Origin of the sequence: Porphyromonas macacae DSM 20710 = JCM 13914 (genome assembly GCF_000379945.1) — a bacterium.
Taxonomy (GTDB): Bacteria; Bacteroidota; Bacteroidia; order Bacteroidales; family Porphyromonadaceae; genus Porphyromonas; species Porphyromonas macacae.
Genome location: NZ_KB904147.1, coordinates 1 through 57671, shown reverse-complemented (window position 1 = coordinate 57671; position 57671 = coordinate 1). Strand labels below are relative to the sequence as shown.

Below are 57671 nucleotides of genomic sequence, written 5' to 3'. Positions count from 1 at the left end.
AAGTATTTCAATTCACGCAACCCGGACGGGTTGCGACAGCACATCACGGTCATCGAGCACAAACGTAAGATATTTCAATTCACGCAACCCGGACGGGTTGCGACCAGCCAGCGAAATTGCGTGCCGGCATCATTGACCTATTTCAATTCACGCAACCCGGACGGGTTGCGACGTTCATCGCTGGCAGCAACAACCCCCCGCCATCAGGATTTCAATTCACGCAACCCGGACGGGTTGCGACTGTTTTCGTAGTGCCCGGCACAGAGGATGGGTAAATTTCAATTCACGCAACCCGGACGGGTTGCGACATAACTCTCCCATGTATGCCCCTGGGGCAAAGTAATCATTTCAATTCACGCAACCCGGACGGGTTGCGACCTGATACAAACAAAGTCGTGGAAGAGTTTGGAAGATTTCAATTCACGCAACCCGGACGGGTTGCGACGTTTCTGAGGCTATTTCGATTTTAGATAGATTTTTATTTCAATTCACGCAACCCGGACGGGTTGCGACGCGCGTAACATAGCTGTAACGCCCGTGTCCTTAAGTATTTCAATTCACGCAACCCGGACGGGTTGCGACTGTAAGTATGTAAATATATATTATTTATAGGACATATAGAGAGGTAAAATGCGAATATCTAAATATTTCAAAGAACGCACTTCTATAATTTTGACAAATTCGATCTAATCTACTGGTAATGAAGAGATGCGAAAGGGGTGTGCTTTTACTGTGTACTTGAGGTTCGCAGAGCGATTATATAATTAATTCTCCTTCTAACTCGAAAGAAGTAACTCGACCGTAAAAAAGGATTTGATTACGATAATTTTTGCCAAGTTGATAAATCCGTAAACTATCAAGCTCTTCATCTATAGTATTAAGAAGAGCTTGCCTCATTAAGATAAATTGAGTGGGATCGACTAAGCACTCAAAAACAGAATTTTGAACTCGTTGTCCATAGTTTTGACAGATACGTGCAACTTGACGAAGGCGTTTAGCTCCTGAAGGACTTGAGGTGCAGACATCATAAGTAATAAGTAAATACATGATTTATTGGATTAAGAAAACCGGATACTCATCAAGATCTCCTCTGAGATGACGGGCTAATAATTGTGCTTGTATATATGGAAGTAAACCAACAGGTGTTTTTTCACCTAAGAAGGGATGTGTAATCTCATCTTTTTTTCGTTTTTGCCAAAGTGTTATGAGGGTTTTGCGAGTTTCTTCTTTAAGTATAATACTATTTTCTCCTTGGGGTAAGAAATCTTGGGGTGATATTTGTCTTTTATTGATGACTGACAGTACAAATCGGTCTACAAGGTAGGCTCTCAATTCTTCCATTAAGTCAAGAGCGAGGCTTGGCCGACCGGGTCTATCGACATGTAGAAAACCGACAAAAGGATCTAAACCGACGCTTTCCAAGGCTGCACGTACATCATGGGCTAACAAGGTGTAGAAGAATGAGAGCAGGGCATTAACCATATCTTTCGGAGGGCGTTTATATCGCCCGTTGAAAGAAAATTCATTATTGAGGAGGAGATGAGCAAAAACGGAAAAATACAGTTTAGCCGAATGTCCTTCTACTCCCATAACTGATTTACGATCTGTAATTGCAGAAAGTTTTTTTTGTTCAGATTTTAATTCTTCAATAACATCTTTGATCTCGTGATAAACAAGTTCACTTGGTTGATGATCTCGAACGTAACGAGCTAAAACAGCCCGGTGATTAGCAATTTTCCCTGCAATAAAAATGGAGGCAATATGGGATGAACATACTTCATCATCGGCAATACGATATTGTGTACGTCTAAGTAAAACATTTCCCTTGATACCACCTTCCAGACTACCTATATACCTGCCTGTTGGAGAAAGGAAGGTTAGTTTAACCCCATTCTGTACGCATAGATGCATTACCCCGGGTGAGGCACCCACGCGAGAGAATGAGATAATGCTCTCAATATTATGAATAGGGATACGCATTGCTTCTGTATTGTTGATTCGTACAACTACATTTTCACCGTCCTTTTGCAAGTAGGCGTCAGGGGTGAGGATGTAAAGAGTGTTGAGTAGACGTCTCATGGGGTAAATAGTTTATTACGTTTCAAATAAGAGGAGGTAGAGCCTTTTTGATTCATTTTGGGGAGACACTGATTTATAAGAGAGCAGGAACGGCATTTGCCCGAATAAACAGCCGGGATGGTTTCCTTATTGGCGAATACTTCATGCATACGTTCTGTTGTTTCGATAAGTTCGGAGCGGAGATACTGATCGAAGATGACTTGCTCCCGATGGCGGATCTCTCCATAAAACAGATAACCGAAAGGAATATGCACGCTATATGTTTCCTCCAGACAAGCAGCTTCTGCACACAGCTGGAGTCGATCTGCATTATGCCTCTTTGGCCGACCTTTTTTATACTCAACAGGAATAATATCCCAATGACCCGGATATTTGGGATGGGTAAATGAAGGGCCATCGGATACCGATGCAGGGTGTAGTTCCACTGCATCGGACAATCCGTATAGACCAAGTTCATACGAAACTAAAGAAACAGAACGAAGAGTTACTATATTACCTCGTCGCTCACTCTGTTCGGGCTTATTAACTCGCTGATGTAATATTTGTCCGAGAATAGTAAGTTCGTTCTCATCCCAAAGCTGCTCGATATGTATTAGGGACCATTGTCTCGGACAAAATACAAAGTGTTGTAAACCTGAAAGCATCAGTAGTTCATCGTCTGTATACCTGATCTTCATAGGCTATGAAAATTAAAGTTTTTCTATAATTTCTATACCTTTTGTTTTATAGTATTCTTCAAACTTGTCCCAGTCAACGGTGATGGTGTAGTCTTCGAAGGATCTTGCCGGTTTTTCTGGGGTTTTATTTTCAATTTTTATAAGATCAAAAAGTTTATGTGCGGGGGCATTGCCCAACTTGCTTGGATGTTTGAAAATAATAAGACGACGAGAAGACATCAGACCTCTGGCTGCGGATCTATCTGTTTCGAACATATTTTCCAATGCTTCCCAAAACAGTTCAAGATCAGCTTCCGTGAATCCGGTATTTTCAGCAAAGGCCGGAGTTACAAATCCATAACAACAATACAAACCGTAGGGAACAGTGTATTTCGTTCCCATAGCCTGATTGGCTACGTTACCGTCTTCCCCTTCTTTTGCCTTATCTGCTTCTTTTTTATTTGTTTTAGCCATTCTGGTAATGCTGTGTTCGTGTTCGAAAATCGGGTCGATACTGCGAGAAAAGGTCATTTGTATAGCTCCTCGCACCTGGCCTGCTTTAGCTGAGTTTTCGCCTGTAGACATTACCGCGCCGAAAGTACGTACATCGTAGTAGTGATGACACATGGAGGCTTGATTAGCTTTTTCTTTTTCTTCTCCTTTAAGTTTTTTCCCCTCGGGATGCGATTCCACTTCTATTGCATTTTCTTTAAGTGTATCATTCAGCAATGAACCTTGACGAATGAAGAGTTTATGCGTGTTTTGTATATCGGCCTCTTGTTCCTGAGCCCAAAGCTCTATGTAGTTACGCACTTTACGTTTGAGACATACATCTGTAACGAGTCCATGTCCGGTTTCTATATCCGTTCTCGGTGTATTGCCACCATCGGGATCTCCATTCGGATTGCCATCAATTACATCGTAAAGAAAGATGAACTCATAACGATTGCTAATAATTTTGTTATTCATAATAATTAAAATTTATAAGTTGTATTAAAGTTTATTCATTCATTTTCATTGTCAGAAAGATCCGTATTTGTCGTACTTGTTTCAACAATGTCGGTTTCTTTTTGAGGTCGATTCCACAACTCTACTCTTTGGTGATAGTAGCCATTGCCGAATGTAGTTTGCTGATCTAAGGAAAATCTTTGAGGGAATCCTGTACCGGAGCACGGGATAAGTAGTTGGATACTTTCAATTTCTTTGGCCATTTTAAAGGCCAACCCCTTTTTGTTTGTCCGGAGTTTTTTTAAATGTTTCATATTCAGTCTTCTTAGTTTTGGGAAGACTGCTGTGGGTGTAAGAGAGGCTTGAGAGAAGTAACGATCTGTGATAGATGAATTTACTTCACCAAGTGCTTGTCGTTGAGTATATTCATACAGGGCAAATAGCCGTCCTGCAAGATACCCCACGTCTGTTTGAGTTTTGTCTAAACCTGTTTGCATAATTGTAGTCTTATTTAAATGACGGTTTTTTCTATTGTTGTAGGCTTTTAGTATAGCGGCTCTCATTTCTGTTACATTGCGTTCTCTTCTGTTTCTTTCAAGACACATTTGTTGTACGAGAGCAGGGTAGGGTTTGTTTTTCACAATACTTTCTATAATGCCTTCGAGAAGACTTCCGGGCATTTTTTCTATTTTTTTCCCTTTAGGTTTTAGGGAATGGAGAATTCCGTATAGAGATTTCGGAAGTGCAGAATTTTCAATATTTCCATCCCATTGGATTATATTGAGATCTTCTAAATGTATAAGAGCATTCTGTACTATCTCCGAGATAGAACCTTCTGCCCAAAATTTTACTGCTATGCGTCCTGAATTCGGCATTAAACCTAACATAAAGAAGCGCCCTTCATCTTCGAAGTTCCTACTGGCACCGGAAGCGCTTATATACATTTTCATGGCATATAGGAGCTCTTCTGCATCCTTTTCCGGGTTTGCTGTGTCATCATCATCATTTTCTTCTTCGGAATTGTTATCCTGATTTTTTTCTGTGTAGAATGCCAGTTTTCTATAATTTTTGATGAAATTCGGATCTTGCAGGCTGCTCCAGAACACATAAACGGTGTTCCCAATACGCATGCTTGTATCTCCTCCTTTTCTCAATAATTCTTTCAAAGCAGATCCGATGGCGTCCGAAGCCTCAAATGAAATTGGTGCATTAAATCCTTGGATCCTTCCATAGGAGTCAAAACCGCATCCCTTTTGAATACCTATAAAGGGGGCATTATCTCGTCCTATTGCAATCTTTTCGTGAGTTATCGCCACCGGTCTTGAGGGAGCCCCTGTTACCAGGCATCTCATATTTGTATCTTCCTTTCCGTTGCTTTTATTGACAGGATTAACAAAATCCTGTATTATTGGTAGCGATGCGACCTGTACGAGGTTTTCCTCTATGCAGAATGTGATACGCCCACCTTTAGACTCTTGTATATTCTGAATGTATTTATGTTCTCTTGCTTTGAGATATTCCTTTTTTTTGTAAAAAAGTTTTACTGCATTGATTTCATCTGATTCGGGAAGAGAATATATCTTTTTTTGAAAAGCATCGAATTGTTTAGTAAAATTTTCTTTGTCACTTTTTTCATCTGTTTTTGGAATACCGAGCAGATATCCGCAGTGATCCCATAACGTTTGTGCCTCTATTTTGCTTGTACGTGCATTATCCTTCGGTATAAGAAATTCTTTGTTGTCAGTATATTCTATGCGTACAAAAGTTCCATCTAATTTGATAATTATCAAGAAAGGAACTGTTTTCCATTCCATACCGGGGGGTGGAACTCTTCTTCCTTCATCACCAAGAGATTCCTGATAAGAACTTAGGTTCCAATAATAATTGTATAAAGCTTGTAATATCATTTCAGTATTAGAGTGCTTTTAGGTGAAGGTACTTCTATTACTCCATGCTGCATTTCTACATTAAAAAACATTGGCTGTGGAGCTTTTGGATTATTCTTGAAGTCCAGGTCATAAAGCATGAAACCTAAACTGCGAGTATCATCGATACCTTGCTCATATACGGCATCGGGTTCGTATTCGAAGTGACAGGTGAATTCTCTGCAACCAAGGTAAGGTTGAGCGAAACATTGGCCAAGGGATGCCCTGCGCTCAAACATTTCCTGATATTTTTTTGGTGTTTCGCATTCGGGTTTTTCAACCTTTTTCTGCTCATTGGCACTGCGTTCGGAAATTGGTTTGAAAATCAGTTTGGCAAATATGCGATAACATACATCTTGTAAAATATATGCCGTTCGCTGAGTGCGATTATTCCCAACAGTGATAGGCCCACTTTTAAGGCTCATTACACTGGCTACCTCGTTACGTCTCACGGAGGTTTTTTTTATAGGATTAATTACTTCGATTCGCGTAATTTCCCAGTCGAAGGCGGGCTTCCAGAAAATCGCCTGAAAAATATTACGTGCAGCCGACGGTGTTATTACATCATAACTTACACGTTCGACTTTCATTTCCGGTCGTGTGAAACAGGCGTAGTTGCCCCACACTTTAATGCAATACTCTTTGTCAAAATATTCCATATTGTTTTATTTATATTATTTGAGGATTTTCCTGATAATGGTTTTCATCAACAACTCCTGTTTCTGAACTGTAGCTTTTATCATCAATAAGAATGAAAACAGGATCTTTTTCTTCACCCCAGAATTTTATAGCCGAAACACTGCCTCTGAAGAGCAAATGGAGTAAATCTTTTTCGTGTATTTCTACTTTTAACCTTTGAAGATATCGAACTTCGGATCTCGATAACCATTCGTTCCGCTCTATTTTTTTTATGATTTCTGCACCTGAAATAGAATATGGAACAAAAATATCGAAAGCCCCCTTTTCATCGATAAGTTTGAATTTTTCCTGTACACTTTCGAAGTTAAATCCAAGAATCTTTACTTTATCGTTATCCCAAAGATCTTTTTTGATTTCAGCAGTATCGAAACTGCTTACTTTTTGGAAGAGATAGCGATAGTAGTTTTTTATCGATTCCGGGTTGTTGATACTGAATCCATTTTGGTTTATGGTGGTTGCTGTAGCACTCAATACTGGATCTATTTTTTTTGAGAAGTATTGTGAGCTGTCGCTTATTAAGCTAAATACATAAACATGTCCTTTACTCGGTAATTTCCCTTCTCTGTTACATCTTCCCCCGGCTTGAATGATTGAATCCAAACCTGTAGAGGCACGGTATACAACTGGAAAATCAAGATCGACCCCGGCCTCAATGAGCTGGGTACTGATTACTTTGGTTGGCTTTCCCTCTTTTATCCGGCTTATTATCGTTTTAATTTTTTCTTGAAGATGCAGAGAGCACATTTTGCGTGAGAGATGGATCAGTTCGCAATTTTCTTGTTGCTCTTTCTTTTTGAGTGTTTGATAGATATTATATGCATCCTTGCGTGTATTTACAATACAGAGAACAGATTCATGTACAGTCAGCCGATTGGCTAATTCTTCACATGTGTATTCACCTTCATCCAAGTGATATTCTACTTGGTTGAAAAGACTAAAGAACTTTTTATCATATGGAACTACATCGGTAATCGGAGTTGCTTCGATAGTATGGAATGTTTGTTTTCTACTCATGAATGTAAACTTTTCGTTAAATACCGGCTGCGTGGCGGTACATAAAAGAGTTTGAGTGCCGAATCTGCGATAAAGACTCTCAATAGAGCAAAGCATGGGGGCGAGATGCCGTAATGGAAAAACTTGGCATTCATCAAAAATTAAAACGGAATTGGCTATCGAGTGTATTTTACGAGATCTTGATGGTTTGTTTGTGAACAGAGATTCGAAGAATTGAACATTCGTGGTAATGATTATTGGTACATTTTGCCAGTTTTCGGCCAATAGCTTTAGGCGATCATACTCTTCTTCCTCTTCTTTTGCGGTAAAAGTCTTTTTCCCTTCCTTTTGTTTTTGTAACAGATTGAAATTTTGTTCCAGATTGACATCGGAGTGATGCTCTAAAATATATTCCGGGCCGAAAATATCTCTTAAAATTTGACTTGTTTGAGTAATAATGCTGGTATAAGGGAGAACTATAAAAATACGTTCCAGTTGATGTCTTTCTGCTGTTTCAAGTGCCCAAGCTATAGATGAAAGCGTTTTACCTCCTCCGGTAGGCAGGTGTAAAGAGTAGATGCCTTTCGAACAAGTTTTCCCGTGTATTCTACACTGAGACAGGAAGCCGGCACGAGCTTTATTGATTTCTGTGTCTGCCACAAAAGAATCTGTTTTCTTTTGAAGCATGATTTTGAATTTAGCCCAAAGTTCTTGTGATTTTTCTTGCCGAAGGTTTTGTCTTTTCATACCTTTTTCCCGATTCATAAATAATTCTGTATCTAATGAATCGGCATCTACAAGGCACGAGAAAAGCATACGGATAGTCAGCTGTAAGTCTTTGTATCCTTTTTTATTGTTTAATATTTTCTCTAATTCTTGTTGTATATCATCGGGTAGAGAAGGTATGTTATGGAGTATTGATTTGATCTCTCTGTAAGATTGCATTTCTCTGCATGTTTTGAGCCGATCGTTAAGAGTTTTGTAGTCATAGAGGCCTCTATGATGTGAGGCAATACAGTAGCAAGCTACTTTGCCAAGTTTTTTGGGTAGCACTTCTTGAGCATGTAGGGCCCCGGTGGCACTATGTCGAACAGATACAGGTGTACCCGTTTCTATACCGGCAGCTCTTTTAAGGTATTTTTGCCACTCTTTCTGGTATTTGCCAAGGTCGTGCCATTTGCCAAGAATACCTGCAAAGTCGCCCCATTCTTTGCCAAGAGCAGAGGAGGCAAAGTTTTTTGCCAAATCGGAAACTCCGTTTTCATGCTCAAGCATTGTCTGTTGGCTTAAATCTTTACCGATGTGTGCCAGATATTTTTGTGTATTAGTGTTATTCATTAAGAGAAAAATGTTATTCTGTCTATTTTGATGCAAATATAAAAATAAATTTTCAACTTCATGCTTAATTAGTAATTAACATTGATTAGCATTTTTATTTTCATAGTTTAAAATCTGTTAGGTTTTTAGCCAATGATCACTAACTTTGATTTTTAGAGAGGCATTATGATAAGCTCTCTTGAATTGAAATATGCTTTAATTCAGTATTTATTCTGAATGTCTGGGGGCTGTGTCAAAATTCATTTTTGACGCAACCCCTTTCATGTGCGTCAGAATCCCTAAAGTACAAGATGATAAGACTGAGGCTCAAGGGAGCGTACCAAAGTATGTGACCGAAGCCGAATGTCGCAAGCAACGTAGTAATTTGCGCATGATGACACACCGTCATTTTTTTTCGTAAGTTTTTATTCTTTATTCGTGTGTGCAAAAAAGAGGTTTTATTTTTCTTATTATAAAATTGTGATAAATACGTTCTAATGTATTGTTAACTGTCTTTTAGGCTTAATTGGGATATTAATCGGTCAGAATGTCAGTTGAAGATTTACTCTTGCATGTGTGGCACTTTGTTTGTAATAAAAGATTTCAAAAACAACCAAAATATTTTCAAAAACAATGAGTAAACAAGGTAACATTGGGGTTTCAAGTGAAAACATATTCCCTATTATCAAGAAGTTTCTTTACAGCGATCATGATATTTTCCTTCGTGAGCTTATATCCAATGCGGTAGATGCCACGCAAAAACTTAAAACCATGGCAACCAGAGGCGAAGTAAAAGGAGATATCGGCACTCCGAAAGTCACTGTGAGCTTCGACCCGAAAACAAAGACCATTACGGTGAGCGACGAGGGTATCGGTATGACGGAGGATGAAGTCGAACGCTACATCAATCAGATCGCTTTCTCAAGTGCAGAAGAGTTTTTAGATAAATATAAAGACAACGGAGCCTCTATTATCGGTCATTTCGGTTTGGGTTTCTACTCTGCATTTATGGTTTCGGAGCGTGTGGATGTTATTACCAAATCATACCGGGAAGATGCTCCTGCCGTAAAATGGAGCTGCGACGGTTCGCCTCAGTATACCATAGAACCTGCAGAGCGCAGTGTCAGAGGCACGGATATTATACTTCACATAGACGAAGAAAACAAGGATTTCCTCAACAAAGAACGATTGGAGGGTTTGCTCAATAAGTATTGCAAGTTTCTCACCGTGCCTGTTATTTTCGGTAAAAAACAGGAATGGAAAGATGGCAAATACGTGGATACCGACGAGGATAACCAGATAAATAATACCAACCCAGCCTGGACTAAAAAACCGGGCGATTTGAAGGATGAAGACTACAAAGCGTTCTACCGTGAACTCTATCCCATGAGCATGGAAGAGCCTCTTTTCTGGATACATCTCAACGTAGACTATCCATTCAATCTTACGGGTATTTTGTACTTCCCCCGCATTAAGAATCAGCTCGACCTGCAGCGTAATAAAATTCAGCTCTATTGCAATCAGGTGTTCGTAACGGAAGAAGTGGAAGGTATCGTACCCGAATATCTCACCTTGTTGCACGGTGTGATAGATTCGCCCGATATTCCTCTAAACGTGTCTCGTTCATACCTGCAAAGCGATAGCAATGTTAAGAAAATTTCCAGCCACATTACAAAGAAAGTAGCAGATCGTCTGGAGGAATTATTCAAAAATGAGCGTTCGATTTTTGAGGAAAAATGGGAGAGCCTGAAAATATTCATTCAATACGGTATGCTCAGTGATGAGAAATTTTACGACCGTGCCAATAAATTCTGCCTGCTTACCGATATCGATGATAAGAAATATACGTGGGAAGAGTACCGTACTTTAATTGAAGGAGAACAGACTGATAAAGACGGACAGGTGGTTTACCTTTATGCCACAGAAAAAAACAGCCAGTACAACTATATAAAGAAAGCGTTGGACAAAGGCTACAGTGTGCTCATGATGGATAGCCCGTTCGATGTGCATGCCATCAGCCAGATGGAGCAGAAAAATGAGAAAACTCGCTTTGTTCGAGTAGATAGCGATTCGATTAACCGTCTCATCGTTAAAGAAGATGCCGGTAAGGTTACACTGACTGCAGAAGAGCAGGATACATTGAAACAGATTTTTAACGGTCGTCTGCCCAAAGACGAGAAAAGAATCTATCAGGTTGCTTTTGAATCCATGGGAGCCGATGCCGATGCGGTACTTGTAACTCAGGGCGAATTTATGCGTCGTATGCAGGATATGGCCAAGATGCAGCCGGGAATGGGATTTTACGGTCAAATGCCCGAAAGCCACAATCTTGTGCTCAACACAGATCATTCTCTTATCAGCCGGATATTAAACGATGAAAAAGCTGTTTTAGAGGAACAGCTGATCGATATACGCAAAACATTGGCAGAGCGTACAGCTGAGGTGACTAAACTCCGTGAGGCGCAAAATGCTAAAAAAGCCGATGAGGTAACAGAAGAAGAGCGTAATACGCTGAGTGATGCAGCTGCTTCTCAGGCTGAAACAGAGGGAGAGCTTAATAAAAAGCTGCAACAGTTTGGGGCGGAAAACGATTTGGTCGGCCAGCTCGTAGACTTGGCTATGTTGGGTAGCGGTTTATTGACGGGCGAAGCCTTGGCGCAATTTATCCATCGCAGTCAACAGTTGCTGAAATAGGACTTCCCGTTTAGTTATTTTTAAGTAAGATAATAAAAAGAATTGCCCGGCCGCCTTCCCATGCGGTTCGGGCAATTTTTTATTGAAGAGGCAAGGAATTCGGATGACTGTTTTATTTCCGCGTATATATTCTCGTTCATTTCATTTCGACACGTATTAAAATTCTCTGCCTGATGCTTGAAAATTCTTTGCCTGACGGATTTTCAACGAAGTTAACTTGGATTTTTTTTCTTTGCCTGATGGATTTTGAACCATCAGGCAGAGAATTTTGAACTTCTTAAGATTGAGCAAAAACAGTATTTTTGATGCATAAAAAGTAGAGAGTCGAAATTCGGTTTTTGTCCTTATTTTGAGAGAAAATGAATATGAAAAACAAACATAAATATTGTTTTATCCAATAAAATATTATTCATATTCCGGAGTAGAAAACACTATAATTTTACTTTCTATTTATCCTGTTCTCTGGAATGTGTTTTTTAATCAGCATATTCTAATGAAGAAATAATGCTGGATATTTCAGTAGAGACGGGGGATTTCTTATTTTTGTAAGTCGTCTTATTCATTTGGTATAGTAAAAAATCTTTTTAAGATAGATATGTAATGGAATATCAATTTTTAGATTTACTTAGGTGATTAAAACATGAAAAATAATCTCTCAAATAGGTTTAGCTTTCTAAATTTGGCCGTTCTTGTTTTATCAATATATGTTTTGATTGCATTAATCGTCGATACTTTATTCAAATTGCCGGAGCAGACATCTATATTGTTAAATTATATTGACATGGCTATTTGCCTGTTCTTTTTTGCCGACTTTTGTATCAGGTTTCATAAGTCTCATAATAAATTAAAATTTATGCGTTGGGGCTGGATTGATTTGATATCCAGTATTCCGATGATAAATTTTTTGAGATTTGGTAGAATTTTCAGGTTATTACGTTTGATTCGAATTGTTAAAGCTTTTCATACAACCAAAGAGTTTATATCATACATTTTTAAAGATAAAGCAAAAGGTTCTTTCAGTTCTGCTGCTATTTTGGCCATACTGATGATTATTTTTTCATCTATCGCTATTCTTCAAGTAGAAAATATGCCTGAAAGCAATATACGAACAGCAGAAGATGCTGTTTGGTGGGCTTTTACAACAATTACGACCGTTGGTTATGGAGATAGATATCCTATAACAATTGAAGGAAGGATTATTGCTTTGTTTTTAATGACTGCCGGGGTTGGACTTTTTGGAACTTTTACAGCTTATATTGCTTCTATATTTGTAAGTGATAAAGATAAAGAGATTAATGCATAAGTCATTGATTAAAGGCACAATGGTGTTTCTTTTGTATTGTAATATTGAGTTTAATGTGATGATGTAAGCAATTTGTTTCTGTTAATCAATATTGGGGTTGTTAACAAAAGGGTAGTGCCTCGGCCGGTTATGCATGATGGTATGGTTCGTTGTTCAAAATGGTATAGGCACGGTAGATTTGTTCTGTAATAAAAGGCCGAATCATTTGATGAGAGAACGTCATTTTACTTAAAGATATTTTTCCATCGGCACGTTTGTATACTTCATCGCTGAATCCGTAAGGACCACCTACTATGAATACGAGTCGTTTAATGCCGCTGAGCATATATTTTTGTAGCAGTGAGGCGTATTCCATGCTGCTATATTGTTTACCGTTTTCATCCAATAAGATTACCGTATCAGAAGGTGTCAGTGCCTTCAAAATTTCTTGTCCCTCAGATCGTTTTTGAGTTTGTTCGTCCGTACGTGCCGACTTCTTGACGTCGGGTATTATCTGCATGTCGAACGGTATGTAGTGTTTAAGTCTTTCAATGTAAACAGCCGTCAGGTCTGCTACCGGACGGCTGTCTGTTTTTCCCACTACGAGGAGTGTTATGCGCATGATAATGGAACGGTTTTTAGAAGGGCAGGTCATCCCCGGCTCCTTCGCTTAAGCCCGATGATGGCTGTTGGGGAGCATTATAGTTATTGGGTGCGGCATAGCCTGTTGCCGGTTGGGCATATGGTTGGTTATAATCCGATACAGAGGGGGCTTGAGTCTGATCTCCGCGGTCTACACGCCATCCCTTTACGTCTGTGTACCAACGGCCGTTGAACTCCCGGCTTTCTATATCGACTTGGACGGTTACATCTTCGCCCAATTGAATGTTTGCCCGGTCTATAACATCACCCCACAGATTGAAACAGATTTTACGCGGATATTGCGAATCGGTCGTTTCCAGAATATATTCTTGTTTTTTCCACTCTTTACCGGTGCTTTTGCTTATGCCGCCGATTGGTTCCATTACCTGAATGATTTTTCCTTTGATTTCCATTGTTTAGTTTTTTATTTTGTGTTACTGTTTTTACGATTCTTATTTGCCGAAGCCGATAATCTTTCTTACTTCATCTATTGTAGTACGTGCACTTTCACGTGCTTTCTCCGCACCTCGCACAGCTACTTTTTTGAGATACTCTTCATCTGCACTCAAATCCATGATGCGCCGGCGTATGGGAGCCGTGGCTGCTACGATATCCGCAGCCAACTGCTTTTTCAGATCACCGTACCGGATGCTGCAATCGTTGTATTTGCCGATGAAATACTCATAAGTTTCAGGTGTGGAGACAATGCCCAGCAGTGTAAAGAGGTTTTGGATCGGCTCCGGCATTTTGCTGTTCGGCTCTGTGGGGCCGGCATCCGTAACCGCTCTCATTACCTTTTTCGTAAGGGTCTTTTCGTCGTCTATCAGGTAAATGGCATTACCTTCGCTTTTGCCCATTTTACCAGATCCGTCCAGTCCCGGTATCTTCAAAGCCCGTTCGCCCAGACTGAAAGATTGGGGTTCGGGGAAAAACTCGACGCCGTATATATTATTGAAGCGACGACTGAATTTGCGTGCCATTTCCATGTTTTGTTCCTGATCCTTGCCCACGGGTACTTTGACAGCCCGGTGAAGTAAAATATCCGCAGCCATCAGAGTAGGATACGTAAGCAATCCGGCATTTACATTATCCGGTTGTTTGCGGGCTTTTTCCTTGAATGTCGTTGTCCGCTCCAACTCGCCCAAATAGGCATTCATGTTCAGGTAAAGGTATAGCTCCAGCACTTCGGGCACATCGCTCTGTATATATATGGTTGCTTTTTCAGGGTCGATGCCACAGGCCAGATATTCGGCCAGGATGGTATGTGCACTTTTAACAATATTATCGGGTTTGGGGTGTGTAGTCAGGGAGTGCCAGTCGGCAATAAAAAAAAGACAATTATATTCATGTTGCATCTGAACGAATGCACGTACTGCGCCGTAATAATTACCAAGATGCAAATTGCCTGTCGGCCTGATACCGCTTACTACTGTTTCCATATTGTATATTTACTAAAACCTTTTGGGCAAAGATAATAAAATAGCCACAAGGAACTGTTTCTAAGGCTCCTTGTGGCTAATAATTATGAGATGCCTACTTCTCTGCGGGGTGCCCGATAAGTGTGGCAGAAGATACGGAGTCTATGCACACCTTGATGTACTGTCCTACTCTGTAATTCTTCTTGTCGAAAATAACTACTTTATTCTGTTGTGTGCGGCCGAAGAGCTGTTCGCGCGAACGCTTGCTGAAGCCTTCGATCAGAACTTCAAATTCTTTGCCCACATCTCTAAGGTTACTTTCCAAACTTAACCGATTTTGCAGGTCGATCATTTCGGAGAGTCGTCTCAGCTTGATTTCTTCCGGCACATTATCTGCCAGTTTACGGGCTGCGTAGGTGCCGGGGCGCTCGGAGTATTTGAACATGAATGAACTGTCAAAACCGACTTCGCGCATCAGCGAGAGAGTATCTTGAAAATCCTCTTCCGTTTCGTCATGAAAACCACAAAACAGGTCTGAACTGATGGCGCAGTCGGGTATCCGGCGGCGAATGGCAGCTACGCGCTCCAGATACCACTCACGGGTATAATTGCGCTTCATCAGTCTTAGGATTTTGTTACTTCCGGACTGTGCCGGCAAATGAATATGGTTGCATATATTGTGGTGGCGGGCCATTACGGCTATTGTTTCGTCATCCATATCTTTGGGGTGAGGGGATGTAAAACGAATGCGCATATCCGGTACTTCACGTGCCACTGCATCCAGAAGTTCTGCAAAGTTCACAATGTGTCCATTATTATTGTAGGCATAGGAGTTTACGTTTTGTCCGAGGAGGGTTACTTCACGATAGTTTTTATCGCGCAGATCTCGAACTTCACGAATAATGCTGTTCAACTCCCTGCTTCTTTCACGTCCCCTGGTATAAGGTACGATACAGTAGGTGCAAAAATTATTGCAGCCCCTCATAATAGAAACGAATCCGGAAATATGCACGCCGCCTATTTTCAGCGGCATTACATCCTTATACGTTTCTTGAGTGGATAGTTCTATATTGATGGCTTTTTCTCCACGCTCTACTGCACCGATCAGATTGGGCAGATCCAGATAGCTGTCGGGCCCCACGACCAAATCCACATGATGATTTTTAATCAGTTCGTCCTGTACGCGCTCAGCCATGCAGCCCAGTACCCCGAGTGCAACCTTTTTACCCGACTTACGTCTCATGCCGTTATAATACTCGAGGCGGTTTAACACTTTTTGTTCTGCATTATCCCTTACAGAGCACGTATTGATCAATATAGCGTCGGCTTGGGCTGGATCTTCTGTCAGTGCATAACCGTCCATCTGCATGATAGAAGCAACCACTTCGCTATCGGCCACATTCATCTGGCATCCGTAAGTTTCTATATACAATAGCTTATTCACTTTTTCTTTCTTCTAATTTAATTATATGCAACTTTATTTTGCTATTTTATTAAAAAACAACATTTTCGTTTGATTTTGTTTTGTAAATATTTGGTTTGTTAAAACTTCCATACTATATTTGCCTATGAAAAAGGTAAGATTTTTCATAGTTAAGGTTTTGGTTAAATCAAATTGGAGTAGGCTGGGAAGTTTGCTCCAATTTTCATTTTTACCTGTACCCTCTATACAAAATGAAACTTTTGAATAATTATTATAAAACTTTAGCATATAATATTGTTCAAGATTTTCCTGATAAAGGGATTCCGATTTAATAAAGATGTTTTTTCATAGAATAATCTATATCTTTGGTATCACAAAAATAAATAAACTACATCATTTGTCTTGGAAAAGAGGTAAATCGAATCTTTTCTTGTTTTAGGTAATTATACAACAGTTAAGTACGATTGAAAATCATTCTAATCATATAAAAAATCCAATAATTTCATTTTATGGCACTGAAATTTATTACAGCCGATGAAGCTGCTGAGTATGTTCAGCACAATGACAATGTGGGGTTTAGCGGATTTACTCCGGCAGGATGCCCCAAAGTGATTCCTGCGGCTATTGCCAGACGTGCAGAATCTTTTCACAAAGAAGGAAAACCGTTTAAAATCGGGATGTTTACCGGTGCAAGTACCGGAGATCGTTTGGATGGCGAATTAGCTCGTGCCCATGCCGTAAAGTTTCGAACTCCGTATCAGTCTAACAAAGATATGCGAACAGCCATTAATAACAGCGAGGTAAACTATTTTGACATGCACCTTTCTATGGAAGCTCAGGAAATACGTTACGGTTTTCTGGGACCGGTCAATGTGGCTATTATTGAGGCTGCCGATGTGACAGAGGAAGGGGAAATAGTGCCGACGAGCGGTGTAGGTATCACACCTACCATCTGTCGTCTGGCCGATAAGATCATAGTGGAGTTGAATGACAAGCATCCCAAAGAAATACGTGGTATACATGATTTGTGCGAACCGGCCGACCCTCCTTACCGTAAAGAATTGCCTGTATACTCTCCGAGCGATCGTGCCGGTTGTGATGTTTTGAAAGTCGATCCTGCTAAAATTGTAGGCGTGGTGCGTACCAGCGAGCCAAATGACGATAGCGGTTTTGCTCCGCTTGACGATGTTACCAAAGCCATTGGTGACAATGTAGCAAAATTCCTTGTTGGCGAATTGAAAGCCGGCCGTATTCCGGCCGAATTTCTACCATTGCAAAGCGGTGTAGGCAATGTGGCTAATGCCGTATTGGGAGCTTTGGGTGACAATCCCGAAATTCCGGCATTCAATGTTTATACGGAAGTTATTCAGGATGCTGTTATTGCCTTGATGAAAAAGGGTCGTGTTAAATTTGCCAGCGGTTGTTCGTTAAGTGTAAGCCGCCAAGTTATTCGCGATATATATTCCAACCTCGATTTCTTTAAGGATAAGCTGTTGCTTCGTCCGCAAGAATACTCCAACAGCCCGGAAATTGTACGTCGTTTAGGGGTTATCACCATCAATACGGCTTTGGAAGCCGATATTTTCGGAAACATCAATTCTACTCATGTAAACGGTGTGCGCATGATGAACGGTATCGGTGGTTCCGGCGATTTCACCCGCAACGGTTATATCTCTATTTTCACAACACCCAGTACAGCCAAGGACGGGAAAATCAGTGCTTTTGTTCCTTTGGTTTCACACATGGATCATTCGGAGCATTCTGTAAAGGTTATTATTACCGAATACGGCATTGCCGACTTACGTGGCAAAACCCCTCGTGAACGCGCCGAAGAAATTATCAAAAATTGTGTACATCCGGATTACCGTGAACTCCTGACGGATTATCTGAATATGGGTATTAAGGGACAAACACCTCAAAACCTCAAAGCATGCTTTGCTTTCCATCTGGAAATGGCGAAAAGCGGTGATATGAGGAATGTAAAATGGGAAGAGTATAAATAATATCTCTTTGACAATAAAATTAAAGGGTGCATCATAAATTGCTTTGAGCAGATTTATGGTGTGCCCTTAATTTTTCATTGTAACCAAGGTGCGGAGGGATATTATGCAACCGGCTTATTGTTTATAAAATAAGCGTATAACGTATATTTGTATATATGAAAGAGTTTATTATAACAGAAACAAAAACAGAACGAGCTGTACTTATCGGTATCGTAACTCCGGAGCAGAATGAAGTTGCGGTCAACGAGTATCTTGATGAGTTGGCTTTTCTTTCTGAAACAGCCGGAGTTGAACCTCTGAAGCGGTTTACTCAGAAGATAGATCAGCCGAACTCCGTTACTTTTGTGGGAAAGGGAAAGTTGTCCGAAATAGCGCAATATGTGGAAGAAAATGAAATCGGAGTCGCTATTTTCGATGATGAACTAAGCCCCAAACAGATCAGAAATATAGAGCAGGTATTGAAAATCAAGATATTAGACCGTACCGGTTTGATATTGGATATATTTGCACGCAGAGCTCAAACGGCTCATGCAAAAACACAGGTAGAGCTGGCACAGTATCGCTATATGTTGCCACGACTGACGCGTTTGTGGACTCACCTGGAACGACAGCGGGGAGGTGTAGGCATGCGCGGACCGGGCGAGACGCAGCTGGAAACTGACCGGCGGATTATATTAGATAAAATTTCCTTATTGAAGCAGCAACTCAAAGATATCGACAAACAAAAAAGCGTGCAGCGGAAAAACAGAGGGAAAATGGTGCGTGTGGCACTTGTGGGCTATACCAATGTGGGTAAAAGCACTTTAATGAATCTGCTTGCCAAAAGCGAGGTTTTTGCCGAAAACAAATTGTTTGCCACACTTGATACCACTGTGCGAAAGATGGTTATCCATAATCTGCCTTTCTTATTGACCGATACAGTGGGGTTCATTCGCAAACTGCCCACAGAGCTGATCGAATCTTTCAAAAGTACTTTGGATGAGGTTCGAGAAGCCGATCTGTTAGTACATGTGGTGGATGTGTCGCATCCTAATTTTGAAGAACAGATAACTGTTGTGGAAAATACGCTGCGAGAAATAACGGCAGGAGAAGAAAAACCGTATTTATTGGTTTTTAACAAACTCGATGCTTTTAGTTGGGTTCCTAAAGAAGATGATGATCTTTCTCCTGTAAAGCGGGAAAACATTACACCGGAAGAACTTAAAAAAACATGGATGGCCAAGCTCGGGCCGGATTGTTTGTTTATATCGGCCAAGAACGGAACAGGCGTAGAAGAGCTAAAACGAATACTCTATGAAAGAGTGAAAGAAATACATGTACAACGATACCCGTATAATGATTTCCTGTTTCAAGATTATGATAATTTAAGCGAGAGCGAAATATAAAAACAGAGGTTGATGATGATGAAGAAGAAAAATATCTTTTTAGGTTTTCTCTCTTTAATATTGATTTTTTTCGAGGGAATGGTGTCTTGCAAAAGCAGCAGAACAGTATCCAAAGAGACTCCGGGCAGCAACTCTTCCATTATCGATTGCAATGTAAAAGAATTCATGGCTTTATTAGAAAGGAAGAATGTTCAGTTGGTCGATGTGCGCACCCCGGAAGAATATAGAGTCGGACATATCGATAAGGCTATTCTGTTTGATGTTAAAAACACGGGTTTCGTGAAAGATGTTGAAAAGAAATTAAATAAAAATTTGCCGGTAGCTGTTTATTGCCGTTCCGGTGCAAGGAGTGCAAAGGCTGCAAAACTGTTGATAAATAATGGTTTCTCCGGACCTGTATATAATCTTTCCGGAGGTTATCTTGCATACAAAAAGGAGAAAGGCCTTTGATTCTCTGTTATGTTTCGTTTCGGGTTTGGAAATATAAAATCTCTCAAGATTCGCATTGCATTCAAACTCCCAATTATATCATATTGGAATAAAAAACAATTAAAGTATATTTGTATATCTGCCAAATGACAGATTATTCCTGATATTATTCTTTTTTAATAATTCAATAAAACAACAACACTATGAATTTTGTAACAGAAGAAAAGCTCACTATTATTGGCGCAGCCGGTATGATCGGTTCGAATATGGCTCAAACAGCAGCGATGATGCGTCTTACTCCGAACATTTGTCTGTATGACCCGTTTGCCGTAGGACTGGAAGGAGTAACAGAGGAAATACGTCACTGCGGATTCGAAGGTCTTAATGTAACTTTTACGTCGGATATCAAAGAAGCTCTTACCGGTGCCAAATATATCGTTTCTTCAGGTGGAGCCCCTCGCAAGGAAGGAATGACACGTGAAGATTTGTTGAAAGGAAATGCAGAAATTGCAGCGCAATTGGGTAAAGACATTAAGGCTTATTGCCCCGATGTAAACCATGTGGTTATTATTTTCAATCCTGCAGATATTACAGGCTTGGTAACATTGATTCATAGCGGTTTGAAACCGACTCAGGTAACGACCTTAGCCGGTTTGGACAGCACTCGTTTGCAAAGTGAACTGGCGAAACATTTTGGTGTTAAACAAAGTGAAGTGACCAATACGCGTACCTATGGCGGTCATGGCGAACAAATGGCCGTTTTTGCAAGTACGGCGAAAGTTAAAGGCACACCGCTTACAGACCTTATCGGTACTGATAAGTTGACTACAGAACAGTGGAATGATCTTCGTCAGCGTGTAATTAAGGGCGGAGCCAATATTATCAAACTTCGCGGACGCAGTTCTTTCCAAAGCCCGGCTTATGTTTCAATCGAGATGATTCGTGCTGCTATGGGCGGAGAAGCTTTCCGCTGGCCGGCAGGGTGTTTTGTTAAAAATGAAAAGTATCAAAACATCATGATGGCGATGGAAACCTCTATCGATAAAAACGGTGTACATTATAAAGAGATTAAAGGAACACCGGAAGAACATGCGGAACTGGATGCAAGCTACAAGCACTTGACGGCACTGCGCGATCAGGTTATCGATATGGGTATTATTCCTGCTGTGGAAAAATGGAATACCATTAACCCGAATTTGTAAAACATACCTTTTCCGGATTAACGCTGTTAAATAACAAAAAAGCAAAATCCATATTTGCAGGGGCTGCTCTCGTAGGTTGTTAAACTTGTCTGAGCTGCCCTTGCTTTATATTTTTATTAGGAACTGCAGATTTTACCTTCCGGAAGCAAATAAGTTTTGTTTGTTAAATAACAAATTATAAATACCATTGCGTTGGAGTTGTATTCGCTTGTCCTCGAAACGAGTTTATTCCGGTAGGTATTCTAAAATCACTCTATGAGATGTTAAAAATACACCTTTGTCCCAGTCCTGATTTATATGAACTTTATCATCGCAGCGGAGCAGCGGTTATTGTGGTAGATATATTCAGAGCAAGTACTACCATTGTCACAGCTTTGAGTAACGGAGCTAAAGGTATCTTGCCGGTTACAACCACTGAAGAAGCCCGAATAATCGGAACAAAAAACAATTACCTCATAGCAGCAGAACGGAATGTACGCAAATGCGATTTTGCCTTATTAGGCAATGACCCGTCTGAATACCGACCTGAGGTAATTCAAGAAAAACGTATTGTTTTTACAACGACTAACGGTACGAAGTCAATTCGCATAGCTTTGGAGAACGGAGCCAAAGAGATATTGGTGGGAGCTTTTATTAACCTTTCTGCTACGATAGATTATTTACAGAAAAAACAATATAAACAAGTGATTGTATTGGCTGCCGGCTGGAAAGGACAGATGTGTATGGAAGATTCTCTTTATGCCGGTGCTCTTGTATCCATACTGTTAAAAAACAACCGAGGCGATGCATGCAATGATGGTGCTTACATGGCAAAAGACCTTTGGAATACTTTTTGTTCGGATGAAACTCAACGTCTTGATTATCTGAAAAAGTGCGAACATTACAAACGTCTTGAAGAGAACCGCTTAGCAAATGCGGTACCTTATTGTCTGAAAATGGATACAAAAGAAGGTGTATATGGTGTAACAGGCACTCTGAAAGAGCCCTGGATAACAAAAATCCAATAAAAACCATTACCTTTGCACCGTTTTAGATGACTCTACACAACAGTTGCAGAAAAATCTGTATCCGTGTGATGGGAAATTAGAACAAACTAATTTTGAGTAACACAATTATTTTCAAACAGATGAAAACTTTTGAACTTCAAGGTACCGAGCGTACCGAACTTGGCAAAAAAGCCTCTAAAGCTCTGAGAGCGGAAGAAATGATCCCATGTATCATCTATGGTGGTGAAACGTCGGTTCACTTTTATGTAACGGAAAAAGCGGTACGTAATCTTATTTACAGCCCCGATATCTTTGCCGTTGAGCTTACATTGGATGGTAAAAAATGCATGGCTGTAATCAAAGAATTACAATTCCACCCTGTAACAGACAATTTGTTACACATCGACTTTCTCGAAGTGTTTGAGAACAAGCCTATTATTATGGAAGTTCCTGTGGAATTGGTTGGTCACGCAGAAGGTGTGAAAGCCGGTGGTAAGTTGCAATTAGAGATGAGAAAACTGAAGGTTAAAGCTCCTTATACGCATATTCCCGAGCGTTTGAACATCGACGTTACAAATCTTGGTTTGGGAAAAACTCTGCAAGTAGGTGCTTTGCATTTTGAGGGTTTGGAACTGGCCAATGCCAAGAATGCAGTCGTTTGCTCTGTTCGTCTGACCCGTGCAGCTCGTGGTGCAGCGGCCAAAGCATAATCAATATTTTGAATTATATCGGATTAACAGCTCGAGAATCATTCTCGGGCTGTTTTTCTATATATATACATCTGAATGGAAGCTGTGTTTGCAACGATGAGGGGCAAGCAATCGATGTACAGTTGCAATTTCTCCGGGTGTTGTGCAAATCGAATTGAAACTGGATGGATGTATTTTGACCCTGTAAGAGTTGCAGTCCACTCGATTTTTGTGAATTAAAAGTGCTGCCGGGATTCGTTCTTTGCTTGAGTGCAGTCCAAATCCACTCCGAATGCTCGTTATTGTTGCTGTTTGAGTTTTTCCTTGGTGCTGAGCATGCCGCAGGCTGCACTGATATCCTCTCCCCGTGATGCACGAATGGTTGCTGTAAAGCCCGATTTTTCCAAGTGTGCTCTAAAAGCCTCCATCTTAGAATCATTCACCGGATTCAACTCCACATCAGGTATTTTGTGAAAACGAATTAAATTGATACGGCAGGGAATATCACGTAACAGCCGTGTCAATTCTTCAGCGTGGCGCAGGCTGTCATTTACTCCTTCAAAAACAATATATTCGAAAGAAACCCGACGTTGACTGCTAAAGTCGGCCGAGCGTATTAAAGATAAAGTTTCTTTTAACGGCATACTGTTTTCTACGGGCATAATCTGTGCACGCTCCTGTGCAAAAGGATTGTGCAAACTGACAGCCAAATGACAGCGTGTTTCATTGAGAAAGCGGATCAATCCGGCTCTTACTCCTATCGTAGAGAGTGTTATGCGTTTAGGACTCCAAGCCAGCCCCCACTCCGAGGTAAGTATTTCGATGCTTCTGAGTACTTGCTCCACGTTATCCAACGGTTCACCCATGCCCATGAAAACGATATTGGTCAATTTATCGGCTTCTTCTGCCGAAAGCACTTGATTGATAATTTCCCCGGCAGTAAGATTTCCACGCCAGCCTTGTTTGCCTGTCATACAGAAAAGACAGTTCATCTTACAACCGATCTGTGAGGAGATGCAGAGAGTGGCACGATCTCCCTCCGGTATCATCACTGCTTCTACCCATCCCTGATCGCCCCGCATGTCAATGGCGGGAAAAAGGTATTTGCGCGTCCCATCGGCAGAGGTTTGTATCGTGACAGGCTTTTCACGCCCGACTGTATAATATTCTGCCAATAACGAACGTGCTTTTTTCGACAGATTGGTCATCCGGTCGAAAGTTTCTGCACGGTGCACATAAAGCCATTGAGCCAATTGGTTGCCGGTGAATTTCAGCAAACCTAATTCCAAAGCAATATTTGTAAGTTCTTCTTTTGTTTTACCCAATAATGCGGGTTTCCGTTGAAGTGTCGTTTCCGCCATAAAAATAACCCGGTGTTATGAACCGTTTCTGCGCAAAGATACGAATAGGAGGTAGAAGTTACTCTAACGGAGCGAAATATGGTCGAATAAATAAAATAAAATAGAATACACGCCAAAGGTTTTATATATTTGATCTGCGTTGCAGCACGGTACGGTTTTTTACTTCATATAGAATAGTTATGAGTTTTTTGAAAAGCTGGTTCTTTTTTCCCGAACATAGACACGGCCATGGTGTACATTCGCCTTTTGCTTATTCGTTTATTCGTAATGCAGTGGAGTGCAAATTGCCTTATTATGCTTTTGCTCCTTTGAGAAAGACGGTTTTGGAAGAAAGAAGGAAGTACAGGTATAGCAATTCGGATATGATTGTGAATATCAAGGATTTGGAACTTATTTTTCGTGTTATTGTTTACTGCCGAATCGAACAGGTCTTGATCTACTCTCCGGCAGACACCTTCGTTTTAGATTATATTGTACGCGCTTATTCCGGAATTCAAATCATTACCGAACATAAGAAGATAAAACCCGGGAAAAAGCTGCTGATTGTAGTTGAAAAAAAAGATTATACCGGAAATCTGGAAAAAGAGATAATAGATTGTGCCGATGGAGGTGTTTTAATCGGTAATCTGAGGAATAATAATGCGATTAATGAACTTTGGTCGGGTAAGAGAAGAGTAGGAAATTGGAGGCTTACAATTCGCACGCGGAGGATCGGTATAGCATTTAATAGTCGAAATATTACCGAAGGACGCTTTGTTACTTCGTTGTAAATGTTATTTTTGCAATTATCATTATATAAACAAGATGATTTATGGATAAGAAAAGCCTCTTATATACAAAAACCGGAGATAAAGGCATGACCAGTTTGGTTGGCGGTAAAAGGGTGCCGAAACACCATATCAGACTCGAAAGTTATGGTACCATTGATGAGCTTAACTCATTCGTCGGTATGCTTATGGCTCAAGATATCGAAGAACAGGATTATGAGTTTCTACTCCGTGTACAGCATAAGCTTTTCAACATCGGTTCCTATTTGGCTACGGAAAGCGATTCTACGGAATTTATTACCGAGAAAAGCAAAATACATGAAGAAGACGTTCAAAAAGTGGAACGTGAGATAGACCGTTTGGACGGTATAGTGCCCCGGATGAAAGCTTTTGTATTGCCCGGCGAAGGCAAATCCGCATCGGTGGCGCATGTATGCAGAACGGTGTGCCGTCGCGCCGAGCGAATCATGTACAGATTGAACGAAGAAGCTCCGCTCAACGATTTGGTTTTGAAATATGTAAACCGTTTGAGCGACTATTTCTTTGCTCTGGCTCGAAAAGAAGTCTATCGTACCAACGGAGAAGAAATCTGTTGGGATGCCAGATATAATGGTTAATATTATTTATTTCATTATTTTTGCGCCGATTTGGAAGAGTCATTTTTCTTCTATATTCTCTAATCTTAATATCTAAATGTGATGTATTGGACTTTAGAATTGGCTTCTAAGATTGAAGACGCACCATGGCCTGCAACGAAGGATGAATTGATTGACTATGCTCAACGTTCGGGTGCGCCGTTAGAGGTGATCGAAAACCTCCAGGAGATTGAAGACGAAGGTGAAGTATACGAATCGATAGAAGATATTTGGCCGGACTATCCGAGTAAGGAAGATTTCTTCTTTAACGAAGACGAATACTAAACGATTAATAAAGCAAAGGCAAGAGCGCAGAATACGATCATTTTTCTTGCTAAGAACTGAATATAGAGAGGTATTGGCAGAAAAAGACTGCCAATACCTCTTTATACTTTTACCCTAAAGTTTTTTGACAATGACCGGTATAAAAATCAAGAATACAGTTAGACTCTGGCAACTATTTGAAGTTTTCTTCAAGATAGGAGGCTTTACCTTTGGAGGCGGTTATGCGATGTTGCCTTTGATACAACGTGAGGTGGTAGACCGTATGAAATGGCTGACGAATGAAGAGTTTATGGATCTTTTCGCCGTTGCACAGTCTCTTCCCGGTGTTTTTGCCGTAAACATATCCATTTTTACGGGCTATCGGCTTAAAGGTTTCAAGGGGGCTTTATTTAGCGCTATCGGATGCACGCTCCCATCTTTCCTGATCATACTGGCTATTGCTCTTTTTTTCGAACAAATGGCACACGAGCCGGTGATAGTTCGTATTTTCAATGGTATCAGACCGGTTGTTGTGGCTATGATTGCAGCTCCGGTTATTACCACATGGAAATCCATGAAGATGAAACAGCGTCAGCTATGGATACCCATATTGGCAGCGTTGCTCGTATGGTTGTTAAAGATTTCTCCCGTTTGGGTAATTATTATTTCTGCTCTGGGAGGTGTCTTATATACATTCTATATTAAGAAATACATAAAACCTCATATCCGATAACACTATGATATACTTGCAGCTCTTTTGGGTTTTCTTTCAGATCGGACTGTTTGGTTTCGGAGGGGGGTATGCCATGCTTTCTCTTATTCAGGGAGAGGTCGTTACCCATTACGGATGGATCTCTGCTGCCAAATTCACGGACATCGTAGCTATCAGCCAGATGACTCCCGGGCCTATCGGTATCAATAGCGCCACTTATATAGGTTACACTGTTACCGGGAGTGTTTGGGGATCTGTTTTGAGCACTTTCGCTGTTATGCTGCCTTCTTTTATTTTAGTCCTTTTGATCAGCTTCTTTTTCATGCGGTTCAGACACAATAAATATGTGGAAGCCATATTCGTAGGTGTCAGACCGGCTACCATAGGACTGATTGCATCGGCTGCCTTATTATTGGCTCTTAATCCGGATGCCGTTATAAACTTTTTCGCCCAACCGTCATTCTCCGGTTTGGACCGGATGGTTGTCAAAGAAAATTTTATAGACTGGAAAAGTCTCGTTCTTTTTGTTTTGGGATTTTGGGCAACTGTTTCCAAGAAAATCCATCCGATACTGATTATTATCTTGGCTGGTATTGCCGGTTTGATTCTTTATTGACCCTTTTTCTTATAGATTTTATTGATATGGGCAATGGCCTCTTCGATCAGCGTATCGATTTTTTTTGCTTTATCTTCATCTTTTAGAGAAACTTCAATCTCAGGCTCTATGCCGAACTCCACATTGTAAAAGTTTGCATCCGTCATTCGACTTGAAGAATATCGAACAGCCCAGCCGATGGGGAGTTCGCTGGAAGCCGGCAGACCGGCTCCTCCTCCGGTTTTATCGCCCATGATGGTGACCAGTTTCAGCGGTTTCATTTTCATTACAAAATCATTGGCAGAACTGAAAACACCTCTGTTGGTGAGTACGACAACCGGTCTGAACCATTTTACCCCGTATTTGAGCGTATCAACATAAATCGGAAGAGGATCCGAGAAGTCATTGTGTCCCGGACCTTTTTTGTGCGAAATATAGCCGGTAAGCATTCGTTCCGGAAGAAAATGTTGCAGAAAAACGTCAGAAGTCGTCAGATTGCCCCCTCCATTATCCCGTATATCTATAATCAAGCCTTTGCAGAAAGCCAGACGGCTGAGCATGGCATTGATATTGGAGTGGGATAAGGTGCCGGAGAATGATGAATAGCGAATGTAACCGATACTGTCTTTGGTGTGGCCGTTATACTTGAGATAGCGATAGAAAGCCGAACCGGCGATATGGTAATCTTTTTCCAGATATTCGTCGATAATCTCTCTGCTATAATTCGACGGGTAATCGTCGCGCCAGTTCCAATAACGTCCGATATCGAAATTCGAGTATAAATTTACGTGTCCATCTTTCAGTTCGGCCATGAGTTGTGTCATTACCAGAAAGAGCGAATCCACTCCCATTTTCTTATGGATTTTGGCAACGTGCTTATCATACATATCCCTCCAAGTAGTATTGGCCGGCAATTTTTCGTCAAAAAAACAGTAATTCCGGTCTAAAATTTCCCAAAGCATATCGAAGTTTTCTTTGGGATCTTCCGTATAGTATTTTTCCGTGGAGCAGGAAAAGAGCATGCTTATCAATAAGCACACAAGGGAATATCTAAATATCTTTCTTGTCATAGTATCACTCTGTTAAAACTGTTTTTACGCCCTTTTAGGGTTTGCAGATACACGCTGAATCCGATAACAAAAGAATGCGATGAATCAAAAGTTTTCAGATGATTAACATTTGACCGTTCGTATGCCCATTTATACCCGGTGACTAAGGTAGCCCAATCGAATACGGGTACATCCACAGTAAGCAATAAACGGTTGGAAAATCCCGAACCCGGGTGCCTGAAATATAGCCCGGATGTGTTGGTGCCCGGGTTCAGCAAGAAATATTCATAATAGCTTTCGCCGTAATCCTGTGAAAATCCGCAACCGAGAAGACTGAGATTTTCCGTCAATCTGAATAGCAAAGGCCAATGTGCCGAGTTTAGACGATAGGCAATCGTACCTTGTGCCACAATATCTCCGTAGATACGTATCGTACCGGGATTATTGCCATTACGCGTACTCCATAAACCACCTAAACCGAGACGATACCCGGGGCCTGCAAACAACTGTATCCGGTCGAATTGCCAGCAATAAAGATACGTGCCTCTAAAATTGCCGGAAACGGCATAAATAGAAGCATTCCGTGCAGGATTGTCAGTGATTCCCAAATCTATTTCGCTCCAATAGTTACGCATCCATCTCGTTTCTGTTCCCTTACGAACCATGGGAATGAAAATTTCATTCTGTAAAGAAAAACGGATACCCCCGTATTTCAGCGGAGAAAGATACGTGTCTTTCAAGAGCAAGCCTCCTATACCGAAGAGGGTAGAGCTGTATCTTGTTATGGGTTTAATGTCCGATGGTTCGTACAGTCTTTGCCAAAAATTTTGTTTGGATTTGCGTTCAAATACCGTATCTCTTTTCAGACCTTCCTGTGCATAAGAAAATATGCCCGACACAGCCAGACCGATGGAAAGAAGAATTATATGAAAAATAAAACGAGTGTTTTTCATCTCTGTTCTTTTATTGGAAGTCTTTAAACAAATCTGTAACCTCTTCATCCTCATGATTATTCAAAGCGATAGATTCCGTTTCCTCTTTGTCTTCATTCTTTTCTTTCTCGAATTCAGGATCCGGATGCAACGGCTCGCACTCAAGAATATGATCTATTCGATAAGTGGTCAATCGTTTTCCTTTTGCCCGAACACTTTTAACTCCGATAAATTCGTCTGCATCTATCTCCAAAGGTTTGCGATGTTCGTCTTCGCCACCGAATAAAACTTCAAATCGGGCATAATACTTATCTGTAAGCAACTCGATATAGTTGCCTGCAGTTTCTCCCATAATCAGTTCCCGTTTATCTTCTTCCACACGGAAACGCTTCAAGTAGTGATACTTTTGTTCCGCATCATAGTAAATCGCTGTCCACACTTTTTCCGGAATGAATTTTTCGATACAACGGATATTCGGTTCATAATGATTGGTCTCATTAAAGTCTGTGGTATAGCATTCTCCATTCTTAAGAATTACCAAAATCCGGTCATCGGCATAAAATTCACCCAAAAAGCGTCCCTGCTCATTGTAGTTGATCCGGTTTATATCCGGATCGAACCATACCGAACGTCCACCCAATGTGCTCGATCCCTGAGCTTTGAGAGAAACACCCTTAATTTCGTTTTTCGTTAACAGGTTTCCTCTCGCCGCTTTCGATTTGATGAGGATTTCAGAAAAATCTTTGTCGAATTCGTCTATCCGCTGTTTGGGTTTGCGTTTCAGGCGTACACGCACAATTTCCGCCTCTCCATTCATATTGGCTGTAAAATAGATGATTTTTGAGCCTTCTTTGCCGGGAGTTAAATCATATTCTTTGTCGCGAGTCATCGAGGTTACATTGAAACGCTTGATAAAATAAGCTCCGTGTTTCCCATCCCGGTAAATTACGTTGTAAATAGTGCGGTCATCCGTTTTCTCAAAACGGGCTATATGGATTACTTCTTCTTTACCGATAAATTTTTTGTCTTCCACTTTCGTGATCATATATTTACCGGATCTGAAGAAAATAATAATGTCGTCTATTACGGAAACATTACATACGAACTCATCGTTTCTGAGCGAAGTGCCCACAAAACCCTCGTGGCGGTTTATATAGAGCTTTTCGTCCAGCTCTGCCACTTTCGTGGCCTCTATGGTGTCGAAATTGGTTATTTGAGTCATCCGGGGGAAAAGATGCCCGTAACGATCTTTCAGATATTCGAACCATTTGATCGTATATTCCGTGATGTGCTCTATGTTATGTTTTAATTTTGCAATCTCATCCTCCAGACGCAGCATCATCTCTTCGTGTTTGGGGATATTGAATTTAAGAATGCTGGCCATTCTTATTTCCAGCAACTTTTTGAGATCGTCGTTCGTAACAGGGCGAATAAATTGCGACTTCCACGGTTCCAGACGCTTATCGATATGAGCTAATGCCGTTTCTTCGTTTTTGGCATCTTCAAAAGCTTTGTCTTTGTAAATACGTTGTTCAATAAAGATACATTCCAGTGAAGCGAGCAAATAACGCTCTTGTTTCTCTCCCAAACGAATTTTCAGTTCATCGTGCAAAAGTTGCCGGGTTCGGTCTGCCGAAAATTTGAGGATCTCGCTCACAGAGGTAAAAACCGGCTTGTCGTTATAGATTACGCACGCATTCGGAGAGATGCTTACTTCACAATCTGTAAAGGCGTATAAGGCATCTATCGTCTTATCGGAGGAAGTACCGGCTGCAAGGTGTATGCGAATATCGGCCGTAGAGGCCGTCATGTCATCTACCTTTTTGATTTTTATCTTACCTTTTTCGTTTGCTTTGAGGATAGATTCGATGAGCGTAGATGTGTTTTTCCCGGCCGGCAGTTCGGTGATACTCAATGTGCGATTGTCTATTTTGGTTATCAAAGCGCGGCTTTTGATTGTTCCGCTGCGTTCGCCGTCGTTGTAGCGAGACACGTCTATCAATCCTCCGGTCGGGAAATCCGGATACAGCTTAAAGTCCTGCCCTTTCAGATAAAGGCAGCACGCATCGCATAATTCGTTGAAGTTGTGCGACAGTATTTTTGATGACAAACCCACGGCAATACCTTCTGCTCCCTGTGCAAGTAGCAGCGGGAACTTCAGGGGCAGAGCTATCGGTTCGTCCGTGCTGCCATCGTATGTTTTTTTCCATTTTGTTATCTGATCGTTGAAGACCACTTCTAACGCAAATTGCGACAAGCGGGCTTCAATATACCGGCCGGCGGCAGCATCGTCGCCGGTCAGTATATTTCCCCAGTTTCCCTGTGTGTCGATCAAATAACCTTTTTGCCCCAATTGTACCAGAGCATCATTGATAGAAGCATCGCCATGCGGGTGGAAGGCCATGGCCGCACCCACTATTTTTGCCACCTTGATACGCCGCCCGTTGTCCAACGTTTTCATGGCATACAATACTCGCCGTTGTACCGGCTTGAGACCATCCTCTATGTGGGGTACGGCCCGTTCGAGTATCACGTAAGACGCATAATCCAAAAACCAGTTCTGATACATTCCGCTAAGCTGATGTATCATCGGTTGCTTAGGTTGTCGGTCGCTTTCTACAGATAAGTCTTCCAGAGGGTTTTCAGACATTTCATCTTCTATCATCAGATTATTCGTATAAGTTGGTTTGGTATGTTATAATTCTATGTCGATATCGTGGGCTTCATGCCAGGGCAATCCCTGTTTGGGCAATTCGGCCATAAACGGATCCGGGTCGAACTCTTCCACATTAAAGACGCCCGGTCTACGCCATAACCCTTTCATAAACATCATGGCCCCGATGGTGGCGGGGACGCCGGTCGTATAGCTTACACCCTGTGCCCCTGTTTCTTTATATGCAGCTTCATGGCTACAGTTGTTCCATATATAATAAGTGTGTTCTTTGCCATTTTTGATGCCGCGTATTCTGCAACCGATGCTGGTTTCTCCCGAGTAATTTTCACCCAAATCTCCCGGGTCGGGCAATACTGCTTTGAGGAATTGGATGGGTACGATCTCCATACCGTTGTACATGATCGGATCGATACGTGTCATACCGATATTTTGCATCACGCGCAGATGGGTCAGATATTCCTGGCCGAATGTCATCCAGAAGCGTGCGCGTTTGATGGTAGGGAAGTTTTTAACCAGGCTTTCCAACTCTTCATGATAGAGCAGATAGCTTTCCCGTTCTCCGATGTTGGGGTAGGTCAGTCCCTTATGGATTTCCTGAGGCTCGGTTTCGATCCATCGGCCATTTTCGTAATATTTGCCTTTCTGAGTAATTTCGCGGATATTGATTTCCGGATTGAAGTTCGTGGCAAAAGCCTTGTGATGGTCGCCGCCGTTGCAGTCCACAATATCCAGATAGTGGATTTCGTCGAAATGATGTTTGGCTGCATGTGCTGTGAAGACACTGGTTACTCCCGGGTCGAAACCGCAACCCAGAATTGCGGTTAGGCCGGCTTCCTTAAATCTGTCCTGATAAGCCCATTGCCAGCTGTATTCGTATTTAGCCTCATCCAGAGGTTCGTAGTTTGCCGTATCCAGATAGTTCACGCCTGCCAGCAAACAGGCATCCATGATGTGCAGGTCCTGATAGGGCAGAGCCACGTTGATGCAGAGATCCGGTTTGAAGCTTTTCATCAATTCGGTCAACTCCGGTACATTGTCTGCATCCACTGCTGCTGTGGCTATTTTTACTCCCAACTGCTTTTCGATTTCTTTGGCCAGCTTGTCGCATTTACTTTTTGTTCGGCTTGCCAGCATGATGTCTGTAAAAACATCCGCATTCATCGCCACTTTTTTGGCTACCACGGTGCCAACACCTCCGGCACCGATTATCAGGACTCTTCCCATACTATTTATTTACTTTTAGTTTGATTTTCATAAAAGAAATATGCCATACACCGGATTTTTCATACATACCTTGGCATATTATTCCATTTACAAAGTTAAAGCTAATTTACAGATTATTAAACCCAATCGGCTTTCAGGAAAACGATAAAATTACCTCATTTTACATAGAGCGAAAATTCTCTGCCTGATGGTTGAAAATTCTTCAGGCAAAGAAAAAAAATCCAAGTTAACTTGGTTAAAAATCCGTCAGGCAAAGAATTTTCAACCATCAGGCAGAAAATTTCTCCTACTTCTAAAAGGCTGTGTCAGAGTTGCTTTCTTCTTCCGGATTAGATTTATTTGATGAACGGGGAAACTCCCGGTATGAAGCCCACGATATCGACATGGAATCAATCTTTTGAAATCCGGGAAGTATGGACGGTTATCCATGCAGTCTTATCTCTCTAATTAACAGTAGGTATTTGTGGTACATATCGGATGAATAATAGGGAATGGATGAGATTGTTTGCATAAATTTGTTTATCCAACGATAAACGGAGGTTAGTTATATGGGTAGCAACAGAAAACATATTCATGACGATCATGCTCATTGCGCTCATCATGCTCATCACCATCATGGGCATCATCATGGTCACCATCACCACACACACAATACGGAGGGAAATATTTTACTGGCATTCTTTCTGAATCTGGGATTTGCTTTAATCGAACTTATCGGAGGCATTCTGACCGGAAGTATAGCTATCCTTAGCGATGCTCTGCATGATTTCGGCGATTCGATTTCTTTGGGCGTTGCCTGGAGGCTGGAACATCTGGCTAAAAAGGGCAGAGATAGCCATTACAGCTATGGTTATAAAAGATTTTCCCTGTTGGGTGCCATTTTCATTTCAAGTGTTCTTATCATAGGTTCCGTATTTGTTATATATGCCAGTATTCAGCGATTGATGGCTCCGAAGGAACCGAACGTACAGGGGATGGTTATTTTGGCTGTTGTTGGAGTTTTGGTCAATGGTTTTGCTGCTTTCAGGCTGAGCGGTAGCCACTCTTTGAATGAACGCTCTGTCAGATTGCATATGCTGGAGGATTTGCTTGGCTGGATTGCCGTGCTGATTGTCAGCATCGTTATGCTCTTTTGGAATGTCCCGATTTTAGATCCTTTATTGTCTTTGGGCATTACGGCATGGATTCTTTACAATGTTTATTTCAATATCCGGGATTCTTTTAAGATTTTGTTACAGGGGATTCCTTCGGATGTGGATGTCGATAAAATTGTTGGCGAAATACAGGAGATCGAACATGTTATCAGTTTGCATGATATACACTTGTGGACTTTGGACGGGGAAAACCATATCATAACCATTCATGTGGTGTATGACAGCAATGCTATATCGACTCCCGTACATTTATTCGAATTGAAAGAAAAAGTGAGAGAGCGACTGACAGCGTTCGGGCTTAAACACGCCACCATAGAAATGGATCCGATGGGTTACAGCTGTCATATGGAAAACTGTTAACTCTTTATTCTCTTTCAAACCATTTTTATATTCTCTCAATCTTTTCAGAGCGATAGCGATGCTCTGTCTTTTTTAGCCACTACTATATATTTATTACCTTTGGATACGGTTAGCGGTGATTCTGTCTCATTGCGGGATTTCGATTCTGAGCTATATGACCGTTGTTGACTGTTAAATTTATAATCCATTATTGGAAGAAGATAATACCATTATTTTATACAAGGCATAAATAAAATCTGATCTTATGGATTGGTTTACAAATCTTTTTATGGGCACGGGAACAGCCCATTCTATTTTTTTATTGGCAATGACGATATCCATTGGTATTTTGATGGGTCGTATTCGTATTTTCGGGATATCGTTGGGCGTTACGTTTGTTTTATTTGCCGGCATTCTATTCAGTCATTTGGGGATGACCATGAACCCGGAATTATTACATCTGTTTCAGGAATTCGGGTTGATACTCTTTGTTTATTCTGTAGGATTGCAAGTCGGCCCCGGTTTCTTCTCCTCATTGAAAAAAGGAGGTCTTAAGCTTAATCTTACGGCGTTGGGGGTTGTATTTCTTGGTGTATTTACCACCATTGCGCTGCATTATGTTACGGGTGTGGATATGGCAACTATGGTTGGCGTACTGAGTGGCGCCGTGACAAATACCCCCGGATTGGGTGCAGCCCAGCAGGCTTATTCCGATGTAATGGGCTCCATGAATCCCAGTATTGCTATGGGGTATGCCGTGGCCTATCCTTTGGGAGTTATCGGTATCATTATGACAACGATCGTTTTACGTTATATCCTTCGCATCAATCTAAAGGAAGAACAGAGAAAACTCGAAAACGAGGATGAAGATTCTGCACAGTCTGCCATAGCATTGTCTCTGGTTGTCAAGAACCCTTCTCTTTTCGGGCAGAGCATAGCGCAGATGAATAAGAATCTTTCGAATTATTCATTCGTCATTTCTCGTCACTGGAATATTCAAACCAATAAAATTACCGTAGCTTCTTCCCAAACCGTACTGCATGATGGAGACCGTATTTTTGTTATCACCACGGAGCAGGATCATGAGTTTCTGAAAAGTTTTGTGGGAGAAGAAATGGATCTGGACCGGAAAATGTGGATACCGACCGACTCAAAGCTGATCAGTAACCGTTTCGTTATCACTAATAAGGAGTTGAACGGTAAAAAACTCGGTAACCTGAAACTTCGTCAGTTGGAAGGGGTGAATATAACCCGTGTAAACAGAGCCGGTATAGATTTGGTGGCCACACCTAATATGCCGCTGCAATTGGGCGATAAGCTTACCGTAGTCGGCAGTGAAGCTGCCATGCCGAAGATAAAACAGATACTCGGAGACTCTGTCAAACACCTTCACGAACCTAATTTGATCAGTATTTTCTTCGGTATAGCTTTGGGTATTCTTTTAGGCAGCATTCCGTTTGATGTGCCGGGCGTACCGCAGTCCGTTAAATTAGGGTTGGCCGGCGGTCCTCTCATTGTGGCCATCATAATGGGGCGTTTCGGGCATACTTGCCACATCGTTACTTATACGACCCAGAGTGCCAATAAAATGTTGCGGGAAATCGGTATCACGCTTTTCCTTGCATGTGTGGGGCTGAATGCCGGAGGTACTTTTGTGGAAACCCTTAACAATGGCGGTTGGGTCTGGGTCGGTTATGGCGTGGTCATTACCGTTCTTCCTTTATTGATTATGGGGATTGTGGCTGTTAAGATTTTGAAGATCAACTATTACACGTTGATGGGACTTTTGGCCGGGAGTACTACCGATCCTCCTGCTTTGGCCTATGCAAATGTCACGTCTCAGAACGGCGCACCCATGATCGGATATGCCACGGTTTATCCTTTGACTATGTTTATGAGGGTGATTACAGCCCAGTTGCTCATTTTGCTTTACTGTGTCGCATAAATAAGCGATACCGGCAAAATCCTTTTCCGCATCGATGAGGAAAAACAGCTTTACATTCAGGCATTTTAGCGTCAAGCAAGAGCACAATGCCATGAAAGTGGGCATGGATGGTGTATTGCTCGGGGCTTGGGTAAAAGCTCCGTGTGAAATATGCGACATCCTTGACGTAGGAACAGGAACAGGGCTTATAGCCTTATGTCTGGCTCAGAGATATGCCGGGGCACACATTACCGCTGTCGAAATAGACCGGAGTGCAGCAGAAGAAGCTGCAGAGAATGTCGCTTTGTCTCTATTTAAGGATCGAATACATGTTGTATGTGCCGATTTCCTGGAGTTGCCGGCATCTTTCCGAAAATTCGATTTAATTGTCAGTAATCCGCCGTATTTTTCCTGCGGTATTTCTGCTCCTGAGAGGAATAGAGCCATAGCACGCCACGATGAAAGCATGCCTTTGGGGCTTTTCTTAAAACAAAGCCGTAAACTGCTTAAATTGCATGGGCGTATTAACCTTATCCTTCCGGCAGACAGGTTGGAAGAGATGAGACAATATGCTGTTCTCAATGGTTTGGGACTTGAAAAAGTTTGTTGGGTCTATACGTCTGCTTCGGATATACCTAAAAGAATGATTTGCGTACTTGCTCCTCTTGTGGAATTACCTCCCATACAGGTTGAAGAAACTCTTTTTCTGACAGATGAGACGGGCAGACGGACAAAGGAATATCATGATTTAGTTAAGGAGCTCTATATAAAATAAGAGCCTCAAAGCCTGAAGTTTCGGATGTTTATCTTATATGGTTAAGACAAACAAATATCAATTAATTATCTTTGTATCTAATTAGAATCCATTGATATTTAGAATAATAAATTATTATGAAACCAACTTTATATGTGTTGGCTGCCGGTATGGGTAGCCGTTACGGAAGTCTTAAACAATTGGATGGCGTGGGGCCGAGCGGAGAAACGATTATGGACTATTCTATTTATGATGCTGTCCGGTGCGGATTTGGTCGTGTCGTTTTTGTAATCAGACGTTCTTTCGAAAGAGATTTTCTTGATAAAATAGTTTCTAAATATAAAGACCTTATTCCTGTTTCTATCGTTTTTCAAGACTTGGATAATCTTCCGGAAGGTTTTGTTTGCCCGGAGGGGCGTGAGAAGCCGTGGGGAACCAATCATGCCGTGATGATGGCCGAGGGTGTGATCGATGAACCTTTTGCCGTAATCAATGCGGACGATTTCTACGGGCGGGAGAGTTTTGAAGTGCTGGCCAATGAATTGAAAAGGCTTGAAGGGCATAAAAACGAATACTGCATGGTAGGGTATCGTGTAGGCAATACGTTGAGCGAGAGCGGCACCGTGGCACGCGGAGTTTGCGAAGTTAATGAGAAAGGATTCCTGACCGGCGTAGTCGAGCGTACTGCAATCGAAAGGAATAAGGAGGGTGTAATCAGTTTCAAGGATGAGAACGGACGTGAACGACATCTTGAGGAGAATACACCGGTATCTATGAATATGTGGGGCTTTACTCCGGATTATTTCGAGCACAGCACAAGGATGTTTGTGGATTTCCTTAAAAAACATATTGACGAACCTAAGGGAGAGTTTTATATTCCGTTGGTGGTGAATAATCTGATTAACGAAGGAACAGCTACCTGTAAAGTATTGGACACTCCTTCCAAATGGTTCGGTGTTACTTATGCCGATGACAGACCCGGAGTGGTAGAAAAGCTGAACCGATTGGTAGAGGCGGGCGAATATCCGAAAAAACTTTTTTAATGGCGACTGTCCGCACATTCTTCCGATGGCGGATGAGTTTAACTTCAAACTATAAAACCAATGAAAAAAACAATCTTTACTGTATCTGCCCTGGGGGCTGTTTTGCTTTTGGGAGCGTGTGGCGGTAATGCAAAAAAAGAGACGGCAGACCGCACGGTTGTTCCGGCCATAGATTTGACAGCTATGGATACAACCATCAGACCACAAGATGACTTTTATATGTATGCCAATGGCAACTGGATTAAAAATAACCCTCTTAAACCGGCGTACAGCAGATTCGGCTCTTTCGATATTTTGAGAGATACCAGCACGGCTCGTATTCATCAGATCGTGGAAAATCTTGCAAAATCCGACTTTTCAAAAGGTACTGACGAGTATCGTATTGCAGTACTCTACCGTCAGGCAATGGACAGTACCACCAGAAATCAACTTGGTGCTAAACCCATTATGGATCATTTGAAAGAATTGTCTGAGCTGAAAGATAAGGTTGAAATCATAAAATATGCTGCGGATCGCGATAACGAAGGATACGGTACACTTTTCGGATCTTATGTTTATGCAGATGCAAAAAACAGTGATTTGAATGTATTTCATATTTCTCAAACGGGTTTAAGTTTGGGAAATCGTGATTACTACGTTCAAAAGACTCCGGAGAATGAGAGTATATTGAAAGACTATACCGCTTATATAGAGAAAATCGTGAAGATGGCCGGTTATGACGATGCCATGGCCAAGAGAGTTGCGGAAAACAATCTCAAAGTTCAAAAACAGTTAGCTCAGTTTTCTTATAGCAGTCAGGAGTTACGCGACACATACCGTAACTATAATATGCTTAAACTTTCAGAGTTGATCGACAAGCAGGCCGATTTTGACTGGAAGCTTTATTTTGATGAACGGGAATTGAAACTCGACAGTTTGAATGTAGCCCAACTCGATTTCTTTAAGGAATTTGCCGTTTGGTATAAGAAGGTGGGTATCGAAGAGTTGAAAGACTGGTTGCTGGCAAGTTATATTGACGACAATACCGGTTTTTTGAGTGACGATTTTGCTCAGGCAAGTTTTGATTTTTACAGCAAGAGGTTGAGAGGGCAGGAAGAAATGAAGCCACGTTGGGAGCGTAGCGTCGGTCTTGTGGAAGGTATTTTGGGACAGGCTCTCGGAAAAGTTTATGTGGAGAAATATTTTTCACCCGAAGCCAAACAACGTATGTTAGACCTCGTTGGAAATCTGCAAGTAGCTCTTAAGGAGCGCATCGAAAGTTTGACATGGATGACCGGTGCCACTAAGGAGAAAGCTCTTGAGAAGTTAGCCAGTTTTGTTGTTAAGATAGGTTATCCGGACACTTGGAGAGACTTCTCTTCGATGGATATAGACGCCGGCAAGAGTTACATAGAGAATCTCAAAGCAGCCAAGGCTTATTGGCAGGAAGACAACATCAAACGTCTTGGTCAAAAAGTAGACCGTGATGAATGGTTGATGAACCCGCAGACCGTGAATGCCTATTACAATCCCAGCACGAATGAAATCTGTTTCCCGGCCGGTATTTTGCAACCTCCGTTCTTCAATGTGGATGCCGATGATGCGGTTAATTATGGTGCTATCGGTGTGGTTATCGGTCACGAGATGACACACGGATTTGATGATCAGGGACGTAATTTCGACAAGAAAGGCGATCTGAATAACTGGTGGACCGATGAGGATAGCAAGAAGTTTGAAGAATCTACCAAGGTTCTGGTTAATCAGTTCAATCAGATTATCGTAGCCGATGATGTACATGCCGATGGTGCGCTTACTTTGGGTGAAAATATTGCAGATCAGGGTGGATTGTTGATCTCCTATGCAGCACTCCAAAATGCACTGAAAGGCAAAGAAATAGAACCGATTGACGGATTTACGCCTGCTCAAAGATTCTATATTGCGTATGCAAGGATTTGGGGACAAAATATCCGAAAGGAAGAGATACTCCGCTTAACCAAACTGGATGTTCACAGTCTCGGAATGTGGCGTGTGAATGCTACCTTGAGAAATGTTGAAGATTTTTATAAGGCTTTCAATATTCAGCCGGAAGATAAAATGTATCTTGCCCCGGAAGAAAGAGTTGTCATTTGGTAATTGATTCCTTTCCGAGGCATAAGTTCTAATTTAAGTATATGATAGAGGCTGCTCACTTTTTGCGGGCAGCCTCTGTTTCATTCAGTATGATGAGATTTCGAATGGAAATCTTTGTTATTGAGGTCCGTTATAATTTACTGAGCTTTGCAAACTTCAGCATCATTTTCTTTATACCGTATTCATTGAAGTTTACTGTTGCCCGCGCATTATCTCCTTCTCCCTCCAAAGCATTGATTGTACCTATCCCGAATTTATTGTGCATAACGGTATCTCCCACATTCAAGCTGCCTATAGAGTCATACGAACGTAGCGTGTCATGCTCGCTTCTGGTACCTACATGTATTTTTTGCCCGGAACGACCGGGGCTTTTGGAGGGCGATTTTTTATCGAAATTTTGCAGGTATTTGTCCGAAGCTGCCTGAGGGAAATCTGTTGGTAGAAAATCTCCGTGTTTTCTGCTGTGCGGAGATCCTCGCATCGTTCCGTACGGGTCTATCATACTGTCTCTTGTGCGTTCGATTAGCGTGGGACTCAGTTCTCCCAGGAAGCGGCTTGGTCTCATAATTTCCAAAGAACCGTTTCTATACCGTTGTCTGGCATAACAAATACGGCACTTTTTTCTTGCGCGGGTTATAGCCACATAGAAAAGACGTCTTTCCTCTTCCAATTCCGGTGGCGTCGTGCACAAAGCCGATGGGAATAATTGCTCTTCCAGTCCTAAAATATAAACATGGTCGAATTCCAGCCCTTTGGCCGAATGTATTGTCATTAAAGTGACAACATCTTTTTGGTCGGCCTGCTGTGTGTCCTGATCCGTCATCAAAGCCACTTCCGACAGATAATTCTGAAGGCTTGGCACCTGCTCGTTTTCTGTTATCTTAACCTGGTATTCGTCTATGCTGTTAAGTAACTCCTTGAAATTTTCCTGACGTTTTAATCCCTCCGGTGTGTTATCGCCCAATATATCTGCTGCCACACCACTTTCCGAGATGATATTCCGTGCTATTTCAGAGAAAGAGATCTCTTCGGAAGCCTTGTCCACAAAATTTCTAATCAGTTCATGAAATGCCGTAAGTTTTTTGGCTGTAGCTGCATTTACCGGAACTTGTGAAATGTTTTCCGAGGAGGTTTGTTCGTAAAGAGATCGGTTTTGATTCGTTGCAGTTTCTTTTAATCGATTGATCGTAACATCGCCAATACCCCTGCGCGGATAGTTTATTACCCTGCTGTAAGCCTCGTTGTCAGAAGGGTTTACGGCGAGTTTCAGATAGGCGATAACATCTTTTATCTCTTTATAGTCGAAAAAAGCATGTCCGCCGTATATTCTGAAGGGGATACGCATACGCCTGAATTCCTGCTCGATAATGCGACTTTGGGCATTCGTGCGGTATAAAACAGTACATTCGGAAAAAGGCAAACCTTTACCGGCTTCTCGTTTGATGCAGTCGGCAGCCCATTCCGCTTCTGCATCGGCTGTCAGAGCTTCGTGTATTTGGATCAGTTCCCCCGTTTCATTTTCGGAATAGATTTCTTTCGGTATTTGGGCTTCATTGTGGCTGATCAGGGAATTTGCCACTTGCACGATCGTTTGAGTGGAGCGATAGTTTTGTTCCAGCTTGAAAAGTTTCGTTCCTTTGAATGTTTGCTGAAAAGTCAGGATGTTACTGATGTTTGCCCCCCTGAAAGAGTAGATGCTTTGGGCATCGTCTCCAACCACAAAGATATTTCCCGTTTCACCCATAATTTGGCGTGCGATCATGTACTGAGCAAAGTTCGTATCCTGATATTCGTCGATGAGCAAATAGCCTGTGTGTCGTTTAACTTCCTGCAATACGTCCGGATGATCTCTGAGCAAAATATTGGTTTGAAATAACAGGTCGTCAAAGTCCATGGAATTGTTTTTCTTCAACTCCTCCTGATATATTACGTAGATTTCACCGATACGCGGTACATGAGACTGCGTATTGTAGATGGAAATTTCTTTATTCGAAAGGTAAGCCTGTGGTGATAGTAGCCTGTTTTTCGCGTTCGAAATCCGGTTTGCTACGACATTCGGTTTATATGTTTTATCGTCAAGTTCTAATCTTTTGATAATCGCTTTTACCAGGTTCTTACTATCGGTCGTATCGTAAATGGAGAATGATGCCTGATACCCCAAACGATCGGCATAAGTACGCAATATTCGTGAAAAAACAGAGTGGAAAGTACCCATCATGACCTGGCGGGCTGCTGCTCCGGCATGGGTATATATGCGTGCCCTCATTTCCCGGGCTGCTTTATTGGTAAAGGTCAGAGCCATTATTTGAGAGGGAGCATACCCCAAATCTATTAAGTGGAGTACCTTGGCCACCAGTACACGGGTCTTTCCGCTTCCTGCACCTGCAATAACCAGCGCAGGGCCTCCATCGTAAAGGACGGCTTCTTTTTGTGCTTCGTCTAACTCTTCTATATATGAGGGGTAAAAAGTATTCATTTTTATTTAATAGAACTCAGTTTCTCTCTAAGGATTTCCAGAGCTGCGGGGTCTTCGATAACATCCTGTAAACTTTTAAATAAAGAAAGGACTTTTTGATCCGGGCTTTTTTCAATCTTTTTCTCGATCGAACTTATGATGTTATTTATTCCTAATATGTGAGGTATAGCTACCTGTTCGATATTTTTTATAACACCCGAGTTAATCGGAAATATCGTGTGCCGTGTTTCCGGGGGTAGGTTAGACCCGTTGTCTTTTAATGGGAATATAGGTCTGTAAGTATGTATGAACTTGTAAAACGGTCCGATGATAAAGGGACTGATATGTTGCAGTATCGAACTTAGCTGAACAGGAGTCAGATAGGCCATTGTTTCTATGTGCATATAAAGGTGATCTATGGACATCCTTTTTATACCCATTGAGAGAGGGTCTCTCCATTCTTTCAGGCAATTTGCTTTGTCTATATAAACGAATTCCGCACTCATTAAACCGGCTGTTACCCGGTTTGTAAATTCGGATACGGTAATGATTTCGGCCTGATTTTCCATGCCGGGAAAAAATTTCTTGAAACTTGTCCATTCTTTCACATGTGCATCATTTTCAAGAATAATCAGGCCGTATTTATTACCCGATGAGTGGGCAAGGATTACTTCGGCCAGTCTTAGGATGAATAAAGGAAAATATTGTTCGGGCGGGGAAACGATTAAGCCGAAACCGTTGAATATGATTTTATATAATTCGGACTCCAGCTCTTGAGTGATGGAGTGATTCTCGGCCAACTCAAGAGTGGTACGCAGCAGAGGAACTCTATGCTCCGGATATTTATCTGTAATCTGCTTTTCCCATTTTCTCTTTATCAGCTGGCTTTCCACAACCTCGTAGACATCGTCGTAACAGCGAAATGTGTTTGATATGGCTTGTGCTCTCGACACAATTTCGGGTAGCAAATCGTACTTGTTTTCAGGCAAAATATAGTTTTCGTCAAAGTAGTACTCTGCCAGGCGCAAGAAATCTTTCTGTTGTGTTTCTCCGATTCTGAACTTAATAGATCGTCCGCCTTTATAACTTACGTATATGGATGAGTAAGGCGGGCTATACTGCATCCCGGCCCAAGGGTAGCCGTCTACATGCTCTTGCAGATAGAGAGTTACGGCTTCCAGATGTTTACATGTTCCCAATCCGTTTGTTCTGAAATCCAGACAGGAGCAAAAGTTCCTGTCGCTCAAAACGCCTCTGAAAGCCACACGATATCTGCCGTTATTGCTTGTAACCATATAATCGCCCCAGATACGGTTGTCATCCAGGTGTTGAACGTCGAATTTCGATTCCAGGGCATTTTCTCGCCTTAGCGCTATCTGCCATTCCTCTATGGTCATTCCATCGGGGCAGATTTTGTTCGATAGTTTGTTTTCTTTATTCATATTTTTCACGATTATTAGTCAACTTTTGAATTCTTTCCAATTCTTCTTTTACAAAAGGAGCTGTCAGGCTTTTTGTGCAGTGTATAAGTTCTTCCGGCGTTCCGTTAAAAATAATTTTCCCGCCTTTTTCTCCTCCTTCCGGTCCGATGTCGATGATATGGTCTGCACATTTGATTACATCCAAATTGTGTTCGATTACGATAACCGTATTGTTTCTGTCTACAAGCCTGTTCAGAATTTTGAGCAACATGCGGATGTCTTCGAAGTGCAAACCTGTAGTCGGTTCATCCAGAACATATAAAGTTTTGCCGGTATCTTTTTTACTCAATTCCGAAGCAAGTTTTACTCTCTGGCTTTCACCGCCGGATAAGGTGCTGGAAGGCTGTCCCAATTTGATATAACCTAAACCGACTTCTTTTAGAACCGTTAGTTTCTTGAGAATTGCAGGTACATTCTCAAAAAAATCAATCGCCTTGTTGATTGTCATATCCAGAATGTCTGCAATGGATTTCCCTTTATAACGAACTTCCAACGTTTCACGATTGTATCTTTTTCCCCGGCACACTTCACAGGGGGTATATACATCCGGAAGGAAATTCATTTCCAGTTTTTTATACCCGTTTCCTTTACACTCTTCACATCGTCCGCCTTTTACATTGAAAGAAAAACGCCCCGGTTTGTATCCTCGTTGCCTGCTCTCCGGCAGAGAAACGAAAATATTTCTGATATCGGTAAAAAGACCGGTATAAGTGGCCGGGTTGCTACGTGGTGTACGTCCTATGGGCGATTGGTCTATCGATACGATTTTATCGATATTTTCAAGACCGGATAAACTCGAGTAAGGAAGCGGGTCCTGTAATGAGTTATACAGTTTTTGGCTGATTGCAGGATATAAAGTGTTGTTTATCAGAGAGCTTTTTCCACTTCCGGAAACGCCTGTTACACAGATAAATGTGCCGAGCGGGATGTTTAGCGTAACGTTCTTCAGATTATTTCCCGAGGCTCCTGTCAATGTAAGGGTTTTTCCGTTTCCTCTTCTTCTCGTTTGCGGTACGGCAATCATCTTAATATCATTAAGATAGTCCGCCGTCAGCGTTTTTGCTTTGTCTAACTCTTTCGGATTACCGGCAAATACCACTTCTCCTCCCAGTCTTCCGGCTTCAGGTCCCATATCGATCAGATAGTCGGCATTGAGCATCATGTCTCTGTCATGCTCCACTACGATAACCGTATTGCCGATATTCCGGAGATTTTTCAGCGAGTGCAGCAGACGCATGTTGTCGACAGGGTGGAGCCCGATGCTCGGTTCGTCCAGTATATATAAAACTTCCACCAACTGGGCTCCGATTTGAGTTGCTAATCGAATACGTTGACTTTCGCCTCCCGAAAGGCTTTCGGCTGTTCTGTTCATGGTCAAATATCCCAATCCTACATCCAGCAGAAAGTCGATGCGCGTGCGTATTTCTTTCAGAACTTCGGTTGCTATGGCTGCCTGCTTTGTGCTGAGTCTTTGCTCTATGTTTTCGAGCCATGCCCTCAGGTTGTTGAAATCCCATCGGCTTATTTCTCCGATATTTTTTCCATCGATGAGATAATGAAGCGCTTCTTTGTTCAGCCGGTATCCATTGCACTCGGGGCATGGCTGCGTTTTCATGAATTTCAGCGCCCATTTCTCAGCTGTTGCAGAGGATTCGGAGCTTTCTGCCAGTTGTACGATATAGTTTCCTATACCATTGAATGTGGATGGGAATGAACTGCCCCCCAGACTGTCTGCTTTCAGGATTAACTTTTCAGAGCTGCCATTGATGATGTCGTCTATCAATTCTTCCGGCAACTCTTCAATAGGATCTTTAAGCGATTTTCCGTAACTCTCGCACAAAGCATCCAATTGCCAAAAGATCATAGAGTTCTTATAGCGTCCCAAAGGTTCTATACCTCCCTGATAGATACTTAGTTTTTTATTGGGGATGATACTGTCTATGTCGATGATGCTTACTTCTCCTAAACCTTTACATTTATGACAATATCCGTTGGGGTTGTTGAAAGAAAAATTATGTGGAGCAGGGTCACTGTACGAAAGACCTGTTTCGGGGCACATCAGAGATCTGCTGTAAAAACGGGATTCGGCAGTGTCCATATCTGCCACCAGCATAACCCCGTCGCCTTCACGCATAGCCATGCGGAGGCTTTCGCCCAATCGTGTCCGGTTTGCCTCGTTAACCGTCAGTTTGTCGATCTGTACATCCACGCTGTGGATTTTGTAACGATCCAGTTTCATTCCGTGGACAATCTCCTGTATTTCTCCGTCTACATTAACTGTCAGATAACCTTTTTTTCTCAAACGCTCGAACAGTTCCTTATAGTGTCCTTTTCGCTGCTTGACGACCGGAGCCATAATTCTCACTTTCTTTTTATCGAAGTGTTTGCAGATGGTTTCCAGAATTTCCGTTTCGGTATATTTGACCATAGGTAATCCTGTTTTCCAGGAGTAGGCAATTCCTGCACGGGCATAAAGCAATCTGAAATAGTCGTAGATTTCGGTTACCGTGCCGACGGTCGATCTGGGATTGCGATTTGTCGTTTTTTGTTCTATTGAAATAACCGGTCCTAATCCATTGATTTCTTCCACATCGGGTCTTTCCATCCCTCCGCCCAGAAATCCGCGAGCATAGGCTCCGAATGTGTCTATATATCGTCGTTGTCCTTCGGAAAACAGTGTATCGAACGCCAAACTGGATTTCCCGCTACCGCTCATACCGGTGATAACCGTCAGAGAATAGCGTGGAATGGTTACGGATATATTTTTCAGATTGTGCACTTTGGCACCATAGACTTCAATAGATTGCATAATTCGTGTAAAATAAAAAAATATACAGAATTTATGAACAGGGTAATAAATGCTCCATTATTTTCTAATAAATTTAGTAATAAAACCTATATCAGATATATTACGATACTATTTTTATGTTAATTCGACGTAAGGCCATGTATTCAATACCTGTTAAAGGTTATTGTCTTTCTGTTTCATCTTACTTTTTCATTCGATGAGAATGCTTCTCAAAGAGCTTTTTTCAGACCTCATCTATGGGAAAGATATCCGGCTTTTAAGTGCGGTTATCTGTCTGTCTTTATGCTTTTAGATATTCAACAAGGTAATAAGCGGGTTTTAGTTAAAACAGGATACGGAAATTCTCTGCCTGATGGTTGAAAATTCTTAGCGCAAAGGATTTTCAACGAAGTTAACTTGAATAAAAATCCGTCAGGCAGAGAATTTTCAACCATCAGGCAAAAGATTTTTGAAAAACTTCCTGAGCTTATTGTCCTATGGGAGGAAAGGCGTTTTCAGGACAAAACAAAAAGGCTGCAGCAATTTAATGCCACAGCCTTTTTGTTAAAAAAGAATGTATTTCTTAGAAAAACAGCATATCGTTGCCGATCTTCGTATAATCTTTATCCGATGCCATCTTGAATGAAACCGAACCGTCATTCCAATAAGTCGGCCATCCGCCTGTTATGGCTCCCACCCAAACGATTTTAATGGGATGCAAACCGGCTTTGAGAGCACGACTGCTGTCGTGACGGCTGAACTTCTTTACTTCATCTCCGTTGTCAATCAGTTTTACCCCATCGATCCAGAATTGATCGTTGTTTGTGCTGAAGTAATAAACGCCATCTTTGGGAATCATAACATATCCGGTGGCAATAACAGCTTTACGTTTTACTTCATCTATGGAGTTTTTCATACCATCGTTGATGAGTTCATTAAGTCCTTTGATGACACCTTCCGTTCCCTTACTGTTTTCCGGAATGTCCATTGCCGTGTAGAAATCTCCCATAATCGTTTGAGTGTGCAGACCGGGTTTCTTGTTCTCTACTTCTACAGAGGCTGCCGGTTGCTGTTTCTCAAAGGTTATCGTTCTTACCTCGCTGAGTTTGCCGCTTGGGAGCACCGATGCCGTTTTAACAATCGTATTTTCCTTAATGGCAATCGGCTCTGTGTATTCGGTACTGTTGGCTGTCAACTCCTCTTCACCTAAGGCATAAACCATTTTGACAGGGCGCGTTGTTTTGAGCTCCAGCTTGGTCTCGTCTATGAAAGCAACAAAGTTGATGGATCCATTAGGTTGTTCGGGTAGAGGTATGTGATAATTCACTTTGTGATGATCCAGTCGAACAAAAGCATTATCAAGACGTTTGCAGAAGTTTTCGAAGTCTTTGTTCTTTTTCGCAGACCAGGTTACTTCAGCTAAAGCAATGGCTCTGGGATAGGCGCGATATTCCATAATCGGGGTGGTATAGAAATATTCGCTCCACAAATTGCACTGTGCTCCCATGATGTACTGATGCTTTTCGGCATTCAGTTTTTCAGGCAACGGTTCGTAGCTGTAAACTTTGCTGAGTGTGGAATAACCGCCGATAGCAACCGGTTCTATTTTGGAATCGCCTTGATAATGATCGATATACAAGCCTCCGCTGTTAGGAGTCATGATAACATTATGGTTCATGTTGGCCGCTTCGATGCCGCCGTCTTCGCCTCTCCAACTCATAACGGTTGCCGAAGGAGCCAATCCGCCTTCGAGTATTTCATCCCAACCGATCATTCGCTTACCATGTTTTTCCAGTATTTTTCCGGCTCTCTGAACGAAATAACTTTGGAGTTCGTGCGTGTTTTTCAGTTTTTCTTCCTGCATGCGTTTTTTGCAGTTCGGACAAACTTCCCAGCGATCTTTCGGACACTCGTCTCCGCCGATATGGAAATATTCGCCGGGGAAAAGGGGAGCCACTTCTGCGATGACATCTTCAATGAAAGCAAAAACTTCTTCTTTTCCGGCGCAATAAACATCGGGCTCGACACCCCAAATATTGCGCACTTTGAATTCGCGCGGGAAGCAAGCCAGTTCGGGATATGCCGTCAGTGCAGCCATTGCATGCCCCGGCATCTCTATTTCGGGTACAATGGTGATGAAATGTTTCTGTGCATACTCTACAACTTCTTTGATATCTTCCTGCGTATAGAAGCCGCCATATTCTGTACCGTCTCCTTCGATGCGTTTAGAGCCGATTTCCGTCAGCTTGGGATATTTTTTGATTTCTATACGCCAGCCCTGGTCGTCAGTCAAGTGCCAGTGCAGTCTGTTTATTTTGAACAGGGCGATTACGTCTATCTGGCGTTTTACATCCTCTATGGTCAGGAAGTGACGTGAGGGATCGAGGTGTACGCCTCTGTATTCGAAGCGAGGCTCGTCTTTAATGGAAACGGCAGGCATCTCCCATAAGATGGTGTCAATTCTGTTCGGGCTTTCGATTTCGGCCGGCAACAGTTGGAGCAGCGTCATTACGCCATTCCACAGGCCGTGGGCTGTCTTCCCGATGATTTGAACACTATTGTGTGTCGAATGTAATGTGTAACCTTCGTTTTTCAGTTCCAAATTTGCATCCAGAGCTAAATAGATACCGCCTTTGGGAGCTTTGTCTCCCTCTCGAACCGAAAGCTCGAGACCGGTGGATTTGCGCATCTTAGCAACAATAAATTCAGCAATGGTTTTAGCTTCTTCTCCATTAACCACAAAAGAGGTTGACTTCCCTAAAACGAAAGGTTTTTCACCTTCGACCTTGGTCAGTTCCATCGGTACGGGGATAACGTGTACCCCCTGATCGTATACGGGGAGTGTTTTTGTTTTCGGAGCTTTACATGAAAAAGCAACGAAAACGAAGAGAACTGCATAAAATGTAGTTAAAATAGTCCTTACATTCATTTGTTTTGATTTTATAAAATAAAGAGAAAGGGGCGCATCAACAGTTTAAGCCGATACGCCCCGGGATAAAAGTATGAGTTATAACCTGAGCTATAACCGAATTATTTACCATGCAAAGATGGGGAACTTGCTCATAAGCTCGTTAACCTCACCTCTGACAGTAGCTATAACATTTTCATCTTCGGGTGCGTGGAGTACGCGATCGATCAGTTCGACGATGGTTTCCATCATATCCTCTTTCACACCGCGGGTGGTAATGGCAGGTGTACCTACGCGCATACCGGATGTTTGGAAAGCAGAACGAGAGTCGAATGGAACCATATTTTTATTTACCGTGATATCGGCCAGCACCAAAGCTTTTTCTGCCACTTTACCTGTCAGTTCGGGGAATTTGGGACGGAAGTCGATGAGCATACTGTGGTTGTCCGTACCGTCAGAAATGATTTTATAACCGCGTTTGATAAATGCCTGAGCCAATGCTGCGGCATTTTTCTTAACCTGTACCTGATATTCTTTGAACGAAGGCTCCAATGCTTCACCGAAAGCGACTGCCTTGGCTGCGATTACATGCTCCAGCGGTCCTCCCTGTACGCCGGGGAATACTGCCGAGTTCAACAGAGCAGACATCATTCTGATTTCGCCCTTCGGAGTCTTTTTACCCCACGGGTTTTCAAAATCTTTACCCATCAGGATGATACCTCCTCTGGGGCCACGGAGAGTTTTGTGAGTGGTAGAAGTTACGATGTGTGCATACTTAACGGGGTTTTCCAGCAAACCGGCAGCAATAAGACCTGCCGGGTGGGCCATGTCTACCAATAAAATGGCGCCGATCTCATCCGCCAGCTTGCGCATACGTTTGTAGTCCCATTCACGGGAATATGCCGAGCCACCGCCGATAATCAGTTTAGGCTTTTCGATGCGGGCAATTTTCTCCATTTCATCGTAATCCACCATACCGGTGTCTTCACGCAGGTTGTATGCAACAGGGGTATAAATCAGACCGGAACTGTTTACAGGAGAACCGTGAGACAGGTGGCCGCCGTGTGCCAGATTCAATCCCATGAACTTATCTCCGGGGTTTAGGCAACACAGAAGCACGGCCATGTTGGCTTGAGCTCCACTGTGAGGCTGAACATTTGCGTATTCGGCTCCGAATAGTTTTTTCAGGCGTTCGATAGCCAGATTTTCTACTTCGTCCACCACTTCGCAACCGCCGTAATAACGGTGAGCAGGGTATCCTTCTGCGTATTTATTCGTTAGGCAGCTGCCCATGGCCTGCATAACCTGTTCGCTCACGAAGTTTTCCGAAGCGATTAACTCGATGCCTTTTGACTGGCGTTTGTGCTCTTTTTCAATCAGATTAAAGATTGCTGAATCTTTCATTTTAATTAGTTTAAGATGTTATGTTTTTTATTCTCAGTAATTCTTTTTGTTTATGTATCCTGACAAAGATAGCGAAATAGCTTTATTTTATACCTTCGTTCTTCCGTTCGTTTCGCCGGTTGTTTATAAAATCATAAGCTTTTTGGTAGTGGGTATAAAACTTTTTCCATTCTGCACAGCCTGCGAAACGTTGGCTTTCTTCTTTCAGCTTTTCAGGCGTACCGTATATGCCGGATACATAGTTATGAATATGATCGGCAATGGTTTCTACAGATAACGATTCTTCAAAATCCTTGCGTTCCACTACCTGAACGGCATTTGTCAAAGCTTTTTCAGGGTGCGTTTCTTTTTCTTTTATTGCCCATAGCCCGAAACCCGACAGATTTGTCGTAATGGTGGGAATGCCGAAAGCAATACTTTCCAGCGGTGTATATCCCCAGGGTTCGTAATAAGACGGGAATACGGTCAGATCTGCACCGATCAGCAAGTCGTAATACGTTTCATTGAAGATACCGTCCTGTCCGTTCAGATAGCATGGTACAAAGAATACTTTCAGTTTGTTTTCGGAGAGGTTATTTATACCGAGTCGGGAAAGTTGATTGATCACCTTGTCTTTATCCATCTCGTGCAGCCAGTGTGTAAGTACGGGATATTGCAGCGGTTCTGCATAGGGCTTTCTTTTGTTGGTTATCAAATATTTGAGATCTGCTCTCGGTTCGGCAACCCATCCGGGCACCAGCACGAAAGCGATAACCTGTTTTTCTCCATCGTATTTCTCTTTGTAACGATTCAGCGCATCAAGATATACGTCGATGCCTTTATTGCGATATTCGTACCGGCCACCCAGAGCGATGAAGAAAACATTCTTTTCATCTATTTTGCATCCTGTTAGTCTGTTTGTTACATCCAGGAGGTTTTTTCTTGCCAGATTTCGTTTTTTCGTATAATCCGCTCCTTGAGGTACGAAGTCCGGTTCAAATCCGTTGGGGGTGATCACATCCGGTATTTTGTCCAGCAATTGTCCGCACTCTATGGCCGTGAGATCGCTGACCGAGGAAAAGCAGTCTGCCTCATGCGCCGCTTTCTTTTCTACCGCGTGCTTGGCTTCCACATTCAGTTCCTGAGCCATCTGGTCGCCATTATATTTGTCCATATAAGCATAGAGGGCTTTACCATTGCCGGCAATCGAGCGTCCCACAGTTGTCGCATGGGTTATAAACATCGTTCCTAAATCCGGACAGTGTTTTTTCGTGTATAGCAATCCCATGGCTGTTTGCCATTCATTGAAGATGGCAATCCACTTTTCGGGGTAAGATTGATGAAGGTAATTGTAAAGACTGTGCATTACCCTTGCAGCCGCTACGCTGAAGAGCGATGTTTCATCGTAATCGCCGTAACCTTTTTCCGGTTGAATGCCATATTTTTCCCATATCTGAAAGTATATGGAAGCCTTATCTTCCCATATCGGTTTGAAGTCTATCAAAATAGCTGCCGGCTTACCCGGCACATCCCATCGCCCTGCAATAACCGGTGTTTTCAGCGTACAGGCCTTTTTTCCCATCCATTCTTTTAGCATGGTCGGGCATTCAGGGATAAAATCATCCGGCAGAGAATCTTCATCGGTATGGTAGGGGCCGAGAAAAATCACCTTTTCTCCGTGGATTTCTGTCATTTGACGTGCTCTTGTACTTAAAACGGTATAAATGCCGCCTATTTTGTTACAGACCTCCCAGCTTGTTTCTAAAATCATCGTTCAAAAGTTTTGATTTTGTTAAAATAATCGCCATACGAAAGCCACTATCACAGTTATCAGAACCCCCATGATGAGAGGCATGAAAGTGGCAACAGCAGTCCATTTTCTGCTACCTGTTTCCTTATATATAGTGTAGATGGTTGTGCTGCAGGGGTTGTGCAAAAGAGAAAAGAGCATGAGATTGACTCCTGTCAAAGTAGTCCACCCTCCGGCCAATAATAAAGCTTTGGTTTGGTTGATATTATCGGCGTCTATCATAACTCCGCTTTCGACATCCACGGGTATTCCTGCAGCCAAAACAGTCAGCATCAGTACTGTGGGGATAACAATCTCATTGGCCGGTATGGCCAAAATATAGGCCAGTAAGACAATGCCGTTAAGTCCCATTAACCATCCGGGATATTCGAGCAGATTTATCAGATGTTCGGCTATACTCGTACCGTTTATGCCGATGTTGCACGAAAGCCAGATAAAAGCCCCGGCGGGTGCGGCAAAGATAATGGCACGCCAAAGAACAATCAACGTGCGATCTATCAGAGAAGTATAGATTGTTTGCCAGAATTGCGGGGGACGGTAGGGGGGCAGTTCCAGATTGAAAGTGGAAACTTCGCCTTTCAGTACGGTTCGGGACAGTATCCACGATGACAGGAACATGAATCCGATGCCCAATAAAGCTATGGTTATAACTGCTCCCACACTTACCAGACCGCTCCATGTTTGTGGTACGATAGCTCCCAAAAAGATGGACGCAATCATGATTTGCGTAGGCCAGCGGCCATTGCAGAGAGAAAAATTATTTGTAATAATGGCTATCAGTCTCTCTCTCGGGCTGTCTATGATGCGCGTAGCCACAACGCCTGCAGCATTACAACCGAATCCCATACTCATCGTCAGGGCTTGTTTGCCATGGGCGCCCGAGCGTCTGAATAATTCGTCCAGATTAAAGGCAACACGTGGCAGGTAACCGAAGTCTTCCAATAATGTGAACAATGGAAAGAAAATAGCCATCGGGGGCAACATTACTGAAACGACCCATGCGGTAGAAAGATATACTCCGTCTATCAGTAATCCTGCAATCCAGCTATTCATACCTGCTGATAATGCCCCCGTTTTTAGCCAGGGATGAATCGTACCGACCAAAATATCGCTCAACCAGGCTGATGGATAGTTGGAGCCGATAATGGTTAGCCATAATACGATGCCAAGTAAAAACACCATAATCGGGAATCCCCACTTTTTACTCGTAACGATACGATCTATTCTCTGATCCATTGAAACGGAACTTTTCTTTCCGTCTTCTGCACGTATAATCTGTGCACATATTTTTGCAACGTCTGCATAGATAAATTCGGATAAACGGTCGTGGAAACCATCCCCGATGCTTTGTGCAGCCTTTTTCGCCTCTTCTTTCAGTTCTTCATCGGCAGCATATTGTTTCAAAACAGCCTTATCCCCTTCGATCATTCTGAAAGCAATCCATCTGCTGTTTGGCACTCCGGGGTTCTTTTCCATGATGGACTGTGTCAGAGCCGAGACGACTCTCTCAGCTTCTGCGGGCAATCCCCCTATACTGTGGGGGATGCAAGCTACACTTTGAGTAGCAATCTGTTCGATTGTTTTTAGTAGTTCGGATATGCCTTTACCCGAACGGGCACTTGTGCCAACGACCGGAACCCCAAGGATTTTAGAGAGTTTTTCCAAATCCACTTTGATTCCGTTCCTTTTGGCTTCGTCCATAAGATTGACGCAAAGGACAACTTTATTGGTTATCTCTAAAATCTGAAGCACAAGGTTCAGATTGCGTTCCAGTCGCATGGCATCCGCCACAATAACGGTTACATCAGGCTTACCGAAGAGGATGTGATCTCGCGCAATTTCTTCATCCTCCGACGTCGAAAGGAGAGAGTATGTCCCCGGTAAATCCACAATCGAATATGTGGCACCGTTATAATCGAAAGCTCCTTCTGCTCGTCCCACAGTTTTTCCCGGCCAGTTACCGGTGTGCTGTTTAAGACCGGTCAGGGCATTGAAAACGGTACTTTTTCCGGTATTCGGATTGCCTGCCAGAGCTATTTGATAACGTGCTTCGACGTTATCCTGATGTCTTTGTTTCAATTTACCCGAAACCGTTCTTTTTTCGCTCTGAGAGAGTTTTTTATCATTGTCTTTTGTCATAGAGGATTCAGAGATTGCGGGTCTATAAGAATATGTCTTGCCTGATCATACCTCAGAGCTATGCCTGAGCCTCTGATCAGATATGCATTCGGATTGCCCAACGGGCTTTGGAGGTAAATAGAGACTTTACTGCCTCTTACGAAGCCGAGATCCAGAAGTCGTCTTCTTGCAGATCCTCTGCAATTTACATCTATACCGCAGATTACGGCACTTTTGTCTTTCGGTAGACTTGTCAGCCTTTTGACGGCATCCGGCAAGAACGCGCCGTATATATCAGGCATATTGCTTTGAGGCAATACACTTGGATGTATAAAAGTCAGAGACATTGCTTCTCTTTTCGTTATGTTGAAAATTTCTCCCTGAAAGAGAAAGCCGATACCCTTGTCCTTGTTGTTCGAGATAATGCGTATCAAAGCTCCCGGAAAGAGACCGATGCCTGCCAGTTTGCTCAATATTTCGGCATTGGCATCGTCCAGATGGAGAATGCGCAGATATTCGTTAGGTTTCAGCTCCTCTATATTTAACCCGTTTTCAGGTTCAATGTTTGTATTTTCATTGGACGGAATAGGATCTCCGTGCGGGTCGATTTGCGGATTGTGTAATTTCTCCGATATGACTCTCAGTTCGTTCAGATTGACCCTGTGCTCCATTTGATGGGCGACCTTGTGCCATTCTGCAGGGCTATAACCCGAGTGTTCTGCCAGATATCGTTCGTAAAGTCGGTGTTTGCGTATCAATCCTAACGCATATTCTTTTCCCTGGGATGTGAGTTCTAAAGATGAAGATGAAACGAACCCTGCCTCACGCAGGATATCGATGTCTTTGTTTAGTTTCTGAACTTTCACGCCCAGCTTTTGAGACAAAGAGTCGATAATCGGTTTTGTTTCCTCATGCCCGGCGGCAATTTCGTGATAGAGATCTTTTATGATATCCTCCAAACGCTCTCGTTTTTTCTGAGAGCGTATATGTTTCAAGGGACCTTGTACGGAGATTTTTTCAGCCGAAGATTTTATCCCGGATTTTGGAGTATTGGTGCTGTTTATTAACCACCAAAGAGCCAAAATAATGATGATGGCCGTAATGATAATCCAACTCATAACTGCAGGCTGATGGTATGGATATAATATAAATATTGAATACAAATATAACAACTTCATACTTCTTATTGAGAAATCGTCGGATAACTGTTAGAACATTTTCTTTGGATGCGGAGCGGATAGAGAAAAAGCAGCAAGCGTATCGATACCCACTGCTTTTTCTTATTTTTAGTTTTATCTGTATTCCCTTGCTGACAAACTACACTTCTTTTTTGAAGAAATTCCTGCTGTTTGCCTGTGCCACGGGCATAACCACCATGTCGTTGATGCAGATATTTGCCGGTAAAGTTAATGCCGAAGCAATACATTCGGCAATGTCTTCTCCTTTGAGCGGGGTGAAACCTTTGTAGACTGCGTCGGCTTTGTTCCGGTCATTGTGAAAACGTATCAGAGAAAATTCTGTTTCTACGGCTCCCGGGCATATCTGTGTGACTTTGATACCGTACGGGAGCATATCGATACGCATAGCTTGCGACAGAGCATCTACCGCATGCTTCGTGGCGCAGTACACGTTACCGTTCGGGTAAACCTCTTTTCCGGCAATCGAACCGATATTGAAGATGTGCCCTTTGCCGCGTTTGATCATACCGGGACTGACCGTGCGGGTAACATACAGCAATCCTTTGATATTGGTATCGATCATCCGCTCCCAATCGTCCAACAAGCCTTCCTGTATTGGCTCCAGGCCGGCAGCCAGGCCGGCATTATTTACCAGCACTTCTATATGCTCCCACGGTTCGGGCAAATCTCCCAACGATTTTGCTACGGCTTGCGGATCTCTTACGTCAAAAATGAGAGGCAAAACATCTGTTCCTTTTGATATAAGTTGACGGGTAATATCATCTATACGGTCTTTCCGTCTTCCTGTGATAATCAGGTTATATCCCAATTCGGATAATTTGTATGCAGTGGCAAGCCCTATGCCGGAAGTCGCCCCGGTAATCAGGGCTATGGGTTTATGTGTCGTATTCATTTGGTTTAAGAGTGGGTTAATTATTGTATGAACAGTCAAATATAAAAAAGGGGCTGTGTCAAAATGAATTTTGGCGCAGCTCCTTTTAGTTTTGGTTTGTGGTTGGTTAAGCCACCGGTTTTAGCCTTTGAGGGATATTTTTGTGTTTTTCGAGGAGGTGGAAGCGCATGAGGCCGAGATTGAGGGTTGATATAGGTCTTTTGGGAGTGTTTTTCGCCTTTCGAGCAACCTTAGCACATAGTTTCTTCAGATTAAAGGCCATAGCTAGAAAGGCGAAGTCCATCTTGACCTGCTCTAAGCCCATATGTCTGAAACGCCGATACCCCATGTT

At 42.3% G+C, this 57671-nt stretch carries 44 protein-coding genes and 1 CRISPR repeat array (1 of these 45 running past the window's edge); of the genes, 18 read left to right on the top strand and 26 right to left on the bottom strand.

Annotated elements, in window-relative coordinates; genetic code table 11:
• Positions 1–582: direct repeats of the CRISPR family, unit length 33 nt; unit sequence ATTTCAATTCACGCAACCCGGACGGGTTGCGAC; it reaches 469 nt to the left of the window's first position.
• A 174-nt stretch (positions 583–756) separates the two neighbouring features.
• From cas2 to cas3, 7 genes are read right to left on the bottom strand one after another with little or no spacing between them, the layout of a single operon-like run.
• Positions 757–1047, bottom strand: coding sequence for a CRISPR-associated endonuclease Cas2 (cas2, locus tag A3GI_RS11480; RefSeq protein WP_026215997.1), 291 nt, complete (start codon positions 1045–1047; stop codon positions 757–759).
• Between the two features lie 3 nt (positions 1048–1050).
• Entirely contained in the window at positions 1051–2079 is a 1029-nt protein-coding gene (cas1c, locus tag A3GI_RS0107175; RefSeq protein WP_018360778.1) for a type I-C CRISPR-associated endonuclease Cas1c, read from the bottom strand.
• Positions 2076–2756: a CRISPR-associated protein Cas4 gene (gene cas4, locus A3GI_RS0107170; protein WP_018360777.1), complete on the bottom strand. Its 681-nt coding sequence runs from the start codon at positions 2754–2756 to the stop codon at positions 2076–2078. Before cas4 ends, cas1c begins: the two co-directional genes overlap by 4 nt.
• A 12-nt stretch (positions 2757–2768) precedes the next feature.
• Positions 2769–3704, bottom strand: a complete 936-nt coding sequence (cas7c, locus tag A3GI_RS0107165) for a type I-C CRISPR-associated protein Cas7/Csd2 (RefSeq protein ID WP_018360776.1) — start codon at positions 3702–3704, stop codon at positions 2769–2771.
• A 35-nt stretch (positions 3705–3739) separates the two neighbouring features.
• The gene (gene cas8c, locus A3GI_RS0107160) at positions 3740–5590 is read right to left on the bottom strand and encodes a type I-C CRISPR-associated protein Cas8c/Csd1 (protein ID WP_018360775.1); all 1851 of its coding nucleotides are present in this window, start codon (positions 5588–5590) and stop codon (positions 3740–3742) included.
• On the bottom strand, positions 5587–6267 hold the full coding sequence (cas5c, locus tag A3GI_RS0107155; protein WP_018360774.1) for a type I-C CRISPR-associated protein Cas5c: 681 nt from the start codon (positions 6265–6267) through the stop codon (positions 5587–5589). The genes cas8c and cas5c overlap by 4 nt, the downstream gene beginning before the upstream one ends.
• A gap of 10 nt (positions 6268–6277) precedes the next feature.
• On the bottom strand, positions 6278–8575 hold the full coding sequence (gene cas3 / locus A3GI_RS0107150; protein WP_169333229.1) for a CRISPR-associated helicase Cas3': 2298 nt from the start codon (positions 8573–8575) through the stop codon (positions 6278–6280).
• Positions 8576–9250: 675 nt separating this feature from the next.
• On the opposite strand from cas3, the gene htpG reads away from it, so the two are divergent.
• On the top strand, positions 9251–11311 hold the full coding sequence (gene htpG, locus A3GI_RS0107145; protein WP_018360772.1) for a molecular chaperone HtpG: 2061 nt from the start codon (positions 9251–9253) through the stop codon (positions 11309–11311).
• A gap of 640 nt (positions 11312–11951) precedes the next feature.
• Entirely contained in the window at positions 11952–12614 is a 663-nt protein-coding gene (locus A3GI_RS0107140; RefSeq protein ID WP_025079443.1) for an ion transporter, read from the top strand.
• 127 nt (positions 12615–12741) lie between these two features.
• Here the strand turns inward: A3GI_RS0107140 and rlmH are convergent, their stop codons facing one another.
• From rlmH to miaB, 4 genes are all read right to left on the bottom strand, one after another.
• Positions 12742–13215: a 23S rRNA (pseudouridine(1915)-N(3))-methyltransferase RlmH gene (rlmH, locus tag A3GI_RS0107135; RefSeq protein ID WP_025079444.1), complete on the bottom strand. Its 474-nt coding sequence runs from the start codon at positions 13213–13215 to the stop codon at positions 12742–12744.
• 16 nt (positions 13216–13231) lie between these two features.
• Positions 13232–13648, bottom strand: a complete 417-nt coding sequence (locus A3GI_RS0107130; RefSeq protein WP_018360769.1) for a DUF3127 domain-containing protein — start codon at positions 13646–13648, stop codon at positions 13232–13234.
• A gap of 39 nt (positions 13649–13687) precedes the next feature.
• Positions 13688–14674: a tryptophan--tRNA ligase gene (trpS, locus tag A3GI_RS0107125; RefSeq protein ID WP_018360768.1), complete on the bottom strand. Its 987-nt coding sequence runs from the start codon at positions 14672–14674 to the stop codon at positions 13688–13690.
• Positions 14675–14768: 94 nt separating this feature from the next.
• A complete protein-coding gene (miaB, locus tag A3GI_RS10845; protein ID WP_051074585.1) occupies positions 14769–16097 on the bottom strand; it encodes a tRNA (N6-isopentenyl adenosine(37)-C2)-methylthiotransferase MiaB in 1329 nt (442 codons plus the stop codon).
• A 488-nt stretch (positions 16098–16585) separates the two neighbouring features.
• Here miaB and A3GI_RS0107110 point away from each other — a divergent pair, with 488 nt between their 5' ends.
• The 6 genes from A3GI_RS0107110 (at position 16586) to A3GI_RS0107085 (ending at position 22791) form a co-directional block, all read left to right on the top strand.
• Positions 16586–18079 carry an acetyl-CoA hydrolase/transferase family protein gene (locus tag A3GI_RS0107110; RefSeq protein WP_018360765.1) on the top strand — a complete coding sequence of 498 codons (1494 nt, stop codon included), beginning with the start codon at positions 16586–16588 and terminating at the stop codon, positions 18077–18079.
• A gap of 155 nt (positions 18080–18234) precedes the next feature.
• Positions 18235–19464 (top strand): GTPase HflX, encoded by a 1230-nt coding sequence (gene hflX, locus A3GI_RS0107105; protein ID WP_018360764.1) that lies wholly within the window; start codon positions 18235–18237, stop codon positions 19462–19464.
• A 12-nt stretch (positions 19465–19476) separates the two neighbouring features.
• On the top strand, positions 19477–19914 hold the full coding sequence (locus A3GI_RS0107100; protein ID WP_202898678.1) for a rhodanese-like domain-containing protein: 438 nt from the start codon (positions 19477–19479) through the stop codon (positions 19912–19914).
• Positions 19915–20096: 182 nt separating this feature from the next.
• Complete coding sequence (locus tag A3GI_RS0107095) at positions 20097–21095, top strand: malate dehydrogenase (RefSeq protein ID WP_018360762.1); 999 nt, start codon at positions 20097–20099, stop codon at positions 21093–21095.
• Between the two features lie 260 nt (positions 21096–21355).
• A complete protein-coding gene (locus A3GI_RS0107090) occupies positions 21356–22102 on the top strand; it encodes a 2-phosphosulfolactate phosphatase (RefSeq protein WP_018360761.1) in 747 nt (248 codons plus the stop codon).
• A 119-nt stretch (positions 22103–22221) separates the two neighbouring features.
• The gene (locus A3GI_RS0107085) at positions 22222–22791 is read left to right on the top strand and encodes a 50S ribosomal protein L25/general stress protein Ctc (protein WP_018360760.1); all 570 of its coding nucleotides are present in this window, start codon (positions 22222–22224) and stop codon (positions 22789–22791) included.
• 278 nt (positions 22792–23069) lie between these two features.
• Here A3GI_RS0107085 and rlmN read toward each other — a convergent pair whose 3' ends face one another.
• Positions 23070–24131, bottom strand: a complete 1062-nt coding sequence (gene rlmN, locus A3GI_RS0107080; RefSeq protein ID WP_018360759.1) for a 23S rRNA (adenine(2503)-C(2))-methyltransferase RlmN — start codon at positions 24129–24131, stop codon at positions 23070–23072.
• A 179-nt stretch (positions 24132–24310) separates the two neighbouring features.
• On the opposite strand from rlmN, the gene A3GI_RS0107075 reads away from it, so the two are divergent.
• The 5 genes from A3GI_RS0107075 to A3GI_RS0107055 all read left to right on the top strand — a co-directional run bounded on the left by A3GI_RS0107075 (position 24311) and on the right by A3GI_RS0107055 (position 27125).
• The gene (locus A3GI_RS0107075) at positions 24311–24901 is read left to right on the top strand and encodes a hypothetical protein (RefSeq protein WP_018360758.1); all 591 of its coding nucleotides are present in this window, start codon (positions 24311–24313) and stop codon (positions 24899–24901) included.
• A gap of 41 nt (positions 24902–24942) precedes the next feature.
• Positions 24943–25515 carry a cob(I)yrinic acid a,c-diamide adenosyltransferase gene (locus tag A3GI_RS0107070; RefSeq protein WP_018360757.1) on the top strand — a complete coding sequence of 191 codons (573 nt, stop codon included), beginning with the start codon at positions 24943–24945 and terminating at the stop codon, positions 25513–25515.
• Between the two features lie 81 nt (positions 25516–25596).
• Complete coding sequence (locus tag A3GI_RS0107065) at positions 25597–25818, top strand: DUF2795 domain-containing protein (protein WP_018360756.1); 222 nt, start codon at positions 25597–25599, stop codon at positions 25816–25818.
• Positions 25819–25948: 130 nt separating this feature from the next.
• Entirely contained in the window at positions 25949–26530 is a 582-nt protein-coding gene (locus A3GI_RS0107060; RefSeq protein ID WP_018360755.1) for a chromate transporter, read from the top strand.
• Between the two features lie 4 nt (positions 26531–26534).
• Positions 26535–27125: a chromate transporter gene (locus A3GI_RS0107055; RefSeq protein WP_018360754.1), complete on the top strand. Its 591-nt coding sequence runs from the start codon at positions 26535–26537 to the stop codon at positions 27123–27125.
• On the opposite strand, the gene A3GI_RS0107050 is transcribed toward A3GI_RS0107055, so the two are convergent.
• The 4 genes from A3GI_RS0107050 to A3GI_RS0107035 are packed head-to-tail and all read right to left on the bottom strand — an operon-like array spanning position 27119 to position 32983.
• Positions 27119–28174 carry a S41 family peptidase gene (locus A3GI_RS0107050; protein WP_018360753.1) on the bottom strand — a complete coding sequence of 352 codons (1056 nt, stop codon included), beginning with the start codon at positions 28172–28174 and terminating at the stop codon, positions 27119–27121. The genes A3GI_RS0107055 and A3GI_RS0107050 overlap by 7 nt on opposite strands.
• A complete protein-coding gene (locus A3GI_RS0107045; RefSeq protein ID WP_018360752.1) occupies positions 28171–29106 on the bottom strand; it encodes a DUF3316 domain-containing protein in 936 nt (311 codons plus the stop codon). Before A3GI_RS0107045 ends, A3GI_RS0107050 begins: the two co-directional genes overlap by 4 nt.
• 10 nt (positions 29107–29116) lie before the next feature.
• Positions 29117–31750 carry a DNA gyrase/topoisomerase IV subunit A gene (locus A3GI_RS0107040; protein WP_018360751.1) on the bottom strand — a complete coding sequence of 878 codons (2634 nt, stop codon included), beginning with the start codon at positions 31748–31750 and terminating at the stop codon, positions 29117–29119.
• A 30-nt stretch (positions 31751–31780) separates the two neighbouring features.
• Positions 31781–32983 carry a saccharopine dehydrogenase family protein gene (locus A3GI_RS0107035; protein WP_018360750.1) on the bottom strand — a complete coding sequence of 401 codons (1203 nt, stop codon included), beginning with the start codon at positions 32981–32983 and terminating at the stop codon, positions 31781–31783.
• 548 nt (positions 32984–33531) lie between these two features.
• On the opposite strand from A3GI_RS0107035, the gene A3GI_RS0107030 reads away from it, so the two are divergent.
• From A3GI_RS0107030 to A3GI_RS0107010, 5 genes are all read left to right on the top strand, one after another.
• Positions 33532–34497 carry a cation diffusion facilitator family transporter gene (locus tag A3GI_RS0107030; protein ID WP_018360749.1) on the top strand — a complete coding sequence of 322 codons (966 nt, stop codon included), beginning with the start codon at positions 33532–33534 and terminating at the stop codon, positions 34495–34497.
• Between the two features lie 244 nt (positions 34498–34741).
• Entirely contained in the window at positions 34742–36421 is a 1680-nt protein-coding gene (locus A3GI_RS0107025; RefSeq protein WP_018360748.1) for a putative transporter, read from the top strand.
• A 34-nt stretch (positions 36422–36455) separates the two neighbouring features.
• Complete coding sequence (locus A3GI_RS0107020; RefSeq protein ID WP_018360747.1) at positions 36456–37175, top strand: tRNA1(Val) (adenine(37)-N6)-methyltransferase; 720 nt, start codon at positions 36456–36458, stop codon at positions 37173–37175.
• A gap of 116 nt (positions 37176–37291) precedes the next feature.
• The gene (locus A3GI_RS0107015) at positions 37292–38197 is read left to right on the top strand and encodes a glycosyltransferase family protein (protein WP_018360746.1); all 906 of its coding nucleotides are present in this window, start codon (positions 37292–37294) and stop codon (positions 38195–38197) included.
• A 60-nt stretch (positions 38198–38257) separates the two neighbouring features.
• Positions 38258–40309, top strand: a complete 2052-nt coding sequence (locus tag A3GI_RS0107010; RefSeq protein WP_018360745.1) for a M13 family metallopeptidase — start codon at positions 38258–38260, stop codon at positions 40307–40309.
• Between the two features lie 127 nt (positions 40310–40436).
• Here A3GI_RS0107010 and A3GI_RS0107005 read toward each other — a convergent pair whose 3' ends face one another.
• The 10 genes from A3GI_RS0107005 to A3GI_RS11475 all read right to left on the bottom strand — a co-directional run.
• On the bottom strand, positions 40437–42782 hold the full coding sequence (locus A3GI_RS0107005; RefSeq protein WP_018360744.1) for an ATP-dependent helicase: 2346 nt from the start codon (positions 42780–42782) through the stop codon (positions 40437–40439).
• 2 nt (positions 42783–42784) lie between these two features.
• Positions 42785–44203, bottom strand: coding sequence for an SWIM zinc finger family protein (locus tag A3GI_RS0107000; protein ID WP_018360743.1), 1419 nt, complete (start codon positions 44201–44203; stop codon positions 42785–42787).
• On the bottom strand, positions 44196–47051 hold the full coding sequence (gene uvrA / locus A3GI_RS0106995; protein WP_018360742.1) for an excinuclease ABC subunit UvrA: 2856 nt from the start codon (positions 47049–47051) through the stop codon (positions 44196–44198). The genes A3GI_RS0107000 and uvrA overlap by 8 nt, the downstream gene beginning before the upstream one ends.
• Positions 47052–47613: 562 nt before the next feature.
• Positions 47614–49959 carry a family 20 glycosylhydrolase gene (locus A3GI_RS0106990; protein WP_018360741.1) on the bottom strand — a complete coding sequence of 782 codons (2346 nt, stop codon included), beginning with the start codon at positions 49957–49959 and terminating at the stop codon, positions 47614–47616.
• Between the two features lie 105 nt (positions 49960–50064).
• A complete protein-coding gene (glyA, locus tag A3GI_RS0106985) occupies positions 50065–51342 on the bottom strand; it encodes a serine hydroxymethyltransferase (RefSeq protein ID WP_018360740.1) in 1278 nt (425 codons plus the stop codon).
• A gap of 82 nt (positions 51343–51424) precedes the next feature.
• Positions 51425–53092, bottom strand: a complete 1668-nt coding sequence (locus A3GI_RS0106980; RefSeq protein WP_018360739.1) for a glycosyltransferase — start codon at positions 53090–53092, stop codon at positions 51425–51427.
• 21 nt (positions 53093–53113) lie between these two features.
• Positions 53114–55270 carry a ferrous iron transport protein B gene (gene feoB, locus A3GI_RS0106975; RefSeq protein ID WP_018360738.1) on the bottom strand — a complete coding sequence of 719 codons (2157 nt, stop codon included), beginning with the start codon at positions 55268–55270 and terminating at the stop codon, positions 53114–53116.
• A complete protein-coding gene (locus A3GI_RS0106970; protein ID WP_018360737.1) occupies positions 55267–56367 on the bottom strand; it encodes a metal-dependent transcriptional regulator in 1101 nt (366 codons plus the stop codon). The genes feoB and A3GI_RS0106970 overlap by 4 nt, the downstream gene beginning before the upstream one ends.
• A gap of 199 nt (positions 56368–56566) precedes the next feature.
• A complete protein-coding gene (locus A3GI_RS0106965; protein WP_018360736.1) occupies positions 56567–57340 on the bottom strand; it encodes an SDR family NAD(P)-dependent oxidoreductase in 774 nt (257 codons plus the stop codon).
• A gap of 106 nt (positions 57341–57446) precedes the next feature.
• A partial coding sequence (locus tag A3GI_RS11475) for a transposase (protein WP_018360473.1) occupies positions 57447–57671 on the bottom strand: 225 nt, incomplete at its 5' end.

Excerpts from the sequence above, each read along its gene's own strand:
- htpG (WP_018360772.1), top strand. The coding sequence starts at position 9,251 with ATGAGTAAACAAGGTAACATTGGGGTTTCAAGTGAAAACATATTCCCT.
- A3GI_RS0107090 (WP_018360761.1), top strand. The coding sequence starts at position 21,356 with ATGTTAAAAATACACCTTTGTCCCAGTCCTGATTTATATGAACTTTAT.
- A3GI_RS0107085 (WP_018360760.1), top strand. The coding sequence starts at position 22,222 with ATGAAAACTTTTGAACTTCAAGGTACCGAGCGTACCGAACTTGGCAAA.
- cas3 (WP_169333229.1), bottom strand. The coding sequence starts at position 8,575 with ATGCTTGAGCATGAAAACGGAGTTTCCGATTTGGCAAAAAACTTTGCC.
- A3GI_RS0107040 (WP_018360751.1), bottom strand. The coding sequence starts at position 31,750 with ATGATAGAAGATGAAATGTCTGAAAACCCTCTGGAAGACTTATCTGTA.
- A3GI_RS0107140 (WP_025079443.1), top strand. The coding sequence starts at position 11,952 with ATGAAAAATAATCTCTCAAATAGGTTTAGCTTTCTAAATTTGGCCGTT.
- A3GI_RS0107005 (WP_018360744.1), bottom strand. The coding sequence starts at position 42,782 with ATGAATACTTTTTACCCCTCATATATAGAAGAGTTAGACGAAGCACAA.
- cas1c (WP_018360778.1), bottom strand. The coding sequence starts at position 2,079 with ATGAGACGTCTACTCAACACTCTTTACATCCTCACCCCTGACGCCTAC.
- A3GI_RS0107030 (WP_018360749.1), top strand. The coding sequence starts at position 33,532 with ATGGGTAGCAACAGAAAACATATTCATGACGATCATGCTCATTGCGCT.
- A3GI_RS0107070 (WP_018360757.1), top strand. The coding sequence starts at position 24,943 with ATGGATAAGAAAAGCCTCTTATATACAAAAACCGGAGATAAAGGCATG.
- hflX (WP_018360764.1), top strand. The coding sequence starts at position 18,235 with ATGAAAGAGTTTATTATAACAGAAACAAAAACAGAACGAGCTGTACTT.
- A3GI_RS0107055 (WP_018360754.1), top strand. The coding sequence starts at position 26,535 with ATGATATACTTGCAGCTCTTTTGGGTTTTCTTTCAGATCGGACTGTTT.
- A3GI_RS0107095 (WP_018360762.1), top strand. The coding sequence starts at position 20,097 with ATGAATTTTGTAACAGAAGAAAAGCTCACTATTATTGGCGCAGCCGGT.
- A3GI_RS0107045 (WP_018360752.1), bottom strand. The coding sequence starts at position 29,106 with ATGAAAAACACTCGTTTTATTTTTCATATAATTCTTCTTTCCATCGGT.
- A3GI_RS0107060 (WP_018360755.1), top strand. The coding sequence starts at position 25,949 with ATGACCGGTATAAAAATCAAGAATACAGTTAGACTCTGGCAACTATTT.
- A3GI_RS0107015 (WP_018360746.1), top strand. The coding sequence starts at position 37,292 with ATGAAACCAACTTTATATGTGTTGGCTGCCGGTATGGGTAGCCGTTAC.
- glyA (WP_018360740.1), bottom strand. The coding sequence starts at position 51,342 with ATGAAAGATTCAGCAATCTTTAATCTGATTGAAAAAGAGCACAAACGC.
- feoB (WP_018360738.1), bottom strand. The coding sequence starts at position 55,270 with ATGACAAAAGACAATGATAAAAAACTCTCTCAGAGCGAAAAAAGAACG.
- A3GI_RS0106980 (WP_018360739.1), bottom strand. The coding sequence starts at position 53,092 with ATGATTTTAGAAACAAGCTGGGAGGTCTGTAACAAAATAGGCGGCATT.
- cas4 (WP_018360777.1), bottom strand. The coding sequence starts at position 2,756 with ATGAAGATCAGGTATACAGACGATGAACTACTGATGCTTTCAGGTTTA.
- cas8c (WP_018360775.1), bottom strand. The coding sequence starts at position 5,590 with ATGATATTACAAGCTTTATACAATTATTATTGGAACCTAAGTTCTTAT.
- A3GI_RS0107100 (WP_202898678.1), top strand. The coding sequence starts at position 19,477 with ATGATGATGAAGAAGAAAAATATCTTTTTAGGTTTTCTCTCTTTAATA.
- rlmN (WP_018360759.1), bottom strand. The coding sequence starts at position 24,131 with ATGGCGGAAACGACACTTCAACGGAAACCCGCATTATTGGGTAAAACA.
- A3GI_RS0107025 (WP_018360748.1), top strand. The coding sequence starts at position 34,742 with ATGGATTGGTTTACAAATCTTTTTATGGGCACGGGAACAGCCCATTCT.
- cas5c (WP_018360774.1), bottom strand. The coding sequence starts at position 6,267 with ATGGAATATTTTGACAAAGAGTATTGCATTAAAGTGTGGGGCAACTAC.
- A3GI_RS0107065 (WP_018360756.1), top strand. The coding sequence starts at position 25,597 with ATGTATTGGACTTTAGAATTGGCTTCTAAGATTGAAGACGCACCATGG.
- uvrA (WP_018360742.1), bottom strand. The coding sequence starts at position 47,051 with ATGCAATCTATTGAAGTCTATGGTGCCAAAGTGCACAATCTGAAAAAT.
- A3GI_RS0107010 (WP_018360745.1), top strand. The coding sequence starts at position 38,258 with ATGAAAAAAACAATCTTTACTGTATCTGCCCTGGGGGCTGTTTTGCTT.
- rlmH (WP_025079444.1), bottom strand. The coding sequence starts at position 13,215 with ATGCGCATAACACTCCTCGTAGTGGGAAAAACAGACAGCCGTCCGGTA.
- A3GI_RS0106965 (WP_018360736.1), bottom strand. The coding sequence starts at position 57,340 with ATGAATACGACACATAAACCCATAGCCCTGATTACCGGGGCGACTTCC.
- cas7c (WP_018360776.1), bottom strand. The coding sequence starts at position 3,704 with ATGAATAACAAAATTATTAGCAATCGTTATGAGTTCATCTTTCTTTAC.
- trpS (WP_018360768.1), bottom strand. The coding sequence starts at position 14,674 with ATGGAAACAGTAGTAAGCGGTATCAGGCCGACAGGCAATTTGCATCTT.
- A3GI_RS0107110 (WP_018360765.1), top strand. The coding sequence starts at position 16,586 with ATGGCACTGAAATTTATTACAGCCGATGAAGCTGCTGAGTATGTTCAG.
- A3GI_RS0107020 (WP_018360747.1), top strand. The coding sequence starts at position 36,456 with ATGAGGAAAAACAGCTTTACATTCAGGCATTTTAGCGTCAAGCAAGAG.
- A3GI_RS0107050 (WP_018360753.1), bottom strand. The coding sequence starts at position 28,174 with ATGACAAGAAAGATATTTAGATATTCCCTTGTGTGCTTATTGATAAGC.
- A3GI_RS0107035 (WP_018360750.1), bottom strand. The coding sequence starts at position 32,983 with ATGGGAAGAGTCCTGATAATCGGTGCCGGAGGTGTTGGCACCGTGGTA.
- cas2 (WP_026215997.1), bottom strand. The coding sequence starts at position 1,047 with ATGTATTTACTTATTACTTATGATGTCTGCACCTCAAGTCCTTCAGGA.
- A3GI_RS0107000 (WP_018360743.1), bottom strand. The coding sequence starts at position 44,203 with ATGAATAAAGAAAACAAACTATCGAACAAAATCTGCCCCGATGGAATG.
- A3GI_RS0107075 (WP_018360758.1), top strand. The coding sequence starts at position 24,311 with ATGAGTTTTTTGAAAAGCTGGTTCTTTTTTCCCGAACATAGACACGGC.
- A3GI_RS0107130 (WP_018360769.1), bottom strand. The coding sequence starts at position 13,648 with ATGGAAATCAAAGGAAAAATCATTCAGGTAATGGAACCAATCGGCGGC.
- A3GI_RS0106990 (WP_018360741.1), bottom strand. The coding sequence starts at position 49,959 with ATGAATGTAAGGACTATTTTAACTACATTTTATGCAGTTCTCTTCGTT.
- A3GI_RS0106970 (WP_018360737.1), bottom strand. The coding sequence starts at position 56,367 with ATGAGTTGGATTATCATTACGGCCATCATCATTATTTTGGCTCTTTGG.